This window comes from Nostoc sp. (assembly GCF_036917415.1).
Taxonomy (GTDB): Bacteria; Cyanobacteriota; Cyanobacteriia; order Cyanobacteriales; family Nostocaceae; genus Nostoc.
Genome location: NZ_JBALDJ010000125.1, coordinates 1 through 57,671, shown reverse-complemented (window position 1 = coordinate 57,671; position 57,671 = coordinate 1). Strand labels below are relative to the sequence as shown.

The window sequence follows — 57,671 nt, the reverse complement described above, 5'->3', positions numbered from 1 at the left end:
CTGTCAATAAACGATTCTAATTGATTTTCTTGTTCAACTCGCTCCAGATTACGCCAGTCATACTGATTTAAAGGTAGTTTTACTTGTTTGTATACAACTTGTAGGGGATTTTCAATCTCTTCCCAATAAAACCCAGTACGTAAAATGGTGTGTCGATTCACTAAAATTTGCCAAGCCTTTTCAAACACATCTATGTTAAGATTAGGCGCACTATAGACTTGCTGAAAAAAATATAGCTGCGATTCATTTTCATATAAACTGTGGAAGAGAACGCCCTTTTGTAGAGGTGTAAGTTCGTATATATCTTCAATATTTTCTGCTTTCATTTGTGTTTTCCTGACTTTTTTGGGTAATTTTTGCTAAAAACTGATCCAATTTTTGTTTGCTCAAGTTAGCTTTTGGAAAGTCGGAAGGTGTATAAATTGCTGTTTCAATAGACTGACAGTGAATAATCAGGGAGCGTAGTGCTTTTATAAAACCATCAGCCAATTTTTCAATTGTTTCTCGGCGGTGAATAGCCTTACTGTACGTCCAATGCAATTGCAATTGTTCTTGAACCACAATTCCATTAAGCTCTAGTAAATAAATTCTGTTGGCAGGTTTACTGTAGTTGAGTCCTTTCGATTCTTGGGGTAGACAAAATAAAGACGTATTTGAAATTATCTGGTCATATTGACCTAAGTAATTAAAACTCACTTCCGTCTGAGGAAGAACTCGCAGTTTCGATTGTATCTCCTGCTCACTGCTCAAGTATTCTAGTAGACTGTAACCAATCCCACTATGGGGAATACCACGTAAATATTCTTTTATTGCTATTAATGAAGTTCCCGATTCATCAAGTTCTCTTGTATCCAAAATAACTGGAAAACAAGTTATAAACGAACCAATTGTACGAGAAAGATTTACATCTTTGAAGGTTTTTTCTCGACCATTACCTCTGATATCTACCCACAATGTTTGTTCTCCTGTCCATGTTGCAAAAGCTTGCACCAAAGCTGTGAGTAACACATCGTTGATTTGAGTATTATAGGCTTTGTGTATCTCTTCTAGTATAGTTTTTGTTTCTTGTTTATTTAGACAAACTGATACTATATCTGCATTATCTACTGTATTATCACCTGTTAAATAATCAACGGGTAAGCGGCTAAATGGTTTTTGTATTTCTTGGAGCCAATAGTCCTGCTCTCGCATCATTTCTGAAGATTTAGCATACCCCTGTAGACATTGTGTCCACTGCATATATGAGGTAGTATAATCTGGCAAATGTATCGCCTTGCTTTGACTAATTTGCTGATAAGCTGTTTGCAAATCTTCTAGTAAGATTTGCCAAGAGAGACTATCAACTGCTAGGTGATGAATGATAATTAGCAGGTAGCTAGTTTGTTGTGGCACTAAGTCAAAGAAGGCAAACCGTACAAGCGGGCCCTCAAATAAGTTCAAACTTGCCTCTAGTTCCGCAGCTACAGACTCAATAGCAAGTTTTCGCTCAATTTCTGGTATTGCCGACAAATCTACTCGTTTCAATTCAATATTATCATTAGAACTAGCATAAATTTGTTGCCAACCAGATTCTTTTTGGATAAAACGCAGGCGAAATACGTCATGATATTCAATTAAATGCTGTAAAGCCTGCTCTAACAAATCGTGGTTACATCCTTTCTGCATTTCCAGTAACAAAGACTGGTTGCAATTATGTGGATTGGGCTGATTTTGGGCAAAGAACCAATGTTGAATAGGTGTGAGATATAACTCTTTTGTTCCTAAATTATGTTCAGGTTGGATAGTTTGAGTAATGCCTAAATCTGTGACTAATTCTGCAATCGTCTGGTGTTCAAAAAACTGCTTAGGTGTTAACTTTAAGCCTGTTTTGTTAGCTTTGGCAGCAATTTGAATAGCATTTATGGAATTTCCTCCCAATTCAAAAAAGTTGTCATCGATACCTATGCATTCGATACCTAGAATTTCCTGCCAAATATTAGCAACTGTTTCTTCCACTTCATTTCTAGGTGCAATATATTCTATGCCCAGGTTTGGTCTTTGGTGTTTTGAAAATAAATTTTCGTTATTTGATAATTCTTTAGTTCGCAAAGATTCAAGCTTTATCCATTCCTCAACTCTAGCTTGTAAATCTCCAGTGGAGACAACAATTTGAGGAAATCCACACATCGATAATAGACGTTCAAATGCATCTATACTAGCAGTCTTCGATCTCATACCATATTTATACAAGGTGTCTAGAACACTTGTATTTTGCTGTTCCTCTTCAGTTACCCAATCATCCCAGTTAAAACTACTCCAAGGGAAAGAGTTAGTTTTGTTGTAGTTATGAACAAAAGCATCCATAAAAATGTTTGCTGCGGAATAGGAGATAAATCCTAGACCTCCCAACACAGATGCTAACGACGATGTTAATTGACAAAAATCTAGCTCTTGCCCTTGCAGGACTTTTTCTAAGACAAATAGTCCATAAACTTTGGGGTGAAATTGCGATTGTGCTTCCGGTTTGGAAGTTTCCATAATAGTGCAATGTACATCTTCGGCATTTCCTGCGGCATGGATGACACCATTAATTCCACCAAATTTTTGAGTGGCGATCGCAATTGCATTGTGCATTTGTTGTTCATTTGCGACATCGGCACTGATGACCAAAACCTCAGCACCCAAAGCCAATAGGGCTTGCACTTTGCGAATCTTGCGGCTAATACTATCCTGCTGATCGTGAGTTGCTAGCCATTCTTGCCACTGGTCTTTTTCGGGAAGACCCTTTCTTCCAAGCAGAATCAATTTCGCCTGCACAGTCTGAGCTAAATATTCTGCCAATACTAAACCAACACCACCTAGTCCACCAGTGATTAGGTAAACTCCCTCTTTCCTCAACCTCTTTCTACCAACAATACTTTCATCTAAGCGGATAGGCTCATATGTTTGAATCCAGCGATGATGACTACGGTAGGCAACAACATTTTCAGTTGGCTGTGCTACAATTTCTGCAAGCAAATAATCTATTAATTTAGCCGTTTTATGTGATGGCTTAGTTTCATATTCTGGAAGCACCACATCAAAACAACAACAGGTAATGTTTGGATATTCCTGGGGAATTACCTTGCATGGTCCTAATATAGTTGCCTTCTCAGGGCATAAATTCTCGCTGCCAGTTACATCATATACATTATTGGTGACAACCACTAGCTTGATTGGCTCAATTATATTCTGCTCTGCCAAGGCTTGTGTTAGAAACAGCAGACTGTAAAAACCAAGATTTTGACAATCTTCAAAAAACTGATGTTGTGTCTGTTGCTCTAGCTCTTGATTGGGTAAAGTATCGTTAGGAGTAACGCTCCATAAATGGGCGATCGCTTGTGGAATTCGATTTTGCTCTTGTAGTGCTTGCAGCAAGGCATCATAGTCATCTCTTTGTTGGGGATTAATTGCATATGTACAGTCACTGAGTTTCGCAAAATCATCTGCGACCTTGACGGTAATTACATCCTGACTTTGTTGTTTGAGTCTTTCTGCAATTCCGACTCCGACTCCATAGGTATCGACAAAAACTAACCAACATGACTTTTGTTCTACCAGTTTTTCCTTTTGGAAAAGCTCAAGCGGTGTAGATTGTTTCCAGCGAGGAATGTAGAACCAGTCAGCAATATCTGGCTTCTCGTCTAGGTCTAAGGTTTTTTGCCAAATCGTTGCCAGAGGTACATTTCGATTTACCTCAAGCCAGTAACGCTGGCGCTCAAAAGGATAAGTAGGTAAGGGTACGCGATGACGCTTCTCATCTAGATAAAAACCAGACCAATCAATTTGAACCCCTACTACCCAAAGTTTACCCAAGGTGTTAAGTAAAAATGCGACATCTGATTGTTGCTCTTGAGGATGCCGTATAGAGGTTAGTGCTATCAGTTCATCTGTTTGATGTTGTTTAGCCAAATTACTTAAAGTTTGTCCTGGGCTAACCTCCAACAGTATTCGTTCTGGCTGTTTGAGTAACTCTTTTACCCCTTCGCTAAAACGCACTGGTTGCCTTAAATGCCTAACCCAATAGTTAGGATCTGTTGCTTCGTCTGCGGTTATCCAAGTTCCGCTGACATTAGACACAAATGGAATTTTTGGGGGATTGAGTTTTACTTTTTGTAACGATCGGGTGAAAGTCTCAATGATGGGTTCCATCATTTGAGAATGAAAGGCGTGGTTCGTATGCAAGCGCCTACAGTTTACACCTATTTGTTGTAGCTGCTGTTGGAATTGGTCTATCGCTTCTGTCGAACCAGACACCACGCAGGAAGAAGGTGCATTACTCGCAGCTAGAGAAATTTGCTTTTCTAGCAGTTGTTGTACTTCTTGTTCTGAAAGCTGAACCGAGAGCATAGCACCACCAGGTAACTGCTGCATGAGTTTTCCTCGATTCGCCACTATTCCCAAGGCATCTTCCAAAGAGAAAACTCCAGCTACAGTGGCAGCTACATACTCTCCTACACCGTGACCAATCATAGTCTCAGGACGCACGCCCCACGCCATCCATAACTTGGCTAGAGCGTATTCAATCACAAACAGCGCTGGTTGAGTAATTGCTGTTTGCTGCAACTTTTGTGCTGCTGTTAACGCTTTTTCTTCATTGGGATAGAGGACTGTACGCAAGTCTACTTCCAAGTGAGGTTTGAGCAGTTCGCAGCAGTAATCAACTTGCTCTCTAAATACGGTTTCGCTCTCGTATAATTCTCGAGCCATATTTACATACTGCGTGCCTTGTCCAGAAAACATAAACACTACAGAGCGATTACAAGGCTCTTGATAATAGGTGAAAGCTCTTTGAGGGTCTTGCAGTGCTTTTATTGCATCTTGTTGGTTTTGGCAAACTACCATTCGGCGATGGTTCAAAGTCCATCGACCCACTTGCAAAGTATGAGCAACATCAGCGAGGTTTAAATCTGGATTTTTTTGTAGGTAATTAGCCAGATTTTCTGTAGCAGTTTCCAGTGCTGTACTTGTCTTAGTTGAAAGTAATAATAACTGCCAAGTACGAGAAGGACTAGAAGGTTTAATTATCGGAGCTTCTTCCAGAATCACATGGGCATTTGTCCCGCCAAAACCAAAAGCACTAACTCCAGCACGACGAGGAGTACCGTTGGTTTTCCACTCAGACAATGTGTTGTTGACGTAAAAAGGACTGTTAGCAAAATCTATCTGGGGTGATGGTTCTTCAAAGTTTAAGCTAGGTGGTATCTGTTTATGCTTGAGGGCTAAAACGGTTTTGATTATACTTGCAATTCCAGCAGCTTCGTCCAAATGTCCAATGTTGGTTTTCAAAGAACCGATCGCACAAAAGCCCTTTTTCTGAGTTTTGGTCTGAAAAGCTTGTGTCAAGGCTGCAATTTCAACCGGGTCGCCTAGAGCAGTTCCAGTTCCATGAGCTTCTATATAGGTAATTGTTTCGGGTTCAACCTCAGCCATAATCTGAGCCGCTCTAATCACTGTTGCCTGACCATGAATACTGGGTGCAGTGTAGCTAACTTTGTCTGATCCATCATTATTAATAGCGGAACCTTTTATAACTGTATGTATGCAGTCTCCATCTGCGATCGCTTCTTCTAAAAGTTTTAAAACTACAATACCCAGACCCCTTCCTCTCGGACATCCCTTCGCCTTTGCATCAAAAGCACGGCAATGTCCATCAGGAGATGAAGTTCCTCCTTCCTGATATACATAACCAACTGCTTCTGATATTGAGACTCCTCCAACCAAGGCAACATCACACTCGCCACTTAGCAAACTTTGACAGGCTAAATGTAAAGCAACTAATGAACTTGAGCAGGTGGTTTGAACTGCATAACTTGGTCCCTGCAAGTTTAACTTGTAAGAAGCAAGTGTAATGGAAGCTGGAGAGATTCCTTTCTCTATTTGGTATTGACCAACAGAGTTTACAATATCTGGATTTGAATAAATATTAGGTAGATAACCGCCAAAACCAAAACCAGTGAAAACTCCAATCGGCTTATTGTAAGCTTCAGAACTATAGCCAGCATCTTCAAGTGCTGTCCATGCATATTCCAAAAACAAACGGAGTCCGGGGTCCATAGTTTCAGCTTCTCTAGGATTTATACCGAAGAATGAAGCATCAAACAAATCTATATCTTCAACTACACCCTCTGCCTTGACATAATAAGGGTTTGTCAGGTCAGCAGGATCTACACCTAAATCTTTTAGTTCTCGATCGGTGAAAAATTGTATTGACTCTACTCCGTCTCGAAGATTTTGCCAAAATTGCTCTATATTTTGAGCTTTTGGGAAATAGCCATTCATCCCAATAACAGCTATTTCTAAGCCCGTTTTATTACTTAAATTATCTCCTGAACTATCCATTTTTTTCATCCTTTTAAGATAATTTACCTAGAGTTATTTAAATAATTTGCTGTTTTTTTCTGACAAAACTTTGCTTTAATCTAGCTTTACCAGCTCCCAGCTTTTCACTGATTTGATTAGTTTCAGAAGCAAATACTTCATCACTATTATCTTTTTGACTGAAATAATTTGATAAGGAGCTTATAGTCGGATATTTAAAAAGGTCAGTTATAGCTAAATCCACTTTCAAAAGTTCGCGCAGTTTGCTATGTACCTGAAACACATTTAGAGAATGTCCACCAAGGTCAAAGAAATTGTCTTGGATACCTACTTTTTCAACTTTAAGTATTTTCTGCCATGTATCAACAATTAAGCGTTCTACCTCATTTCGTGGTTTAACATAAGTAGTTTCCAATTCCGGGCGAAGATTATCTGGTTTGGGCAGAGCTTTACGGTCTACTTTACCGCTAGGTGCTAGTGGTAGGCTTTCTAGGATCACAAAGGCAGAAGGTAACATGTGGTCAGGTAGCTTTTTTCTTAAGAAACCACGCAATTCACTAATAGTAGGAACTGGTTCTGTCTTCACAACTACATAAGCAACTAATTGAAGGTTATCTGGTTCCTCCCGATCGGCCACCACAATATTTTCACGTATATTTGGGTGCTGACCCAAAAATGTCTCAATTTCTCCAAGTTCAACCCGGAAGCCACGAATTTTTACCTGATGGTCAATACGTCCGAGGAATTCAATATTCCCATCAGCCAGCCATCTTCCTAAATCTCCAGTTTTATAAATTAAATCTCTGCGATTTGGTGGTAAGTTCTTCCTTGCTTCTGTAAACGGGTTCGTCACAAAGCTTAATTTGGTTTTTTCTTCATTCTTCCAGTAGCCATCGCCCACACCAATTCCCGATACGCAAATCTCTCCAGGAGCGCCAATGGGTAATAATTTCATCTCTTCATCCAGAATGTAGAGATTTAAGTTTGCTAATGGTTTACCAATTGGAACTGTGCGTTGGTTTTCATCAAAAGGCTTATCAACGATAAACTGAGTGATATCATCAGCAGCTTCAGTAGGACCGTAAGCATTAACAATTTTGATTTCTGGATAAATCTCAAGCCACTTATTTACCCAACTGACCGATACTGGTTCTCCAACAACCATCATCCATTTCAAATCTGGTAATTCTCTTTCGAGAATAGGTAGCTGTGAAGTATATTCAAGTAAGCCGCCAAATAATGCTGGTACTAATTCAACAACTGTAATTTTTGATGATTTCAGTACAAGAAATAATTGTTTAGGAATCGCAACAGTTTCAATATCTACTATTACCGTCTTCCCACCAATTAAAAGTGGTGCCAAAAACTGCCAGACAGAAATATCTGTGGAAGAAGGGGCGCTTTGGAGAAAACAAAATTCCTCTGTTAACTCCAACTCATCAAATTGGGCATAAATATGATTAACTGCACCATCATGTCTAACTATTGCTCCCTTAGGTAGTCCTGTAGAACCGGAGGTATAGAGCATGTAAGCCGGGTCAAAAGCATCATTAATATGTTCTACATTGTCATTAGGTAAGTCCCCAAAATCAAACTTTTTATATATCTTCAAGCCTGCTTGATTAGTAAATAGCTTATGATCTGGAACAATTTCATCTAAACAAATAATAGATGGTAATTGCGAACTATCTTCTACTAAATCTGTGAGTAGATGAAATAGTGAAAAATCTGTTAATATAAATTTTACTTTGCTATTAGATAGCATATATTTAATTCGATTTGGTGGATAAGTACTATCAACAGGCACATATGCACCACCTGCCTTGTATATCGCCAGGATAGCAATCAGGAAATTGATATCGCGTTCTTTAAAAATGCCTACAAATTCTCCTTTGCAAACTCCTAGTTTCCTCAATAATCCGGCTAGTTGATTAGCTTTTTCATTTAACTCTTTATATGTTAATTGTGTTTTTTTATGAATAACAGCTACATTGCTTGGAGTTTGAAATACCTGCTGTTCAAATAATTTATTTATTGTTTTATTAACTGGGTATTCTTTAGCATTGTTATTATATTGTTTCAATAACTGATGTTTATCGGTGTCTTTCAATAAAATAATATCTGATATTTTAGTGTCAACATCGTTGATAATACTTTCAATAACATTAGTATAATATCTACTCATCAATTTTATATTTTGCTCTTTAAAAAGATATTCGCTGTACTCTATATTGGCACTAATCATATCACCGTTAATTAAAAAAGAAAATGTGATGTCATTCTTCAGATGATTTAAATCATTTTTAATATGAATATTTTCTAATAGAACTACTATATCAAAAATTGGACAACGACTTGGAATTGTTGGTATTTTTAATAACTGAATTAATTCATCTAAATGATAGTTTTGATGGCTGTAAGCACCGATAATTGCATCTTGGACTTGAAACAAAAAATCCTTGAATGAAAGTTGAGGTATTACTTGAGTACGTAAGGGAATAACTTTGCTATTTACGCAACCTGTGCTAATTCTCTCATATATCGGCATTCCGATAATAACATCATTGTTTCGAGTGTATTTTGGCAGCAATATATTCAATGCAGATACAAGTATCAAGTACGTTGAAAAATCAGAACCTTTAGCTAGATTAATGATTTTTTGAGATAAATCATGTGATAATTCAAAGTTAAAAAACTTATTTCTCGTACTAGAAAGTGAAGGTCTTATATAGTCCAGAATCAGATTTGTTTCTGGGAGTTCTTTTGATAACTTATTTAGCCAATAAATTTTTTGAGAGAATAAGTTATTTTTACGTAAATCTATACTCATATTTTCCCCTTGTCACCATTACCGAGTTATAAATATTAGTATTTTAGTTTAATTTGATATTCAATCACTGACTTAAAAGAGTCTCTTATAATTAAACAACCCGGAAACAGGGTGGACAGATCAATGATTAAAGATAGAATAGTTTTAATTACATGAAGCAAAAGCCCAATTAAATGATACTTCCTTTTCTAACATTAAAGCGATCTGCTGCTGTTCTGGTGTCAGTAACGGTAAATCTTGAATTTTAAAATTAGGATTAGTTATCAACCCTTGCAGCAGCATTTCAATATCTTTGAGTATTTCAGCGATCGTAGCAGTTTCAAATCTTCTAGAATCATAGGAAATGGCTATTAATAACTCTTTATTAGGGTATACAACTAAATTTAGAGGATAGTTATTTCGGTAATACAGCTCTGTATGCTGAAATTCCATATTCCCCTTCCAATCTCGAATAAATTCACTGACTGGAAAGTTCTCAACTACCACAATACTTTCAAACAAAGTTAATTTTTGTGGAACTTCACTCCAGCGATGAATTTCTGTTAATGGAGTGTATTCATAGTCGCGTACCTCAACTAATTGCAGCTGAAAACGTTGTAGCCATGATAAAATAAGCTGTTCAGTATCTATATTGACATGGATGGGCAAGGTATTAACAAACATACCAACCATTGATTCCACACCATGCAAATCTGCGGGTCTTCCGCTAACAGTGCAGCCATACAATATATTGTTGGAACAAGTATAGCGACTGAGGAGAATTGCCCAAATACCATTGATTATGGTAGCAAAGGTGAGACGATGTTTTGTAGCAAAAAACTGTAGCGCCTGTGTACTAGTTGATGATAGCTGAATTATTTCTTCACTATACCTTATTTTCTGTATAGATGATTGGTCAATTTTTTCTATTTTTTCTATATAAGTTAAAGGAGTTGGTGCTTTGATACCCTGTAATGCTTGTCGCCAAAAAATTTTGGCTTTTGATATATCCTGTTGCTGTAACCAATCAATGTAGTCCCTAAAAGGGCGAGTAGGTGCTAAACAAATTTCTTTATTCTGACAAATCATTCCATAAGTTTCCACAAACTCTTGGAATACTAGCGAACCACCCCAACCATCGATAATGATGTGGTTAAAACTCCAAATATATAGATACTTGTTATCAGTAAAGCGAATTAAAGTATGACGCATCAAACACGGCTGGGAGAAGTCAAAACTTTTTTGGCGATCGCTGACAATAAAAGAGTCAAGTTGCACCTTTTGTTCAACTGAATTTATATTAGACCAGTCATAATAATTTAAGGGCACTTCGACTTGCTTGTAGACAATTTGTAGTGGATTCTCAATTTCTTCCCAATAAAACCCAGTCCGTAAAATGGGATGTCGAGCCATTACAAGTTGCCAAGCTTTTTCAAACGCCTCTATATTAAGATTGCCATGCACAGTAAAGATATGCTGGAAAAAATATAAGGACAATTCACTATCAAACAAACAGTGGAAAAGCATCCCCTTTTGTACAGGTGTCAGTTCGTATATATCTTCAATAGTTTTTGTGCTCATTTGGCTATTTTCTACCTCTTTTGGTTAATTTTTAATAGTAAATTATCCAATTGCTGTTGGTTCAATTTGGCTCTAGGGAAGTCAGATGGTGTATATCTTTCTGCTTCTACAGATTGACAGTCAATCATCAGAGAGCGCAGTGCTTTTATAAAATCATCAGCCAATTTCTTAATTGTTTCTCGGCGGTGAATAGCTTGACTATACTTCCAAGAGAATTGCAATTCTTTGTTAAGAACAATTGCATTAATCTCTAACAAATAAATTAGATTCTTAGATGTGCTGTAATTGATACGTTGAGATTGATTTGCTAAACCAAATAAAGACAATTCTGAAACTATTTGGTCATATTCTCCGAAGTAATTGAAACTCACTTCGGTTTTGGGAAAGCCTTGCAGTTCTGATTGCTTATCCTGCTTATTGCTTAAGTAATTTAGTACACCATAACTAATCCCACTATTGTGAATACTACGTAAATATTCTTTTATTGTTATTAATGAATCTCCTCTATCAGAAGATTTGGTAATATCCAAAATAACTGGAAAGCAAGTTGTAAATAAACCAACTGTACGAGATAAATTTACATCTTTAAAGATTGCCTTTCGACCATTACCTCTGATATCTACCCACAATCTTTGTTCTCCTGTCCATGTTGCAAAAGCTTGCACTAAAGCTGTGAGTAACACTTCATCAATTTGAGTATTATAGGCTTTGTGTATCTCTTCTAATAAAGTTTTTGTCTCTTTTTTATTGAGACAGACGGATACTATATCTACATTAACTACTGTATTGTCACCTGTTGAATAGTCAACGGGTAAGTGGCTAAATGGCTTTTGCATTTCTCCCAGCCAATAATCCCGTTCTGGGATTATTTCTGAAGATTCAGCATATTCATGTAGGTATTGTGCCCACTGCATATATGAAATAGTACAAGATGGCAAATGTATCGTCTGACCTTGAATGATTTGCTGATAAGCTGTTTGCAAGTCTTCTAGCAAAATTTGCCAAGAGACAGTATCAACTGCTAGGTGGTGAATGATAATTAGCAAGTAACTAGTTTGCTGTGGTATTAAGTCAAATAAGGCAAACCGTACAAGTGGCCCCTCAAATAAGTTCAAACTTGTTTCTAGTTCCGCAGCTACAGATTCAATAGCAAGTTTTCGTTCAATTTCTGGTAGTGCCGATAAATCTACACGTTTAAATTCAATACTACCATTAGAATTAGCATAAATTTGCTGCCAAACAGATTCTTTTTGGATAAAACGCAGGCGAAATACATCATGATGTTCAATTAAATGTTGTAAAGCCTGCTCTAATAAATTGCGATCGCACGCTTGCTGCATTTCCAGCAGTAAAGACTGGTTACAATGGTGTATATCGGGCTGATTTTGTTCAAGTAACTGATGCTGAATCGGTGTAAGATATAACTCTTTTACCTCTAAATTATCTTCGCTTTCGATAGTTTCAGTAATACACAAATTTATTGCTAAATCAGCAATTGTCTGGTAATGAAAAAACTGTTGAGATGTTAACTTTAAACCTGCTTGGTTAGCTTTGGCAGCAATTTGAATTGTGTTGATAGAATTTCCCCCCAACTCAAAAAAGTTGTCGTGGATACCTATCTTGTCAATTCCCAGAATTTCTTGCCAAATATCAGCCAGCATTTGCTCGATTTCGTTTTCGGGAGCAATGTAATCATTACCTAAATTCGGGCGAGGATGTTTTACTTTGGAAAGATTAACTGTAGATAATTTTGAATCCAAAAGCGTTAATTGTTCTTGTAAATACTGGGGAGAATTGTTTTGCTTAATTAAAGCTGGTAAATCTTGGGTTGAAACAACAATATGAGGCAGCTTACTTCCCAAAATGCGATTAAAAGCATCGACACCTTCTTGAGATAATATACCTTTTTTGATAATTTCTGCACGCTCTTGTTTAATGCTATCTGGTAATACAGTTTCTACTGCAAAGCCAACTTCTTGCCAAGTATCCCAACTGATTGATACTGTGAATCGATTGGATTTGGAAGGGTGACGGTGAGCATAAGCATCGAGAAAGGCATTAGCTGCACAATAATCTATTTGTCCAAATTCACCCAAAATAGAAGTTTTAGATGAACAAAGCACAAAGAAATCCAGATTTATATTCTTGAAAACATCTTCTAATATTAATGTGCCTTTGACTTTTGCTGCTAAGACATTGCTGGCTATATCCCGCGTCTTGAGTTGGGTAACACCACCAGCAGCAATACCAGCCGCATGGATTACACCATTAATTTGACCGAATTTTTGTAATGCTTGAGCAATTACTATCTGCATCTGTTCAGAATTAGTTACATCGGCAGTTTTAACTTCAACCTCCGCTCCCAATTGCTCAAGCGATCGCACTTTCTGTATCTTCCGACTGATAGAATCTTGGCTATCATGAGTTTCTAGCCATTGTTCCCACTCACGGCGTTCAGGTAGCCCCCCTCGTCCGACGAGGATTAACTTAGCCTTTAGTGTCTTTGCTAGATGTTCTGCTAATACTAAACCGATGCCTCCAAGTCCACCAGTAATTAAGTAAACTCCACCTTGTTTTAACTTATTTTTGCCTGCAATTTGGTCATCTAATGGGAGTGGTTCAAAGGTTTGAATCCAACGGTGAGATCCACGGTAGGCAACTATTTCATTAGTCTGTTGTAGTGTGAATTCTGCTACCAAATTATCTATGATTTTGTTAGATAAAGAAGTTTGAGCAGAATGCATGACTAAATCAACACTACTGCAATTGATATTTCGATATTCCTTGGGAATTACCTTGCATGGCCCTAATACCGTAGCCTTCTGTGGGCATAAATTTTCATCGCCGATGACATCATGTATATTACTAGTTACGACCATCAGCTTCAGGGAATCCCAAATATCTTGTTTTCCTATTGATTGTGCTAAAAATAGCAGACTATAGAAACCGAGATGCTGGTAATCTTCAAGTAATTCTAACTCTTTCTTGAGTAAAATATCATTTGGCGTAACGCTCCAAAAATGAGCGATCGCATTTGGCTTAAAATCCTGCTTTTGAAGCTCTTGAAGCAACGTATCGTAGTCATCTGGTTGTTGCGGATTGATGACATACATCCGTTCATCGAGCTTGCTATACTGTTCACCCACTCGCACGCTGATGATATCTTGACTGTGTTGTTCCAGTCGTTGGGCAAATTCAGTTCCCACTCCGTAGTTATCCAAAAAGACTAAGCAACGCAACTTTTGTTTTGTCGGTTCTTCTTGGAAAAACTCAATTGGTATGGATTGTTTCCATACTGGAATATAAAACCAGTCAGCGATATTTGGCTTTTTATCTAATGATTGCTGTGATGCTGTTTCAGAAGTAGATAAGGAGTCTAGCTCAATAGAATAACGTCGATTTTCAACGGGATGACTCGGTGAATTTTGATCTAACGATTTCTGGGAGGCTGTTGACTCAATCCAGTAACTCTGACGCTCAAAGGGATAGGTTGGTAAAGGGAGGCGATGACGGCGTTCGTTGGCGTAAATACCTGACCAATCTATCTTAATTCCCAACATCCACAGACGACCCAAGGTGTTAAGTAAAAATGCTACATCTGAATGTTGCTGGCGAGGATGAGGTATTGAGGTCAGCACTTCAGTACTTAAATCTCCATAACCAACTTCGAGTAGAATTCGCTGATTGTCTTTAAGTAACTCTGCAATTCCTTCATTAAAATGTATAGATTGCTGTATTTGTGTCCAATAGTTAGGGTTTATTGCTTCAGTTTGAGTAATCCAAGTTCCACTAACATTGGATATAAATGGAATTTTTGGAGGATTGAGTCGGACTTTTCCTAAAAACTCCGTGGAAGACTCATTCGCCACTAATGCGAGGGCATCTTCTAGAGAAAAAACTCCGGCTAAAGTAGCAGCGACATATTCACCAATACCCTGCCCAATCATTGCTTGAGGAGAAATACCCCAGGATATCCACAATTGAGCTAAAGCATATTCGATAACAAACAGGGCACTTTGAGCAAAGCAAGTTTGTTGGAATTTTTCTACTGCGATTTCCTGTTCAGATTCGCTGGGATAAATTACCGATCGCAAATCTAACTCTAGATGTGGTTTTAATATGAGGCAGCACTTTTCTACCTGCTTGCGGAACATCGGCTCAGTTTCGTAGAGTTCTTTGCCCATATCTGTATACAGCGCACCTCGTCCAGGAAAAATGAAAGCAACGGAGCGAGTTCCTGACTCTTGAAATGGAGTTATAACTCGTTTTGAGGCTGGCTGATTCAATGTCTTAATCGCATCTTGGGCATCGGAGCAAACTAATATTTGCCGATAATTAAAGTCTCTACGCCCCACTTGCAAGGTATAAGCTACATCTGCAAGGTTCAGATCGGGATGTAGCATCAAATGTTGGCTTAGATTCTGCGTGGCAGTTTCTAACGCAGACTCAGTTTTTGCAGAGAGTACTAACAATTGCCAAGGACGGGAAGCACTAGAAGCTGGAAGTGTTGGGGCTTCTTCTAGAACTATGTGGGTATTGGTTCCGCCCATTCCTAAAGAGCTAACACCGGCACGGCGGGGAGTCGAGCCTGTTTTCCATGCCGTTAACTTGGTATTGACGTAAAAAGGACTATTGGCAAAATCAATTTGAGGATTAGGCTGTTCAAAGTTTAAGCTTGGCGGAATTAGCTGATGCTTTAGAGCCAGAGCTGTTTTGATTAATCCTGCAACTCCGGCGGCGGCATCTAAATGACCAATATTCGTCTTGACTGAACCAATGGCGCAGAAATTCTTTTTCTCGGTACTGGCACAAAAAACTTTAGTCAGTGCAGCAATTTCAATTGGATCGCCCAAAGCTGTACCGCTACCGTGAGCTTCAATATAGCTGATTGTCTCCGGTTCTACCTCTGCTAACATTACGGCTTCAGCGATCGCTTCTGCTTGACCATCGACGCTAGGTGCTGTGTAGCCCACTTTCATCGAACCGTCGTTGTTAATTGCCGCACCTTTAATCACAGCATATATGCAATCGCCATCTGCGATCGCATCTCTGACTCGCTTGAGAACAACTATCCCGACACCGTTACCAACAGTTGTTCCCTGTGCTTTCGCATCAAAAGCATGACAATGACCATCAGGTGATAGTGGCCCTCCTGGTTCATACAAATAACCAGTTTTTTGCGGTAACCGGATAGAAACTCCTCCCGCCAAAGCCATATCGCATTGATAATTCTGCAAACTTTGGCACGCCAGGGTAGTAGCAACTAATGATGTAGAACAAGCTGTTTGAACAGTAATACTTGGGCCAGTTAGATTTAATTTATAAGAAACCCGCGTAGAGAGAAACCCTTTATCATTTCCAATCAACTTTTGGTATGATTGCGCTGACCCTAATTGGTCATTATTCAAATCAAAGGATAAATAATTATTTAAGCTAGCACCAGCATAAACACCAATTCTGCTTTCACACTTAGTTGAGTCGTAACCAGCATTTTCCAAAGCCGACCAAGCGCATTCCAAAAACAGGCGATGTTGAGGATCTGTTACTTCAGCCTCTTTCGGATTCAGATCAAAGAATGCAGCATCAAATAAATCAATATTTTCTAAAACGCCACCAACTTTAACATAATTACTATCATTAACAAACGCTGGAGATACACCAGCAGCTATTAACTCTTCATCTGTAAATAAAGATAAGGATTCTACGCCATCTTGCAAATTTTGCCAAAAAGATTCTATACTGATGGCTCCAGGAAAACACCCTGCCATACCAACAATAGCAATTCCTTCCATTAATTCATAAGTTGTTTCACGCTCGGTATTTTTGTTCATTTATTTTCATCTCTCTTATTTTTACTAAGTTCAAGGTTTTAAATCAATATTAATACTTGATTTACTTAACTTTTTAAGATTAGTAATTTAATTAGTTACTTGAAATTTTACATACGCAGGAACAGTCTGAATTCGAGTTAAATCATTCTCAAAAATAACTGAATTGCCATTCTTATCAATTTCTTTAAAACCTGCAAATTTATAAGATATATACATCATTCTGTTGCGATCGTTTGGTACAAACTCTGCTAGAAGACGGACATTATTGCTTTGAGCTAGACTCATGACATGATTCAACATAATTGTGCCAATTCCCCTGGACATGACGCGACAAGACATCAGCAAAAGCTTAATTATCCATGACTTAGGCTGACATTCGATTAGAACCAAGCCTATTTTCCCATAGCTTCCATACTTATCTTCCAGACTTGCAATCAGCAGTTTATGGTTTTCTGATTGACGAAAATAATTGAGTTCGTCGTAAGAGTAAGTATAACCAGTTGTGTTCAATTGGTTTGTTCTTAGTGTTAACTCTTCTGCACGCTGCAAATCTTCTTCTTGAGCAGAAGATATAGTGAAATTCATATTGAGAGTAGCTAAAAATTCATCTCCTGTACCAACAAATTCTTTTTCTGCATTTTGACGCTCAATATCACTAATATACATTAACCTTCTAATTTGTGAATCTTCCGTAATAAAACGGGGATTCATGACTGGCATATCTAAAATATTTCCTATTTCATCTGCGTTAATACACAGGATTTCTGGTAAGGTAAATTTTACTTCTTCTAGTTCAAATAATTGATCGTCGATAAATGCGATCGCATCCAGACCAATGTTAAGTAAACGAGCAACTTCTTTGAGAGAAGCAGCTTTAGAATTCCAATTTATTTGTGAATATAAAAAATACTTTTTGAAACCAAATTCTTCTAATTTAGCTATTGCTGTAGCACGATCGTTCTTACTCGCTATAGATTGTAGGATACCACGATTATCTAAAGTATGAATAATATTTACTATATTTTCTCGCAGGTAAACTTTATCATTTTCGAGCAAAACTCCGTGCCATAGGGTATTATCTAAATCCCAAACGACACACTTAATAAATTTTTTATCTTTTTGTTTGCTATTTAATTCTTGTTCTTTAGTACTAATCATATATTAAATTCTCTCGGCTAATTTTTTTTTCAAGCCAGTAGTAACAGTTGCAAAAAGATAATCTTGATGACCTGACTCGGCGATAGTAATTTCTTGAATTTGAGTACTACCTTCAATGATTTCCATAATTTTAGAGTCTCGGAGATACCTCTCAACTGGGTACTCACTACTACAACCATTGCCACCATGAATTTGTACGGCATCATTTGCTATTTTAGTAGCTACTGTGGATGCAAAGTACTTAGCAATAGAAGTTTCTGTAATCGAGTTTGGATCGTTAATATCTTTGAGATAACCAGCTTGATAACATAATAGCCTTGCTGCTTTCACATTAGTTATCATCTGAGTAATCATTTGGCGGATTAATTGATGTTCTTTAAGGTAAACGCCAAACTGTTTTCGTTCATTTGTATACTTGATACAAGCTTCTAAACAAGCTTGAGCAATACCTACACAACCCGATGCCACGCTATATCTACCATAATCAAGCGCAGTAGAGGCAATGTAGGAAAATCCAAAACCTAATTTACCTACTAAATTCTCTTGAGGAATTTGACAGTTATTAAATTGCAATTCTGCTGACATTGAAGCTCTAACACCTAAAATGCCAGACATTGCTTTGACTGAAAATCCTGGTGTATTTTTTGCAACTAAAAAAGCAGTGGGTTTTCCCTCGCATTTAGCAAAGACTAAAAAGACATCTGCTATTTGTCCATAGGTAATCCATCTCTTTTGTCCATTTAAGACATAAGCATCGCCTGCAAGCGTTGCTCTTGTTTCTACACTTTTTGCATCGCTACCTACATTAGGTTCGCTTAATGCAAAAGCAGCGATAATTTCTCCAGATGCAAATTTGGGCAGCCAATACTGTTTTTGAGATTTATTACCCCATTTACATAAAGCATGAGAAACCATGTTGTGAACTGTCAGCAAACTCCGCACAGAAGAACATCCCCGTCCAATTTCTTCGTTGAGAATACCATAGGTAATCATGTCCATTCCTTGACCACCATATTCTTGGGGTAATATGGCACCAAGAAAACCACGTTCAGCTATTTTTTTAACTAGTTCTGGCGGGGTAAATTCTTTCCTATCCCATTCGCCAGCATCAGGACATATTTCCTTATTAACAAAAGCTTTAAATTCAGCTTGATTTTCTTTTTGTTGAGCAGATAATTCTAATTTCATAAATTTACTTTATCGTTAATGGTTTACCTGCTTGAGTTTCTTTACGCCGAATATCCTCTGTAAAACTACCTGGTAAGATCAAAGATTTAAGCAGGGCAATAGAAGTCCATAGACCGTCTCGAGAAGAGATTGCATGATAGAAATAATGAGGTGCGATATTTAACATAGTTGATAGCATTTTTTTTTGCTTGAAATAATCTTTAATTTCAACATCGTAGAAAAAGGACAATGATATATTCTCTTCTAATGCTGTAACATGATGCCACCAATAAGGTGGTATGTAGAGCATTTCTCCTGCTTGAAGCACAACTTCTATTCTTTCTTGCCAAGGAAACTTCGGAAATAATTCCAAATTGGGGAGATTCGGATCTACCTTACTATAATCTGCATAGCCTTGACTATGCTCAAGTGGTGGATAGAATGACAAATAATTTGAAGGAGGAAATAAAAGTATTCTTTTTCTACCTCGAATTTGAACAAAAATATTATGAAATCCATCAAAGTGAAGGACAGTAGTTGAAGAGAATTTTTTACTAGATGAACCATGCCAAAAGCTAGCTAATGTCTTCCTGTTGAAGTATTTTGGAGAAGTTACATCTCCAACAATTTCAGGAAAACAATGTTCCAAAACTGCACTACTTAAATAACATCTTAAATCAGAATCATTTTTATTTTCATTAACTTTCTCTATATAGTCATTTATATACTCTTTGTATTTCATTTCTTTTACAGTATTAACATAACCATCATCATTAGCAAAGTTATTAGAATCATCAAAAAAATCTTTTTTGAAAAAACTTATACCAACCATGCTATTACCACAGTGTTTTATCAGATAATCATTAGACCACTTCTTGCGAGCATCCCAATGTGTAGCAACATCTTCAATTATAAAAGGCTGATATTCCTTCCACATCTCTAAAAATTGTTTTGTGCTAGGATTCTTTATTCTCAAAATTGATTCGACAGCGTGAGTTTTCATAAAAGTCTTACATCATTACTGAACTGATTTAAAGTGGAGCTTTCGCGCTTTTTTTATGGCTATTGCCATATATAATCTTAATTTTTAATTCATTTATGAATTATCAAAGCAATTTTACGTTCAATTCAATTGGCGATAGAGTTTATTGTATCGTGCAATCAGTAAAGATAGCGATCGGACAAGTTATATTGAACGATTTAATAATACAATACCGTTAAGCAATGATTTGCATGCTTAGTCTGTAAAATATTGTCGTTCTCAAAATCACTTGACAACCACATTGGGGCAGTCTGGTATTTCGTTCATCACTATAATGTTTCCCTACGACAATAAATCATTACTATGCCTCACTACCCATTTTTATACTTCTGTATAAAAAGACTTTATGAAATAATACCTTTCAATAAGTCCATAATATCCATTACAGAGCCAGAAGAGATTGCATGATTGAGATAATGAGGTGCGATGTTTAAGAAAACTGATAACATATTTTTTTGCTTGAAAAAATCTTGAATTTTAAGATCATACCAAAATGATAATGATATATTCTCATCTATTGCTGTAACATGATGCCACCAAAAAGGTGGTATATAAAGTATTTCTCCTGGTTGAAGTACAACTTCTATTCTTTCTTGCCAAGGAAATTTTGGAAATAATTCCAATTGGAGCAGATCCGGATTTACTTTGCTATTATGTCCTATGCCAGAATTCTCCTCAAGAGGTGGATAAAATGATAGATAATTTGAAGGAGGAAATAAAAGAAATCTTTTTCTCCCTCGAATTTGAGCATAAACATTATGTACTCGGTCAAAGTGAAGGGTACTAGCTGAAGTAAAATTTTTACTTGAGAAACCATGCCATAAGTTAACCCATGGCTTTCTATTTAAGTATTTTGGATAAGTAACATCTCCAACAAGTTCAGGAAAGCGATCTTCAAAATCTATCTCATTTGAATAACATCCTATATCATCATTATTATTTTCATTAACTCTATCTTCTATATCTTTTATATACTCCTTGTATTGCATCTCTTTTATATAATAAGAACCATTATCATAAGCAAACTTTTTATAATCACCCAAAAAACCTTTTTGAAAAAACCATATAGAAATCATCTTATTTCCACAGTGTTTTATCAGATAATCATTAGACCAATTATTACAAGCATCCCAATGTTCAGCAACATTTTCAATTAAAAAAGGCTGATATTGCTTCCAGATATCTAAAAACTGCTTTGTACTAGGATTATTTATTTTTAAAATTGATTCCCTAGCTTGAATTTTCATAAACACTCCAACATTTTTAGCTTTTGTAACTGGAAGTTTTGCCCTGCTTTATGACTATTGCCATAATGAATGTCGGTCGATCATTCATTTATGAATTATTACAGCAGTCTTACGCTCAACTAAATTAGTAATAGAGTTAATTGTCCGAAAATTTTCAAACTCCAAGTCTTCATTTTCAATAACAATCTGGAACTCTTGTTCTACGAATAAAACAAGTTGCATGGCAAACATAGAGTTGACAAAACCTAGAGCAAAAATGTCTTCATCTTTCTGTAAGTCATGATTGCCGAAAAATTTGGAAAGAAAAGTTTTGATTTTAACTTGAATTTCGTTCATTATTTTTAATTCTTCCTATCTATTGATAGATATAAAACCCTTTACCACTTTTTCTACCATGTAATCCTGCATCTACCATTTTTTTGAGCAAAGAGCATGGTCTATACTTACTATCGTTAAAGTTTTCGTACAAAACTTCGATAGAAAATAAAATTGTATCTAGCCCAATCAAATCTGCTGTTTCTAAAGGTCCCATTTTGTGACCGAAACAGCTTTTAAAGATTTTGTCTATATCTTCTGCTGTAGCAACTTGATCTTGCAACAGAAAAACAGCTTCATTAATAGTTAACATCAACACGCGATTGGAAACAAAACCCGGTGAATCATTGACAAGGACACATTCTTTACCCATCTGAGCCAGTATTTTTTTTGCTGTCTCAATTGTTAGCTCAGAGGTATGATACCCGCGAATCATCTCTACCATTGGCTTCATTGGTACAGGATTCATAAAGTGGATACCAATCACTTTATCGGCACGTTTGGTGACTGAAGCAATGCGAGTAATGGGAATTGCTGATGTGTTAGCAGCGAATACGCAATCTGCTGGACAAATAGAATCTAGTAAAGAGTATACCTGCTTTTTAATATCCCATTTTTCGGTGACATTTTCAACTACGAAATCTGCATTTTCTAGAATTTTATAGTTTGTCGAAAATTCTATTTTTTCAATGACCCCATCTGAATTTTCTTGGCGATGCCTTTGGCTGGCTTCTCTACGAGAGGCTACGCCAACGTCTACGCCTTTTTTGAAAAAACCCTGAAAACGGATATTATTCCTAATTTCATGTTTAGCTTTATCCAGAATATCTTCAGAAATATCTACTAGGATAACTTGATGATCTGTTTGAGCGAGGTTTTGTGCAACCCCTATTCCCATCACTCCTGCACCAACAACACCTACTGTTTGAATATTCATGACTTCAACTCATCTCCACTTGAATATTAAAGATATGCAGGTAAAGCAATAGAATGACGAGACTCGTGAGCATAAAATCCCGCCCAATCTATTTGCACTCCTGCTAACCAAAGCCTACCCAATGTTTTCAGTAAGAATGCTAAGTCTGGTTTCCTATCGTAGGAATATCTGAGAGAGGGTAAGATAATCTGATTGACTGCTGGATTATTTTGTATACATTGAAGCGCAAAGCTACCTAGAGTCTGTCCAGGGCCTACTTCCAATAAAATTGGATACTGTTGTTTCCACAACTCTTGTATACCCGGAGCAAATAACACGGGTTGACACAGATGCTTAACCCAATAATCGGGATTTGTGGCTGATGCTGCCGTTATCCAAGTTCCTGTGACGTTAGATATATAAGGAATTTTTGGCGGTTGGAGGTTAAATGTTGTTACCAACTCACGTAAGTTAGAGCTAGCACTCTCCATCATGTGAGAGTGAAAAGCATGAGAAGTTTCCAGACGGCGACAAGCTAAACCTTTTTTAGTTAACTGTTGTTCTAAAACTTCTATAGCATTGATTTCACCTGCGATTACACCCATAGATGGCCCATTGACCGCAGAAAGTGAGAGTTTGTCATTGAGTAGGGGGGATATCTCTGTTTGCGAAAGTGGAACTGCAAGCATTGCTCCACTTGGCAACTTTTGAATCATTTGCGCTCTTGCAGCAATCAGTGTTAAACCCTCGTCTAAAGATAAAACCTCTGCCAAAGTCGCTGCTACATATTCACCTATGCTATAGCCTATCATTGCCACAGGACGAATTCCCCAGGATATCAATAACTGTCCTAAGGCATATTCAATGACAAAAATAGCTGGTTGAGCGAGGTGAGTTTGATTGAGTAAAGATGTTGCAGTTACCATCTTTGCGTCCCCTGATGTTTGGCTGCGACCTAACATTTTTCGCAAGTCCAGACCTTGAGAATTCTCTTGAAGTGACTGCTGGTCTTGTTGAGAAGCTCTGTTTGGATAGATTACATCTCGCAAATCTTGACCGAGAAGGGGTTTAAGAAATTCACAACAGTAGTCAACTGAGGCGCGAAACACAGGTTCAACTTGGTAAAGTTCCCAAGCCATGTTGACGTAATGAGTACCAAGCCCAGGAAACATAAAAGCTATAGAACGTTCTTTTGTTTCTTGGATGTTGGTAAGTACCCGCTTGGGATCTGCAAGTGCAACTAGAGCATCTTCTATATCCCGACAAATAACCGTCCGCCGATGCTTAAAAGCCTGTTGTTCGCGTTGCAATTTATGAGCAACATCCGCAAGGTTAAAGTCACGATGCTGTCTCAAGTAATCTGCAAGGTTTACAGTTGCAGTTTTTAGTTCTGAGTCAGTCTGAGCAGAAAGTACTAATAACTGCCAAGGGCGAGAAGGACTAGTAAGCATTTTTGACAAATTCCCAAATTGTTACTTTCTCTTAGTGAAAATTATTTCTTGATTTCCTGAGCAATAATTGTTTTATTTGATGATTTGCTGCTTTTTTTTAGATGCGTTGGCGCAGCCTCTCCAAAGGAGAATCGCACATGGTTTGCCAACAGATTTTTCTCTGATCTTTTGACTAACTCTAAGATTACCTATCTTCTGGCTTCGCGTTTTTTAATAGGTATTCTTCAAAAGAGAAGTGATTAAGGATGCTATTCATTTATGGTCGGAGAATAATTAAGTTTTGCGACCACAATTCTATAAGTTCATGAATTATGTCTTTCGCTTTTCCTTCTTCTGCTTCACCATATTTATTGAGAAGGCTTTCTATCGTCTTCTCACTATTCGCTAACTTCAAAACATCAAAGACTTCTGCTGATACCTCTCGCTGAAATGCATGATTATAGCTATTCTTAATATAGAACAAATTGTCAAGCTTTCCCTCGAAATTAAATTTCTTAACCTCATGTAATGAAATATGAAGCGGAAGAAAAAGTCTCAGAGACATATAATGCCACCATGATACATCTTTCTTTCTCAGCAGATAATCTCCCACAACAGTATAGTCTAGTTCTGTAGTTAAAAAACAAACTACGGCATCTTCAACAGAATCTACAATTGGTTCAACATTATTGTTGAATGAAGTATTAAGCAAAATTGGAATACCTGTCAATTGTTTAAATGAGTTAATTAAATCCCAATATTTTTTATTTGTTTTTTGTGATACCGTTTGGATTCTAGCTGTTCCATCAATATGAGTGATTGCTCCTAAACTTTGACGTTTATCCTCTTGAACATTAACTACAAATATCATGAATGGGAAGTGTTTTTGATTATGTGGAACTTCAAAGAATTCATCCACATCCTCTTCTAAAACAGACGGAGCAAAAGGTCTGTAGCCTTCCCGCTTCTTAATCATTTTGTTAATACGAGTTTTATTTTCTTCTGGGCGGGGATCTCCAAGAATACTTCTGTTACCCAAAGCTCTTGGCCCAAATTCAGAACGACCTTGAACCCATCCTACAACAGAACCACTTGCTAATAACTTTGCTGTTTGTTCGGGAACATTATCCAATTTCTCGAAGGCAATAAAATCTTGCCATTGCATCAATTGGTTTACAACATCAGAAGAATTTCCGATATCTGTTCCCCAGTAAGTATGCTCAAGCTGAGAAGGCTTTTGAGCCATTGGATTGGCCTGATAATAGGCATATAAAGCAGCTCCTAAAGCACAGCCAGCATCATGAGCCGCAGGCTGAACAAATATATTTTCAAACATCCCAGAGCGCAATATTTTACCATTCAGAGTACAATTATGAGCTACTCCCCCTGCCAGACAAAGGTTTTTATGCTTTGTTTCTTGTTTTTGATGTTTAATTACATGAAAAACTATATCTTCTAGGGTTTCTTGAAGTGATGCAGCTATATCCTTATGAGTTTGTGTGAAAGGTTCTCCTTTTCGACGCGGTATCCCTAAATCAAAAAGTGAAATTAACCTCTCTTCGTAAATTTCATAATCTCCGTTAGGAAGTAACGTGTAAAATGTTTGAAATAAATCTTTATATTTTTCTGGGTTCCCATAAGGAGCTAACCCCATCACTTTATATTCATCAAATTGGCTATACCCCAAAAAAGATATTACATTAGTATAGAAACCACCAAGAGATTTAGGGATAGGAATATCGGCTATTTGCTCAAGCATTGTTCCCTTGCCTTCAAAAATCATGCCAGAGCTGTTATCCCCCGAACCGTCAAATGTGGTAATCAGGCTGCTGTCATAACCAGATAAGGCAAAAGCACTCATTGCGTGTGCATAGTGATGATGAACAAAACAGAATTTTTCTGGATCTATTTCATAGCCTAATCCTCTGCACAAAAGATTTTGAAACAATACTCTTGGCTCAATTGTTGTTAACTGAGGATAATTCAAAAAAAGTAGTTTTAGCCAAATCTCAGAGTATTCAATTGAACTGTAAAATGCAATTAAGTCTACGTCTTGTAGTTGTATACCATGAGTCTTTAAGCAAAAACGAAATGATTCTAAAGGAAACTTATTGGTATGCTTGATTCGATTGAGCCTTTCTTCTTCAATCGCACAGACAACTTTTCCATCTTCAATCAAAACACACGCTGCGTCGTGAAGCCAAACATCATCATATCCACGTCGTTCCTCGGAAATAAGCTCAAGTCCTCCAGTAAACCCTAAAACTAGCATTATATCTACCTCTATATATGAAATTAATTACCTTCAATTTTCTCGATCGCTGCCAAAATAGTAGCGATATATTCATGCTAAATATCATTATCAGAATCAGCTCAAAAATAATTTAATTTTGATTTTAGATTGCTTCATGAATACTTTTTTGTTTTTGACGTATTCTGATTTGTTTTTGAGCGCGGCCACGTATCATTTCAAAAGCTAATTTATCCTCTGTTGTTTGACTTAAATACTGCGCCAGTGAATGAATAGTCGGATTTTGAAACAGAGTAACAACTGATATATCTCGCTGCAAAATAGCCCTCAATTTATGATTAACCTGAAACATCAGTAGCGAATGCCCACCTAAATCAAAAAAGTTATCATAAATGCCCACTTTATCGAGACGCAGCACCTCTTGCCAAAGCTTTGCTATCTGCTGTTCCATTTCCGACTTGGGTATTTCATAACTAGTCGTCAATGTTGGACGCAAGACTTCTGGTACAGGTAAAGCACGACGGTCTACTTTTCCGTTAGGCAAAAGTGGTAAGGTGTCTAGGAAGATAAAAACACCAGGAACCATATATTCAGGTAACAGTTCTTTGAGATAGCTTCGTAGTTCACTAATTGTAGGTGTTTGGTCTGGTAAAAGAACAATATAAGCCACCAATTGTTGAACACGTGGTTTATCTTCTCGCGCCAAAACTACAATTTCCCGCATTGCTGGATGTTTGAGCAATGCATTCTCAATTTCACCTAACTCAATCCGAAATCCTCTAATCTTGACCTGACGATCAATTCGCCCCAAGTACTCTAAATTTCCATCTGCTAAATAACGAGCTAAATCTCCAGTTTTATATAGCCGTGATTCAAGTTTATCATTGAGGGGGTTAGATATAAACCGTTCCTTTGTTAACTCTGGTCGGTTTAAATAGCCTCTAGCTAAACCAGCACCACCAATATAAATTTCACCTGGGACACCAATTGGTACTGGTTGCAACTTAGTATCAAGCAGATAAATTTGTGTATTGCCAATGGGACGACCGATAGTTACGTTGCTATCTCTATTTACTTGAGAAAATGTGGAATAGGTTGTATCTTCAGAGGGTCCGTAAAGATTCAAAACCTTCTGAATCCGCTCATTTTGATAAATCTGCTGCACAAGTTGATTTTGCAGTGGTTCACCAGCAAGATTAACCGTCCTGACTGAAGGAGGTAAACCATCTATTTGTAGTAATTCTGCAATGATGCTTGGGACTGTATTAACCAAGCTTACCTTAGCAACCAACGAGGGTAAGTGCAAAGCATTCTCTACGAGAATCACTCTACCACCCCAACTGAGGGGAACAAACAGTTCAAATACTGACAAATCAAAGCAAATAGAGGTTGATGCTAAAACTCCAGCAAGGTCATCATCTGTAAAAACCTCTCTTGACCATGTTAATAAAGCAACACAACTTTGATGTTCTATAGCAACACCTTTTGGTACACCAGTAGAACCAGAAGTATAGATAACATAAGCTAGGTCATTGGGTTTTACTTCACTAAACAGATTTTCTCTACTCTGTCGGCTAAGTAATTGTGAATCTCTATCAATACAAACAACATACACATTCGATTTAGCAAACAATTCAACTAGATGGCTTTGAGTCAGCAGTACCTTAGACTGACTATCTTCTAGCATGAAAGTTAAGCGTTCCTGGGGATAGGCTGGGTCTAGTGGTACGTAAGCCCCGCCCACTTTTAAAATAGCCAACAATGCAATCAGCATTTCTGGGCTGCGCTTCATGCATACACCTACAATTACTTCTGGCTTCACCCCTAGTTTTTGTAAGTAGTGTGCTAGTTGATTTGCTCGGTTGTTTAACTCCTGGTAGGTTAATTCTTGGTTTTCAAATATGACAGCAATATCAGATGGTGTTTTTTCTACCTGTGCTTCAAACAGTTGATGAATGCACTTATCTTGTGGGTAGTCTGTCTTGGTATCATTCCACTCAACTAATAATTGCTCTAGTTCAGATGATGTAAGTAATTGCAAGTCTGAAATGCGTTGTTGGGGATCGCTAACTATGCTTTCTAGCACAGTCTTGAAGTGTCCCAGCATCCGAGTAACGGTATCTGCATTAAATAAATCCATGTTGTATTCGCAAGTTGCAACCAACCCTTGCTCGGAATCCTCCATAAACAATGTCAAATCAAACTTAGATGTCCCGTTGTAGCCCTGTTCATAAGTAACTGATACATCTGATAGGCTTAGACTGGGTTTTGGCACATTCTGGAGAACGAACATCACTTGAAATAGTGGATTGTAACTCAAGTCTCTATTTGGCTTTAGTTCTTCTACTAACTTCTCAAAAGGTAAGTCTTGATGAACATAAGCTTCTAAAGCTGTAGACTTCACTCGTGCTAGTAACTCCTGAAAACTTAGGTCGCCAGATAGGTCTGTACGCAGTACTAAAACATTGACAAAAAATCCTATTAATGAGTCAACTTCTGCTCTGTTGCGATTGGCGATTGGCGAACCGACTAAAATATCAGTCTGACCTGTATAGCGATACAGCAAGGTTTTAAAGGCTGTAAGCAAGGTCATAAACAGAGTTACTCCCGAATGACGGCTCAAATTCTTTAGCTCTTTTGTCAGAGTTTGGGAAAGAATTAATTTCGCTTGAGCGCCTGTGAAGGTTTGAACTGGCGATCGCACACGGTCTGTTGATAAATTCAGTACAGGTAGCTCACCCTGCAATTTTTGTTTCCAATAAGCCAATAAAGGTTGAATACGCTCGCCATCAAGCCATTTTCGTTGCCAATTGACAAAATCTCCATATTGAATAGTTAATTTAGGAAGTGGTGTTTGCGTAGCGTCTCGCAGAGAAAGTTTGTCTGTTGACAATGCATCATATAGTGCAGCTAGTTCTTTAATCAGAATACCAATAGACCAACCATCTGCAATTATATGATGCAGAGTCACCAGCAATTGATAGTTTTTATCATTTAATTGTAAAATTTTACTACGCAAAAGTGATTGAGCAGATAAGTCAAATGGCTGCTGTGCGAATTCTATAGCCAAACGTTGGGCTTCTTGGGTACGCTCATTTTCTGATAGTACACGTAAATCTTCAACCGCTAAAGTTAAAGGTACAGCTTGATTGATAACTTGAATGGGTTGTCCATCTGACACTGTAAAGCTTGTACGTAAGACTTCGTGTCGTCTAATAATCTCGTTAAGACTATCTTCTAAGGCTGTTAAGTTAATACAACCTTTGAAGTTAATAACTATAGGAATATTATATGTAGGAATATCGGGAGTTAGCTGATTGATAAACCATAATCCCTGCTGGGCAAAGGATAGAGGATAAATGGATGTGTTTTTCTCTTGTTGAGTAAGGGATATTGAGCGTATTGCGTCTGTTGTCATTTGAGCAAGGATCTTTGTAGCTAGCGATCGCCCACTCATCCCTTCAAAAAAATCTGCTACCGATACTTCTACTTCTAAATCAAGCTCAATCCGGTTTTTCAACTCAAATACTTTTAAGGAATCAAGTCCCAGCGTGCTTAATGGTTCTTCGGGATTAATATCATCTGTTGCAATTGAAAGTACTCGCCCCAAGAGTTCAATCAGATATGATTCTAAAACTGGTTGACACTCCCTTGGGGAAAGTGCCAACAGTTCAGAACGCTGTAATTGAGTTTCGTTTCTCGCAATATCATTAATTTTGAGAATGTCACTTTCAACTATATTCAGTTCACCATTTTGCAACTGAGTGCGAGTTGCACGACGTTGAATCTTACCGCTAGAAGTTTTAGGTATACTACCTGGTTTAATTAAAACTACACCATAAACTTGTACTTCATGTTCTTGGGCGATCGCTTGCCGAATTCCACTAGCTACTTCTGCTAAATTTGGCTTGGCGCGAAACTCTAATTCTTGTACAACTACTAACCTTTCTTCGTTATTAACCTCTACTGTAAATGCTGCATTAGCACCGGAACGTAAGGATGGATGGCTGCGTTCTGTGGTTAATTCGATATCTTGCGGGTAAAGATTACGACCGCGAATAATAATTAAATCTTTTGCTCTACCTGTAATGAAAAGCTCACCATTGTCCAAAAAGCCTAAGTCACCAGTCCGTAAAAACGGTCCCTCTTTTGTGTCTTTCAGATAGGCGTGGAATGTTTGCTCTGTTTCTTCTGTTCGATTCCAGTAACCTTGACCTACACTGAAGCCAGATACCCAGAGTTCCCCAACTTCATCTGATGAACAGCGAGTTAGTGTTTCAGGATTAACAATGACAATCTGTTGTTGAGGAATAGTTTGACCGCAACTGACAAAGCTTTGGATATCTTGACTCTGGGTAGTTGCTTCAACTATCTGGTTCTGTGAAAGTGCAGATTTCTCTACAGTTCTTACTTGGGCTAAGGCTGTTTTGATTCCACCAGAAACTATCAAAGTTGCTTCCGCCATGCCGTAACAGGGGTAGAATGCTTTTGGACGAAAGCCACACTCTGCAAAGGTGGTTGCAAATAGTTCAAGAGTATCTTGCCGGACTGGTTCAGCACCATTAAACGCAACACTCCAACTACTTAAGTCGAGAGTTTCTTTTTGTTCTTGAGTAATCCTTTGAATACATTGTTCATAAGCAAAGTTGGGGCCACCACTCGTTGTGCCTTTGTAGCGCGAAATCGCTTCCAACCAGCGATAAGGTCGTTGTAGAAAAGATGCTGGCGACATTAAGATGCAATCAAACCCGCCATACAAAGGTTGTAAAATCCCACCAATCAACCCCATATCATGGTAAACAGGTAGCCAGGATACAAACTTGCTGCTAGGCGAATGTTCCATGAGTTGGTAAGTTACATCGGCATTGTGCAGCAGATTGCCATGACTGAGCATGACTCCCTTTGGTGTGCCTGTAGAACCTGATGTGTATTGCAGAAAGGCTAGGGTATCCTCATTGATTGCAGGTTGTTGCCAAGAATCTTCTAGACCCTGTGCTATGTTGTCAGTTGTCAGCCAGTGAAAATTCCCCTGTTTTGTTAGGAGTGTGAGTATTGATTGTAATCTGGGAAGCATTGCTGTCGTGGTGAGAGCAACGCTTGCCTGTGCATCTATGCTAATAGCTTGTATTCTAGGCGTTTTACGTTGATTGGAAGGTGGATAAGCTGGAACCGCCACTACCCCAGCATATAGACAACCAAAAAATGCTGTTAGGTAATCCAATCCTGGAGGATATAGTAATATGGCACGTTCCCCACTCAAACCAAGAGCTTGCAGTTGAGTTGCTACAGCCCGACTGCGCCGATCCAATTCATGGTAGGTCAGCGTTAATTCCTGAGTCTCTCCATCTTCAAGGAAAGTGAACGCTTGTGTGTGCGGCATCTTGAAACTGCGATCGCGCAGAATATCAACGATAGTTACACACTGAGGGAGAATTTCTTGGAATTTATTGAAAAATTGAGTCATTATTATGCCTCACGTAATCAGATGCACGCAAACAATAGTGGCAAAATTAATCTCACACTCACTCCTTACTGAACAAGGCTTTTAGTCAGTTTTTGTGGGTATCTTAAGTTATAAAAATCTACTTACATACAGCAAACACAAACAGTGACAACTCTTTATCGCTCAAAGTGCTGCTTTTACAGAATTATTTAGTTCAATTGGGAAAACTCTTGAACAGACCTGAATGCTGGCTTAGGGAAGACAGGGCGAAATTAGTAACTCAGTCATGCAAACTTATATATTGCTAGTAATTTTCATTTAGACTTTCTTACATTACTAGAGATTGTGGCATTTTGCAATCTTGTAATTAATAGCGAATAATTATCAATAATTTAAATATGTGTCATTTTAGACTATTATCAAAATATTCTATGACTTTTGATAGATGTCAACGGCTGGAAACATTCTGGCGCTTTCAATGACCTGATTTTAGCTGAAGATGAAATTCTGTAGTCTAAGGATAGTCCAATGGCTCAGATTTTAATCGGGACTGTGCGATCGCCTGACGACAACGGTCAAAACTAGGATCTCCCGCAAATACTCGCCTATTTAGCTGATGAGCGATTTCGATCATATCCCTACTTGGTAGCCAGGGAAAAATCACTATATTCCCAGATGCCGAAAACATCTTGATTAGCTGTTCAATCAGCTGCTCCTTTAAATCTGATTCGGGAAAGATAATCACACTCTTCGCCCGTTCAACTAACCAATCGTGATCCCAGTCATCGGAGGTAATGGCAATAGCAAGCGTAGCAAAGGGTATGCGTTCGATAAATTGTGGTGAAGCTGTATCGCCACAGAACAGAAAATGTTGCTTTTCCAGTAAAAACCAACCCGAATGGATTTCATCAGGATTCACAACAACAAGCGAAACTGAGGTAGCTTTTGCTACATTAACTTCTGAAGCTGGTGTTTCAGCTTTAACTACCTGCTTCGGAATTATAGTCACAATTTCTGGTTTAGAAGTAAGTGATTGCTGTGGCTCAAACGACGCAGGAGCAGAGACAGACTTCGATTTTTCCGACTCAATTACTTGACGAATACTTTTATGAGTTATGGTTTGGCCTTCATGAGCACGTTGTAGAAATTCCTCGCGGACGTTTTGTGGAGTTGATGGTGCTGCCAAAAGGTAGAGCGCAGACGTGGCAATATCTATTTGTGCAAAATTTGCACGTTCAGCCAATGTTTCATAAACGTTAATAAAATTGTAAGCTGTCCGTCGGCTCCAACCAAACTCAGCTTTGAGCCAAGTCTCAAACTGTCCGTGTTTGAGGCGAGAACGCACGTCAGCCAGCTTCTGACCAATTTCCCAAATATCCTGTGCTGAACGTCGTAAACGCTCTTTAATTTCTCCAGTTCGTTGCTGAACAACAATTCGCTGTTCAGAATCCAAAATTTCATAGTCGAAGCCAGTGACTACTTCGCTCTGTTTTTTTAACTTGCTCACAATTTATCTAAACTATTTTCTACACAAAATTTATCATAGTCAATTATGAATTGATTATTATCCGTGGAAAGTTAAATTTAAATATTTTTTATCAATACGTCTAAATGAAATAAATTTCTTGAAAGCGCCATAACGTACAAGATGCAGAGGTATACGGCACAGAGGAAAGATTTACTGCCACCTCTGCTCCCCATTCCTTTTGTGGACGTAGTTTTTTATACAATAATAATCATCACGCTCAAGAAGGAGAAGGAAGTACAGTAGCTTGATATTTTCTCAAGTTAATGATAATCTTTATTATTAAGTAAATTCAGCAGCTCAAAAAGTTTTTCAAAGGTCTTACCAGCCCTTGATTTGGGATTGGTAATACAATCCTCTAAAATCACCTTAGAATCTACCTGTTGGCTAACTTTGTTATGGATTGACTGACGAGCGATCGCATATTGCGGGTGCTTTGCGCCATCGCAACCACTGATGATTACCAGTTTCCCAAACATTGGCGCAAACCTTGATTCTTTTTTTAGTTTGCAAAACTTTTGGATTTAGTGAACTGACTTTATTGACAATGACAAAAAATAAAACCTAGCTTCTAATACCAAAATTATGTATAGTTCGACTTAAGTAATATTCCTAACTAGTGGCACAACACCTGTGGGATCGGTAATCTATTACACTTCCAACAACTCCACTTGTTTTAGTACGGGTAAGTAAAGTTTACCCAAAGTAGTCTCTAAGTTATAAGTCTTAGAGACTAAGAGTTAACTTTCCACACACGAGTTCCTGAGCAACGCAAATCTCTTTATCTAGCTAGAGTCTAGATTTGAGTCCAGCAAAAAAAATCAAAGCCTCGTATTAGTTGCTATGCAAACAACGTCACCCCAGGTAAGCGTGGATGATTTTTTTCTAGAGGTAGATCACATTTTTGTCTGTACGACCAAAGACGCTGAAAGTATTTCAGTTCTTCAAGAACTTGGTCTTCACTGCTCTAATCAGGCGGTGCAACATTTCAAACAAGGAACAGCCTCAAAAATAATTTTTTTTGAGAATACCTATCTTGAGTTAATTTGGATAGAAGATAAACATTTAGTGGAACAGCAGTCTGTACACACAGGCGTTCATACGCTAAGTCGTCTTCATGGGCAGCATACAAGAGCATCACCCTTTGGTGTCGGTCTACGTAGGAAGTTTAATCATGGCAACTTGCGATCCCATTCAAATTTATACTGGTCTGAGTGGATGCGATGCCTACGGCGGGCTACGCCTACGCAGATGTCTATTAGTTTTGCAGCAGAAAATCTTGTGAATCAGGAAGAACCTTTTTGCTTTATGATTCCTGACAGTATTGCTCTGACAGCTTGGCTTGATCCCTCATTAACAGCGCATCAGAAGTTAATTTCTCATCCCTTGGGTGTAAAAAAACTAACGAGCGTAAAAATCACAATTAATAGCGACAAACATTTGACTGATGCTATGTCTCTGCTTAAGACACATAGTGCTGTCGCTATTGAACGAGGTGAATCTCCACTACTAGAGTTGACCTTTGACGAGGGTATCAGAGAAAAAAATTTCGATGCACGACCAATTCTGCCAATTTTGTTGAAATATTAAAACATAGCCTGATAACATCACTAGCGAAAAGAATGTGAACTGAGGTATTACTATGGCAACAATGGGAAAGTATTGCAAAGCTTGCTCTTTGAAAAAATTACGTGAGTTCAGTCAGTGGACTGAGTGTGCTGAAAATACAAAGAGAGAAAACAAATCAGTTGAGGGTAAGGAAGTCGAAACTAATAGACAGTTAACTGATGATGACTTTCTTTACCTACAAGAAAATTACGTAGTGACTGATGGGATTTTCAAGGATGAGAATATTATTTTTGACAATATAACTTCCGAATGGAAGGAGTTTTGCCACAAAACCTTAGCATTTGAGATTCCAGTCTACGAGCCTGTACTTGTACAAGCATCAACAAATCAAAACAAAAGTGATTCTTAAGAGGGAGACATCTGTATGAATGAATTAGTGCAACGTTTGTCATCCGGGGAACATTCTGTTGAAGCAAGCTTACGACCCGAAAAAACAGCTATAGCACTGAAAGAAAGTATTGACCGAGGGTACGTACATATCAAATTCACAAATACTAGCGGAGGTACTGATTTAGGCGTCAGACTCGACCCAGAAGCATCTAATTTGCAAGAAGCTGACTTTGAGCATCAAACAGGGAGGGTTCATCTGGTTGGAAACTTAACACTGAATTACGTAAAAGTTCGATGTATTACAGATATTGAACTGGCAAGTTTAGAAGGTAAGGGACACCTTGAACCAGTGGAATCGTGAGATTTCCCCGTGCAAATTATTAACGGGACTTAGACTAATAGACATTGGGGTAAATAAACCACCCATTTGAAATGCCTGAAACCCTTGTCCAAACTTAATTACGTAGTTTCCTTCTCGCCTTCATGCGAGTATTAGGAATTACAGGCAGTTAGTACTAGTAGTCTGCCAAGTGTAATTATGACAGGTTAAACGAGTTAGTAGTAAGCACTTTATTGCTTACAGCAGTTTTCATGTATTTGAACCACATCTGTCATAAGGGCACAGCATTGCTCATACGTGTCAACTTCAGCCGAAAACTATATCAGACAGGCGTTTTGTAAATCTCTCACGCCCTCATCCCCTAACCCCTTCTCCCTTGGGAGAAGGGGTTAGGGGATGAGGGTTCCCCTCTCTCTTGGGAGAGGGGCTGGGGGTGAGGGCAAAATGTTTTCACCAAGCGGGTTTAGCGTTAAGTTGACACCAATGAGCAATGCTGTGCCCCTACCGCGTGGTCTATTTACCTGAAAATAGCTGTAAACGACGGCTAGAGCAACCGGCTACTAACTTATTGTAGTGAAGTACTGGATTATCAAATCTTAGAAAGCATAGCCAATTAAATAGAAGGAGACAAATTATGTACCAAGACGACAAAGAAGACACAACAATTTACAAAGTTGTAGTCAATCATGAAGAACAGTATTCGATTTGGCCTGCTGACCGAGAAAACGCACTCGGCTGGAAGGATGCTGGCAAAAGTGGTTTGAAACAAGAATGTCTAGATTACATCAAAGAAGTTTGGACTGATATGAGACCACTTAGTCTTCGTAAGAAAATGGAAGAAGCTGCTGGGGGTAAGTTATAACGCATTTGATTTTTCGTAAAGGTTGTCCAAGCTCAAGAGTCAAAGATAAAAAAACTCTGGACTCTTGAGCGAAGCAACGTACTTCTACGGGGATCTTGCTAGCAATAGCGTCTTGTAGAAAGCATCTTCATTCTGATTCCTGGATTCTAAATTCTTCTTCAAGGGTCTTGTCGGAAAAAGAATAAATGACTTGTGACAGTCTTCTCCTGTGGTCGCCACTGTGCGTAGCTTGCTTCCCCGGAGGGGTACACGGAAAAAAGTGCAATTTCGACATGAAAATATGACAACCACACAAACATTTAACTCTTGGCTAAAATATACCAAACCTAATCCTCAGGCTTCAGTGCGTTTATTCTGCTTCCCGTATGCAGGTGGTAGTTCTATAATTTTTCGCACATGGGCTGAGAGTCTACCTAAAACTGTCGAAGTTTGCTCTATTGAACTTCCTGGACGAGGAACCCAGATGAAGTCATATCATGTTCGGTAAAAGACTTATCATTAAGAGTGCAGGGGGCAGGGAGCAGGGGGCAGAGGGAAAGAGGGTTTTAAGATTTTTGCATAGATGCCTGGAATAATAACTAATCAAATGGACATGATATCAGCCCCATTTTCGCGGCTAAAACCTCTTGTGGGTGCGATCGCCCAAGCGTTGACAAGAAATCAGTTTGCTCCCGCCTTGCTTCCACATTTAAATAAGCCATTCGCCTTCTTTGGTCACAGCATGGGAGCGATCGTTAGTTTTGAGCTAGCCCGTTTACTCCGCAAACAGTACGGTCTTGAACCAGTACATATGTTTGTTTCCGGCCGCCGCGCTCCACAAATTCCCGATCCAGATTCACCTATCCATGCTCTAAATGAGCCTGAGTTCATAGAATAACTACGCCGTCTCAATGGTACTCCCGAAGCACTGCTGGAAAATGCCGAATTAATGCAACTTCTTGTCCCAATTCTAAGAGCAGACTTTGAAGTTCTAGAAACTTATGTCTATAGCAGTCCTAAATCATTTGTGAAAATAAATTAACCGCAGAGGCGCAGAGAACGCAGAGAGAGGAATCGGAGATTTTCACGACTCATTTAGGATTGCTATATGCTACCGAGTCACTACTTGATTGTCCTATTACTGCTTTTGGTGGCTTACAGGATCAAGAGGCTAATTGCAATGAACTTCAAGCTTGGCGGAAGCAGACAAATGCTGCATTCTCACTACAAATGTTCAAGGGCGATCATTTCTTTTTACACTCAGCCCAATCACTCTTGCTACAGTCACTTTCTCAAGAACTACGGCAAATTGCTGTTGAAGTTGTTGGACTTCTTCAATTGATAACCCTGTTACACGAGCAACGATCTCAATCGGTAAGCCTTCCCTTAGTGAATTATTGACAATTTCTTTTTGCTTTCTTGTTTCTGCTCTTGCCTCTGCCTCTTCCTGAAAAGACCGATAAATGACTGATTCCTCCATAATGTCCCTCCGTACTAAGCTAGAAATCACCTCTTCTTCTAATCTTAACCCAGCCAGAATTGCCGAAGCCGCCATCAGATTTGCCTGTGTCGTTGCGTCTTCAATCCGATCTACAATCTCAGTTGCTTGGCGTAATGTCTCTGCTGGATTTGCAGTCTGTCCCAATGTAGCAAAGGGCAATAGTCCAGGATATTGCAAAAAGAGTGAGGCAGGTTGCTCCCACAATCGAATAACATCAAATTCATGGCGTGTGCGTTCCATTGTGAAACTCGTTTGATAAACCAACTCTGAGCTAGTCTGCTTTAGGTAAATCACGACTTGCCGCATTGGTTTGGTTGGATCTTTGCGGTAAATTCGCACGCGGTAATCCAAAATACGGAATGGAATATTGTTCTTGGGAAGTGTTTGAAACTCGATATGCAAAACAGATTCGTCCGATTCCAGCAAAATTAGGGCAACATCGGAAACATATTATCCACTCGCAACACTTCACCACTGTACTGGTCGAGATAAGGGACTTCCAATTAAAAAAATAATCAATCGCTGTGTAGGCAGGGGAGCAGGGGGCAGAGGGAAAAGAAACTTGCATGATAAATGCGCTCAAAATCATCGCTTTTAAAATTAATCGACTTTTTACGCAAGCAAATCACAGTGTGTTACTATGCAAATGGATCTCGGTTCTAGTGGGGAACAGCCACTAGAGGAAACGGGGAAAGTCCGGTGTAAACCCGGCGCTGTCCCGCAGCTGTAATCAAGGCTTGCCTTGTGAGTCAGAATGCCCGCCGAATAATTAACTTCTGCTTCAATCTACGAGGTTATAGATGAATGCCACTATCCACTATAAATATTTTCACAATCGATCGGTTCTATTTCTTCATAGCGCCAAAGATGCATTTCAGGTTACGGCTTGCTAGAAGACAATAGACGCTTAATTTACGGTAAAAATTGCGCCTATTGGTGTAATTTTTCTAGGCACAATTGTCTGTAGTATTGGGTGATTTGACCGAAGAAGGCAGAGGGCAGTTCTTGCTGGAGGCAGGAGGAAAGAATTTATTTTCCCTCTGCAAGCGAGGGTTTCAGAGCAAGTAAATTTATTTATGAAAAAAGGTAAAAAATGTATTTCAGTGAGTAGGCGCAAAAAAATACAGCGCTCAATTGTTAAATCCCCTAAATTTATTTATGGGGATTCCCTCCAGCAAGAACTGCCTTCTCTTCGAGACGCTACGCGAACGTCCTCCTGCCTCCTTAAACACTCATTGCCCCAGGTAAAAATTAGTCAGTCTTTTTCGCAAAGGACATCAAGAGTGATTTGGTAATGGCTAATTTTTTTATAATCTGAACCCTTATTGGTCAGTTATTTTTAATAGTTTGCAAGAGATATACTGCACAGTCAGCAAAATTGGATTTCAACGCTGGCATCCTGTGTGATATCTGCGGTTTGAACTACTTCCTACACATCGCAAAATTAACGCTCAACAAACAACATACTTTATATGCAAAAAATTCCCGTCACAGTGATTACAGGATTTCTAGGTGCAGGCAAAACGACGTTAATTCGCCATTTACTGCAAAACAATCAGGGACGACGCATTGCTGTTTTAGTAAATGAATTTGGAGAAATCGGAATTGATGGCGAACTTTTGCGTGACTGCCGAATTTGTGACGATGAAGAAGACTCCAACAGTAATATTGTTGAACTCACCAACGGTTGCCTGTGCTGTACGGTGCAAGAAGAATTTCTCCCAGCGATGCAAGAATTACTTCAGCGACGCGCCAGCCTTGACTGTATGTTAATTGAAACCTCTGGACTAGCACTACCAAAACCATTGGTACAAGCATTTCGCTGGCCGGAAATTCGCACAGGCGCGACAGTAGACAGCGTAATTACTGTGGTGGACTGTGAAGCCTTAGCAACTAATCAATATGTAGGCGATTTAGCAGCCCTCTTAGCACAAAGACAAGCTGACTCTAGCATAGAACACGAAACACCGATTGAGGAACTGTTTGAAGATCAGCTTGCTTGTGCTGACTTGGTGTTGCTGACTAAAAGCGATCGCGTTGATTTCCCAACGCAAGTTAGGGTGCAGAAGTGGCTAAAGCAGAACTTGTCCCCTGGTGTAAAAGTCATTCCTTGTCAGGACGGTAAAATCAGTGGCGATTTGTTACTCGGTTTCAACGCTGCGGTAGAAGACAACTTGGATAGTCGTCCCAGTCACCACGACAACGAAGCCGAACACGAACATGATGAAGGGATTAATTCAGTACAACTACTGCTAAACCAGGCATTTGAGCCGACTGTCTTAGTCAAACGCTTGCAAACATTGGTGCAACAGCAAGAAATTTATCGAATTAAGGGATTTGTAGCAGTTCCAAACAAAGCCATGCGTCTAGTATTACAGGGAGTTGGTAATCGATTTGACTACTTTTATGACCGGACTTGGCAACCCCAAGAACCCCGTCAAACACGATTAGTATTAATTGGACGAGAGCTTGAGCAGGTTCACATTGAGTCAATTGTGTTGGGGGAGGAAGTCAATGCGACCATCCAATAGTGTTTGGCAAGGAAATTTCGGCTACTGGCAAAACAGCTTTATTCATAATAATCTGCTCGTAATCGGTTACACAGGATGGAAAGGATTTCAGTCATTTGGGCGGGGAGTTGTCATTTGTGATGTGGATACTAAAGTTGCTCACTCGACAATTACAAGTGTTGATACAGTTCCCTTCACCCTCCAATTTCTCCCCTCCGATCTGATTAGGTTTTACTTAAGATCGTTTCAGGATGGCGGATTTATATCACAATCAATCTGTTCATCCATGATTTCATCAATTTTCCCTGCGATCGCAACATACAATCCCCATCAAGATATTCTTCTGGTGCTAAAGGCTGAACCTCAGATTGAGGTTAATTTTTTACACCAACTAAAAATTACTCCACCCGATTGCTACGAACAAGTTTGCAAGCGTTGGTCAGAATTTAAACCAAGCCTAATACCCTAAAACTTACTTTAGTCCTCAATGCTCAAGCCAAAATCAAGCAATATTCCCAAAGCAACTCGCTACCAAAATGCAGCGATAGATTATTACATGGGACTCACAAATTCCTCCTATCTCCATTACGGGTATTGGGAACCACTACCTACTGTGGGTGAAGAATTAACTCTAACTCGCCTGCGTGTAGCGCAAGCTGCATATACAGCCAAACTTTTGAGTTTTATCCCCTCTGGGATAAAAACTGTGCTTGACGTAGGCTGTGGGATTGGAGGTAACGCAGCATATTTGTGCTCACGCGGTTTCAGTGTTGAGGGATTAGCACCCGACGCACTCCAGCAAGAGAGATTTTTTCAAAATACCAATGGTCAAGTACCTTTCTATTTAACGAGATTTGAAGATTTTCACTCCTCAAATTCCTACGACCTAATCTTATTTAGCGAAAGCAGCCAGTATATTGCTGCTCTTGATTTAGCTCAAGGTGCGGCTCGTTTACTGGATAGTGGTGGCTACCTGCTGCTTGCAGACATGATGCGTTTCGATGCCGAATACCAAGAAGGTATTTTTTCTAATTGTCATGTCGCCAGTGAACTACAGGCGGCTTTAGTGCAGGCTGGATTCAAGTTAATTAAGACTGAGGACATCTCCACTCAAGTTGCACCAACAATTGACTTGTGTGTTGATAACTTCCGTACTTTTGGGCTGACAACGGTCAAATATATTGCTGATGTTGTGGCGATCGCACTTCCACCATTATACTCACTCGGTCGTTGGGCATTTAAGCGCTGGCTGGAAAAGTTGGTTGTCGAGGGGTTAGCAGCACGCGCAATTTTTGAGAGCCATTTATGTTATTCCATCCAACTCTGGCAGTTATCAAAAGGAGATTAATCAAGAAGACCCTTTAAATTGTCAACGTCAAAACTGTAATAGAAATGCTCATCTGGCGACTTTCAATCGCCTTTTTATGGCAAAAGCCGATAATCTTCAGCCTGATAATCAAAAACTAAACTGTGCTGCAAACTATAAACAAAATGATTAGTATTAGCGATAATACCGCCACAAACATGATTATTGACCGTTTGGGTGGTAAGGCAAAATTAAATCAGCGGTTTCACAGTTGGGGATTGAAAAATACTGTAATTCGTCATTTACTGGGAGATTTCAAGGGAACAAATACGACCAGTCCCGCCGACTTAGTAAAATTGTCAGCATTGATTCAGTATCATAAGTTAATTTCAGATGTAAGTCGCTCCCAGGCTTTAGACATTTTAAATCATTGTCATAACAAAAAGTTGCTGGCAGCTGGTTTGGGTTCGGGAGCAGTAATTGCTCATAAAACAGGGGATATTGGGTTTGTTATTGGGGATGCAGGTATTATTGAGATGCCCAATGGCAAGCGTTACTTAGCAGGGATTTTTGTGAGAAGACCTTACAATGACACCAGAGGTAGGGATTTTGTTCGTCAAGTTTCTCAGTTGGTATATACATACTTAGACCAACCAAAATTAACTCAGTTACCTTAATAAATGTCGATTAAACGAAATGCAAAACTTCTATTTTGTAGCCTCCACAAAAATACGTTAGGAACGTCAGATACCTGACAAAATTAAATCTACAATGTCCGCAAAGTCCCCTTTACTAACAGTTAGGGGATTGACTTTATCCGTGTTCACTGTAATACTAAGTATAATTCCATATTCAGTAAGCGATCTAGAGAATTAAAATTGTTACTAATCGAAATTTACATGCAGACAATAACTATGGTAATGTGACACATAACTGTCGGTTCTGATGGGGAGCAGCCATCAGGCGCAAGGGGGAAAGTTCGGTGTAAATCCGGCGCTGTCCCGCAGCTGTAATGAGACAAAGATAACGTAGTCTCAAAGTCAGAATACCCGCCGACTCACTCTAGACACAAAACATTTATCTGCGAGGCACAGATGATACATTTGCTTAAAGAATTTCATGGGTACAAATATCGTTTTAAGACAGTACCCTCTGCAAGTTTTACTAATTCGCTTCGCTGTTAGTAACGACACTCAATTTTAGATAGTCTTATAGGAATTTGGGTATCTACAAGGAATACCACAAGGTCTTTTTTGCTATCCAATATAGTATCCAACATGGTTTAGGTATAGTAATGCATTGCAGCAAGCTAGTTAAAGCCTAAATCCCAAAAACTCATATCACAAATAAATACCTGTCTTTACTGAAAACGAGGAGTTTCATGTCCACTTCCCGTGTAATAAATTATTGCGAATTTTTCTTAAAAATCTTCGTTTTTACCGTAATCTATGGGATGGTATGTGGAGGAAATGTAGCCATTGCTAATCAAATTCCACAAATATCTGAGTTTCCCAAGCACCAAGGTTCTGCAAGAGACTTACAACCAGTTGCACAAGTAACACCTGAAAATACTCCAGCATCCACAGAAGAACCAGATATTGAATTAACAGTCATCGACAAGCTATTGAATGAACCCGTTTATTCACCCTTTCGCCGCGAGGGGACAGTAAAAGATTCCACCCGTCCGGTTTACGTGATTACAGGTGAAGAAATAGAAGCGCAGGGTGCTAAAACTGTCAGAGAAGCGCTAAAATTCCTTCCAGGTATCTTGCCTGATGGTACTGTTGGCACAGAAGTAAACGCCTTAAGCGGTCAATTTATCCGAGGTTCTAACTCTGCACAAGTCTTGATTTTGCTTGATGGTAGACCAATTAACGAACTTGGTTCTGGTGGTTTTGACCTTTCAGAATTTACTACCAATATCGTTGAAAGAATCGAAGTATTACCTGGTGGTGGTTCTACCCTTTATGGTTCTGATGCAATTGGAGGGGTGATTAATATTATTACTCGTCGTCCTACAGAAAAAGTGACAACGCAAGCGGGAGTTACTTTTGGTGCATATGGGTTAAATCAGCAGACTATCAACAGTAGCGGAAAAATAGGAGATATTGGTTGGGTTGTAGGTTACAACCGTACCGAAGCTGAAAATAATTATCCTTTTTCTATCCCAGAGGCGAACTTCGAGGGAACCAGGGAAAATAATGATGTTCTCTACAACAACTTTAATGTTAAGTTGTCGGCGAATTTAGGAAAGCGCGATACTCTAACCCTTTCAACCCTATATTTAGGTAAAGACCAAGGAGTACCAGGAGGAGTCCCCATTCCTGAACCATTATTTGGTCAAGGCTATTTTAACTCGTTGACGGATAGCGATCGCAAATACACAGACCAAGTTCTCACTGATTTAATCTGGAACTCAAAATTAGGAGGTGGGGATGATTCACTGCTAACAGCAAGAGTTTACGCAGATTTCCTTAACACTCGTTTTGATAGTCGCAATTCATCCCAAGCACGATATGATAACAGGCAAGCTTCTTATGGATTGCAAGCACAACACAGTTGGAAATTTGCTAATAATCAAACCTTAGTTTATGGCTTTGATTACCGCAATGTCTCAGCTACTAATAGTACATTCGACTTTTCTGTTGATGCAAAAACAGTCACTTACGACGATAGTATTAGTCAAGGAGCGCTATTTGCTAGATATGAAATTAACTTTACCCCTAGTTTCACTGCCAACTTAGGTTTACGCCAGGATTTTAGCAGCTTGACAAATGGCTTTTTTACATCACCGAGCGTAGGAGCAAAATTTGCTCTTACAGATTCTACCACCCTTAGAGCTAATTATATCAAGAATTTCCGTGCGCCGAATCTTTTCAGCTTGTATGCAAATGGTAGTACTTATGTTGGTAATCCTAATCTTCGTCCAGAGAAAGGCGATAGTTATGATATCGGAATTGACCAGAAGCTAGGCAACTTTGGTTTATTGCGCTTGACCTATTTCAACAACACAATATCAGATTTAATCGCCTATAATTTTGCTGTTCCGGTAGCTACTTATGAAAATATTGGTAAAGTTCGTACTACGGGGATTGAAGCAGTTTTCAATTTGCAGTTAGCGAAAAATCTCTATGCTTTTGTTAGTTATACAGCAAATAATCCCCAGATTTTGAGAAGTACAAATTCTGCCGAAGTTGATAAAGAATTACGGTTCGCTGGCGCAGATAGTTTAAATGCAGGACTTTCTTATGAAACTCGTCAAGGCTTATATGCTGGAATACTAATGCATTCTTTGGGTGCATATCCCACAAACAATACTAATACAGAATTTTTGTCTGGTTATACTACTTTTGATTTCAAAATGCGAGTTAATCTCAGTGATACCTTAATATTAACAGGTAGTGTGGATAATATATTTAACCAGAGATACCAATTATTTCCTGGTTATCCCGACGGGGGGAGGGTTTTTCAGGTTGGGTTGAGTTCTACGTTTTGAGGGAAAGAGTTTTTTTCACGCAGAGGAGAGTTTTGAATGACTGAATTTAATTGTTGGGTGACACCAGTAAATAAGGTTGTGATTGAGGCTTTATCTACGGAGGGGTCTATTGAATATGAATATTTTGATTCTAGTACCGATGTTTTGTCGTCGCTACTCTACACTTTATTTCAGCAAAATTGGCAGCAGGTAGGGGTAGGGCATATTGTTCAAGGAGGTGTATTAGAATTAGAATTTAATGCTCCACCCAAAATCTGTATCCTCTATGATGGATATCTCACAGTAGTCACAGAAGGCTGGCATTTGCACCTATGTATAGAGGCTAATTTAGGTGGCCCTCATTGTAAAACTCCTTTGGAATTAAGGCAACAACGTCAAGTAAATCGTGCTGCATTTTATCGACGGTTTAATGCAGAAGGTATCCCTAGAAGTTGGGGAATCGATTTTTGGAATGGTGCAGATGAAAACCTCATGACTATTTTCTTGCCAAATCCGTATGTAGAAGGTGAAAATTTATTACCAGAAGGCAAGCCTAACTTATCAAAGTTAGCTCTTTATGAGGAACTGCGAGATATTTATGTATTGGGAAACAAACCAATACCGTTTACAAAAAATCCATTGAAGCATTCTTATATCTCAGTTTGCACTTCTACTCGCTGTCTTCCTTCACGCAAATGGCAACCCACATTTAATGCTTTAAAATCAGCAGTGGAAAAAGCAGGTGTAGACGTGGAAGTGAGAACATCTGGCTGTTTGGAAGTTTGCCAATTAGGGCCAGTTGTATTTTATTCTGATGATAGGATTTGGTACACTCGCGTTAACTCAAATATAGCTGAAACTATTGTGAATGAACATTTGGTAAAAGGTAACAAAGTTATTGAACACTGCTATCCACCAGATTCCATATAATTTATCATTTTTGAAATCTCACACAAAGATATAAAGCAGTTTTATTAGCATTTTTCTCTGCACGACGCCAGTTGCTACAAAGTGGGGAAACCTCGCAACACACCGACTCCTCTGCTTGATATAAAAATGACATTTCTCCAAAAAACCATGAAATTGGTAAAATTACCTCACTTAAAACCCATTATTTTTTTATGTCAATTCTTTTTAATTGCCACTTTAATTGTTGCTTGTCATAGTACAGCAATTAACACATCTACAAATACCAATAATAACGGCTGTATTCAAAAATATGACCCTAATACTGATTACTTCCCTAATAAAATCAAGATTAATCATGCAACAGGCTTGGCAGTAGAGTATCATAAACACTACAAAATCGTCACTATAAAAAATCCTTGGCAGAATGCCACCACAAAGTTTCAATATGTTTTAGTCCAATGTGGAACTCCCACACCAAAAGGATTTAATCAAATACAGGTAATTACAATTCCCATTAATTCCATAGTTTCTCTATCTACTACTCATTTACCTCATCTAGCAAAATTAGGTGTAGTTGATAAATTGATTGGTATTAGTAATAGTAAACAAGTCAATACTCCTGATGTAGTCAAGAGAATTAAAGCCGGAAAGGTAACACAAATAGGTGATAATTCAAATGTGGATATAGAGAAAGTACTAGAATTAAATCCTGATTTGGTAACAACTTTTGGTACTGGAAATTACCAGACTGATAGTTACACTAAACTCACAGAGGCGGGTTTGAAAGTGGGGATAAATTCTGAATATATGGAAGACACGCCACTGGGGAGAAGCGAATGGTTAAAATTTACTGCTCTGTTTTTTAATAAAGATGAGCAAGCAGAAAAAATATTTAGTGAAATTGCCAATAGATATGAACAAGTCACTCAAAAAGCTAAATCTGTAAAAAATCGTCCAACTGTATTTGTGGGATTCAATTTTAAAGGTACTTGGTTTATGCCTGGTGGGAATAGTTATGTAGCCAAATATCTTGCTGATGCTGGAGGTAACTATCTCTGGAGTGATGATAAATCTTCTGGTAGTCTACCTTTATCTTTTGAAGTTGTTTTGGAACGTGCAGCCAATGCTGACTACTGGTTGAATGTTAGCCAATCTTGGCAGTATTTAAAAGATTTAGTAGCAGAAGATAATCGCTATGCTGATTTTAAGGCTGTGAAAACAGGCAATCTTTACAATAATAATGCCCGTGTTAATGAAAGTGGAGGTAATGATTACTGGGAAGGCGGAATTAGTAACCCAGATATGATTTTATCTGACTTGATTAAAATATTACATCCAGAGATATTATCTAATCATCAGTTATTTTATTACCGCAAACTTATTTAATCATGTTAAACGAAAAATCTAAATTTAAAAACCCCTTATTAAATCAAAAAGCTCCGGCTATAAAAATCATTATTTTCTCAAGTTTACTTACAGGTTTAATATTTGCCTTTTTCTTAGATTTGGCTTTAGGTTCAGTTGATATTCCCCTGAATGAAGTAATAAAAATTTTGTTTGGACAAAAAGCAGAAAAATTGATATGGACTCATATTATTCTCAAATTTCGCCTACCTAAAGCTTTAACTGCAACTTTAGCGGGTGCAGCTTTAGGTGTAAGTGGCTTACAAATGCAAACCCTATTTAAAAATCCCTTAGCTGGGCCTTTTGTATTGGGTATTAGTTCTGGCGCAAGTTTAGGTGTAGCGTTAGTTGTGCTGACAACAAGTGCTACGACACCAACATTATTAGCAGATTTGGGAATCATTAGTGATTTTGGTTTAGTCATAGCAGCAAGTCTCGGTGCTGCATCAGTTTTGGGGATGATGTTAGTTGTTTCTCGCCGAGTACAAGATACGATGACACTACTAATTTTAGGTTTATTGTTTGGTTATGCTACTAGTGCAATTGTTAGTATTTTGTTGCAGTTTAGCTCGAAAGAACGCATTCAAAGTTATATCATGTGGACTTTTGGTAGTTTTGCTGGGGTGACTTGGAGACAGTTAGTTGTTTTAATTCCTGTGATAGTTTTGAGTTTATTAGGAGCAGTGTTGCAATCAAAATCTTTGAATGCACTTTTACTTGGTGAATCTTATGCACGTAGTCTAGGTTTAACAGTGCAAAAAAGCAGATTTTCAATTATTACCAGCGCGTCTATATTAGCAGGAGCAATTACCGCTTTTTGCGGTCCTATCGCATTTTTAGGTGTAGCAATTCCCCATCTATGCCGTAGTCTGTTCAATACTTCCGACCATCGGATATTAATCCCTAGTGTAACAATGATGGGTGCAATCTTAGCATTGTTTGCAGATTTATTTTCCCAACTTGGGGTAAGTCAAATGGTTTTACCTTTAAATGCTGTCACGGCTTTGATAGGAACTCCTGTTGTTACTTGGGTAATCCTGCGGCGTAATTCCCAAAAGTCTTTTCCCTCATGAATGATGCGATTTTAACCATTCACAATTTGACTATTGGTTATAAAACATCCCGAAAAACTGTTCGGTGTGTTGCATCGGATATTTCTGTATCTCTCTTAGCTGGGGAACTTGTTTGCTTACTCGGCCCAAATGGTGCGGGGAAATCTACATTACTGCGATCGCTCGCCGGAATGCAACCCCCAATCGATGGTGAAGTCCGACTCTTAGGCGAAAACATCTATCATTTACAACCACAGAATTTAGCCAAACGTCTGAGTTTGGTACTTACAGAGAAAGTTGATGTAGGAATGCTATCAGCCTACACCTTGGTGAGTTTGGGACGATATCCTTACACTGACTGGTGGGGAAATTTGACACCCGAAGATGAAGCAATAGTACATTGGGCAATCAAGTCTGTGGGAGCAGTACACTTAGCACAATGCCAAGTTAGCGAATTAAGTGACGGTGAACGGCAAAAAATTATGATTGCGCGTGCTTTGGCTCAGTCACCTATTGTTATGTTACTTGATGAGCCAACAGCATTTCTAGATTTACCGCGACGGGTGGAAATTATGCAGTTGTTACGCCAGTTAGCACGGGAAACTAATCAAGCAATTCTCCTTTCTACCCACGATTTAGATTTAGCTTTGCGTCTGGCTGATAAAGTTTGGCTGTTATCAACTAATGGAATTTTACACGTTGGCGCACCGGAAGATTTAGTGTTGAGTGGTGCATTTGCTGATACTTTCTGTAGTGAAGGCGTAGAGTTTGATATTGCTTCCGGGGAATTTCATCTCCACATACCCCACAAAGGAGAAATTCATTTAATAGGTGAGGGTATTGCAACCATGTGGACTATTCGTGCTTTAGAAAGAGTAGGATTTTTAGTTACTCAAAGTGCAAGGTCTTCCACTCTAGAAGACGCTACGCAAACACAAATCTCAGTGGAAGTTATATCAAACTACGAACAAGTTTTATGGCGAATCACAAATAGCAAGACTGTGTACACTCATCATTCATTGTATGAAATGATTAAATGTTTGGATTATTTATAGAAGTATTTTTACTAATTAATAGCCCAACTTTTTGTCGTAATTTACCAAGAGAATTTCGGTTATAACTTAACGGTTCACCATGCACCCACCAACAGGTCAGGAAAAGCAAGGGCGAGTCTCGGTTCTAGATTATTGAACAGCAAAGCTATGTCAATTTAGACAACACAAGTTACAGACCAGCATAAACTCAAAAAAATTAAATCAAGATAGCGGCGACCGATACAATTTTTGCATAAACCCCAACAAATAAGAGTGAATAATTCTACTACAATACCAATTTTAAAGGTATATATCTTGCCTTCTAATTGTGAATTTACCCAAAGAAAAAAAGCTATTAAAGTCAAGCCAGCTATCAATACAATCTGCGGCTGCAATTACAGCCGTTTCAGCAAAAAGCTCTGTCGCTGTTCTTTGTAGGATTCGGCAAAGTTATTGTTGGTTTGCCGATGGGACATTCCTTGACTAATAAACGCATCTAGTTGGGTTTTGTTGGAATTAGTTGGATGAATCATGCACTTTTTGCGTTATTAGTAATCAATAGACTAGTGACTAAAGAAGGGAATAGGGTACAGGTTACAGGGTAGAGATTATTCCCGATCACCTATCACCTGTCACCTCTGCCCTAATTCCAATGCCCAATACCCAATAATCATGGCTCGTACCCCTACATTAAATTTTGATCGTGGCACATTAATTTTGCATCCACCACCACGCGGCAAAGGTTGGATGGACTATGCTACGTGGGATGATAGAGTTGAAAAATTCCGCATCCCAGCAATTAGATACCGATCGCTAGTGGAAGCACTACAGGCGGAAGATGTTAATTTTATCGATGAGGCAAAGGAATTTTATCCTGTAGATTTGGTTCCCACTCTGGAAATGGAACCCTATCCTCACCAGACTGAGGCGTTAGCGGCTTGGAAACTGGCGGGTAGACAAGGGGTGGTTGTACTTCCTACGGCGGCAGGAAAGACTTATTTGGCGCAAATGGCGATGCAGTCAACGCCACGCACGACGCTGATTGTAGTGCCAACTTTGGATTTGATGCATCAGTGGTATGCACATTTAGTAGCGGCTTTCCCCGATGCTGAGGTGGGATTGCTAGGAGGTGGTTCGCGGGATAGAACAGCTATCTTAGTTGCAACTTATGATAGTGCCGCAATTCATGCTGAGACGTTAGGAAATCAATATGCGTTGATTGTTTTTGATGAATGTCATCATTTACCGACAGATTTTAATCGGGTAATTGCTGAATATGCGATCGCACCTTATCGCCTGGGACTCTCCGCGACACCGGAACGCACCGATGGTAAACACGCTGACTTAAATATCCTCATTGGTCAAGAAGTATATCGCAAACGCGCTGAAGATTTGGCGGGTAAAGCGTTAGCAGAACATGAAATTGTTCAAATTAAGGTTAAGTTATCGCAACTTGAACGGGAAAGATATAACCAGTTAATTCAAACTCGCAACGACTTTTTGAAGCAATCAAAGATTTCTTTGGGGAGTCTGCAAGGTTGGCAAATGTTTGTGCAAATGAGTGCGCGATCGCAATCTGGACGTAGGGCGATGTTAGCGCATCGAGAAGCGAAAGATATCGCTTTGGGTACTGATGGGAAGTTGCGGATTTTGGTTAATTTATTAGCAGAACATTATCCGGCAAGAATTTTGATTTTTACTGCGGATAATGCCACGGTTTACCGCATTTCTCAAGAGTTGCTAATTCCGGCAATTACTCATCAAACTCCTGTGAAGGAACGGCATGAGATATTAACAAACTTTCGAGAGGGTAAATATAATACTTTGGCTGCTTCTCATGTGTTGAATGAAGGGGTTGATGTACCTGCGGCTTCTGTGGCAATTATTTTATCGGGAACAGGTTCGGCTAGGGAGTATACTCAGCGATTGGGGAGGGTTTTACGGAAGGGGAATATTGAGAATAAGCAGGCGATTTTATATGAGGTGGTGGCGGAGGATACGAGTGAGGAGGGGACTTCGGCGCGGCGAAGGGGGGAGAGGAGAGACGAACCGCAGAGGCGCGGAGGACGCAGAGAGGAAGAAGAGAGGAAAGGTAAGTTACAGGTTGTGTATGGGAGTGGGAAGGAACGGAGTTTGAGGGCTGCGGAACAGTTAGAAATTAATTATTCAACCGGAAGTTCAAAATCTAAAATTCAAAATTCAGATGTTACCGACAGATTTACTGATGCATCGCCAAAACGGGGAGGAGATTATTCCGAAGAGACTGAAGATTGATCAAAAAACTTCGGAGTTGGCGATTGAGTTAATTAATTATTTTCAATCAGCAGTAGGGAAAACTCAGGGTGTGCTTGAGCGACAACTGACTGATTTTGAAGGAGATTCTACAGATTATCGGGTGAAGCGGGGATTAGCTTATATTCTCAAAAGCAGTTTTGGCACTTTTGAGGTGGTTAGTCCTCTGGAACCACAAATGTTAAGAGAACGGGTGTTTTCTTTGGCTGCAAAGTCTGTTTCTAGTCGAGAATCAACACAAGTTACTCTGAGTAAAGTTGCTGATGAGTTAACTCAAGAACTTGAGCGGGAAGTTTTATTGGAACAGGTTCGTAATGGACTATATGCTGATTTATCTGAAAATAAGATTTTGACTGTTTTTGATGCACCAACAGCGCCAGATTTGTTAAATAGATATAACTTATCTCAGGTGCAGGGTGTGTTTTATAAGGCCAGTCAATTGGTGTTAAATGCTCATCGTAATGTTCCAGGAGAATATAAGCTGTTATTTCGCTATTTAAAGTTGTTTCAATTGATGGCTTATATTGAGGGTGATGCTGACCACGGGTTTACAATTACGATAGATGGTCCGACGAGTTTGTTTAATTCTAGTACACGATATGGGTTAGCGATCGCTAAACTGATTCCGGCTTTACTTCACGTTACTAAATGGAGTCTTTCTTCGATTCTCCAATCTCGTGACGCTTATACAAATACTTGGAAAACTGGACGTTTTACTCTCAATTCTGAATGTGGTTTAGTATCCCACTATCCACCAGGTAAGCCCTACGATAGTATGTTAGAAGCATCTTTTGCTGATAAATGGGATGCGTTGAAAAGTGGTTGGGCGTTAGAGCGAGAAGTTGATTTGATCCCAATTCCTGGTAGCGTAATGATTCCTGATTTTCGCTTGGTGCATCCTGATGGACGCACCTTCTTGTTAGAAATTGTTGGTTATTGGCGACCTGAATATTTACAAAAGAAGTTTTCTCAGGTGCGGCGGGCTGGACGTGATGACTTGATTTTGGCAATTTCTGAGCGACTTAATTTAGAAAAAGCGGGAGTAAAATTAAATGATGTCCCCGCCAGAATTGTTTGGTTTAAAGATAAGTTATTGCCGAAAGCTGTGTTAGCTGTAATGGATTGAACAAGGGGACTGGGGACTGGGTACTGGGTACTGGGGAGGAAAGAAGAAGTTTTCATTCTTCTCCTTGCTATTTGCCCCTCTGCATCTTCAGCCTAATCCCTAGTCCCTAATCCCCAGTCCCCAATCCCTAGTCACTTTGAACAAGGAGAAATGAGATGAAAAGTATAGAAACAATTGCCACAGTTACCAAAGATGGTAAAATTACAGCGCAATTACCATTGGATATTCCAGAGGGTGAGCATCAGGTGGTAATAGTAATTGATGAAAAGCCTTTGGCACAGAAAGCAGAAAGTAAGGAAAAGCGTCCTCCTCTAAACTTTCCTGTGCATAATTGTGGACTTTGGCCTGAGAATCTTTCTCTAAGACGTGAGGATATGTATGGTGATTGGGGACGCTAACTCTGTATTTCTGGACACGAACATCTTGGTGTACGCTAGCCAAATTCAGTCGCCATTTCACCAAGCTGCTATTGAGGCTATCCAAGGTTTTTATGATGCAGGGGTTGATTTGTGGATTAGCCGACAAGTGTTGCGGGAATATTTGGCTACCCTTACACGTCCGCAACAATTTACCAACCCACTACCCATTGCAATAGTAATTCAGGATCTCCGCTATTTCTATAACCGCTTTCGGGTCGCTGAAGATAATTCTCAGGTAGACAGAAAGGCTACTGACGCTCATGGAGGAAATTTTTAGCGGTGGTAAGCAAGTTCATGATGCAAATATTGTTGCCACGATGCTAGTTTATGGCATTCCTCAGTTACTCACTCACAACACAAGTGATTTTGCTAGATTTTCGGGATTAATTACTGTCTTGCCATTACAAGGTTAGATTGCTTGTTGTTACTACTTTAGGACTTACACACAGGTAACGGAAAACGAACCACAGAGAAGCCAGTGCGTTGGGCGGGTTCCCCGACTTGAAGCAACTGGCGCGACGCAGAGGTCACGGAGAAATGACAGTTTGAGAGGGTTTTTGCGTAAGTCCTATACTTGTGAAAATTTACTTCACGTTACGAAATGCAGTCTTTCGGTAATTGTCCAATCTCACTGATTAACCCCAAACACTTCTGCGTTCCCAATATTGGGCAACTCTTTCTTCCCACTGCTCCCAGTAATCTTTAATGACTGCTGATTCAAACCAAAATACCTCAGCTGGCATTTCTGGAATCGCTACTACCAACAGAGCGTGCTTTAGCTGAATGCCATAATCTCGATAATACTCGTTAGCTGCTCCTATGTATGCCGTAAGTTGCAGTGGATGTTCATATAAATACTCAATTGAGCCTTTGGGTTTGTCTGCTGTTTTCCACTCGCAAATACAGGGAATACCTTGATAGCTGGCAATACAATCAACTTTGCCAGAATAACTCAAATTATGATGGAAAACTGAGCCTTCCACAAGTCTAACTGTGTCGATTTCTTCTAAAACTGGCTTGATACTCTCCCAATAAGGACGACTCGCTTCGGGACAAACAGGGTTTTGTCCAAGGAGGTAGCGCTCAATTTGTTTGTGTGTTTGGGTTCCCCGACGACTAGCAGATGTAGTAATGCGGGTAGCTTCTTCTGTACCAACACGCGCTTTCCAGTTTAATAATCTGTCTCGGTCTGCTTGTGACTTGGTGGCATTAAGTATTGTAGTCACGCTAGGAAAGCGATTTCCCTTGGCATCTACATAATATTGTTTACCATTTTCTCTTTTGGATGTGGCATTAATGCGTGGTAGCAGTTGGGTATCAAATTGCATCAGTTGGTGTGTTGACTTTAATGTGTGTGATATATTTCCGAAATAGACAGAACTGCATTTGTATTTCCCAGTATCAATACCTTCGCCAAAAAAAGAGTATCAAGAGATAGGGCTGCCGTAGTAGAGTTATTGTCTCTCATAACGACAACTCAAACAATACAAGCAGCTCATGCCCGATATCTTATCACTGTTACAATGCCTGCTACCGCAGACCAACGCTACAACCATGCGGCAATTGAACCAAATAATCCTGGCGATGTTAGCGATGAGCGGGCGAGTCACGATGCCCTTGAATCTCTCGCCCTTGCAGGCGTTGGTGGTAGTTATCGGACGATGCCCTTGATTTTTTCATACAGTAATACCTTGGGCGACGTTGTTTTGGCTATTTTTTCGCAAGCATTTGTTCCGTGCGGATGAGGTGTAAGCTATTCCACTTCTAATGTGCATAAAATAGTAATGAGATAAAATCGTGCATTTTCGATTATGCCAGCGAAAAGTTATTTAATACCATTTTTAGATTAAGACGCATAAAAATAACCCCATCGCTTGTAGCACATCCCCTGTTGAGGAGAGGTTGGGAGGGGTATACAGCATTTCCGGCTGTTATGAGGTACAGTAGCAGCAATTAGCAAACCAGTTTCTTAAATGTTGAGGATTTATTAAGTCAAGTGCAACTGAAATTATTCGATCTAGGGATTTCTTATTTTCCTCTGCTTAGAGTGATGAAAGAGCATTAAAGCCGTGACACCAAATTTCACCCGCTTGGTGGGGTTCACCGAACCCTTGCACACGAGCGATCGCAAGATATGGTTCGGGTCGTCAGGAGAACATCAACTTGCAGGGAACTGTGCTAGGAGGTCTTTGCCGTCAATAATGGTACTAGTGAAGGTGAAACTATGGTTAGTTTTGTAGCGTAGGTCTGATTTAATGATAGCCATGAACTCACGATGTCCCTGTTTTGTCCTGCCTACTTGACAGCCAGCGCTCCATCTTCCTATATCGGACTTAGGGTTATCACCTCCCCAATGTTGGTTAATGCCAAAAGAACCTGAGTCTATAGAGTTGCCTTTATCGCGGCTGCCTGAACGATTTGCATCGCGATGGACGGTGACCGAACCACCAGTTTGCACAAGAGCTTCATGAGGACAAGCCTGTCCGTGAGTTCCTACCTGCCATGCGGTGTATTGCCCGAAGGCGATAATTGCCGCACCCTTGGTGTTCAAGGGATTGTACGTATAGTACTTACCTGGGTTTGTTGTGGCTTCCCAACAACCAATCATTTTAGGCTTGCCGTCTTTAAACTCAATCACGATGCGGAGGTCGTTCCAGACATTGAGGGCGTTGTCATTGAGCGTTCCGTCCGGATTCATGCCTTCGATGTAGATAATATTCTTGTATCCAGGTTCTTTGTCAATTTTGTAGCCCTTCTTCTGGCAATAGGCAACGATTTTCTCTTCTAGAGTTTTAGGCTTGGTCGGGACTGTTGCGATTTTGCAGCCGTCAATCTGGACATGCCCACCATAGATAAACCAAATGTGCCGATTTAGAACTGGAGCCTTGAGCATAACTCGGAGATGGTGAGCGTCTGCGATCGCCACCTCGGTAATTTCCAACTGTCTCCCCGCTTTGACACTGGTTTTTCCCGATGCCTCGAGCTTGTTGGAGGGCAATGAGCAGTTTTTAAATACCGAGTCAGAAGTCACTTTGAGATTAAACTGCCCCTGCTCGGTCTGGTCATCTTTGAGTCCTATCGCTTGCAGAAAGTACAAAATTGCCGCACAACCAGCAGCCGAATCAATAGTCTTGGTGTGATTAGTCCCAGCCCAAACAAACGGCGTAATTCCCTGGCTATCTTTGCCCTGGAAGTCGTTGCACGCATCGAAGGCGAATAAGCGAGCTGGGAGCTTTGGTGGTATCTGTTCGCCCTGAATCTTACTCAGCTTGTGCGTGATTTGATCGAAGAATTGCGTAGAACCCTGGAAATCCGTCTTAGCGTGTAAGATTCCTGCCCAATACCAAGGTAAGTTGGGATACTACCACTCGATTTTCTCGTAAAAGCCGCGATCGTAATACAGCTTCTCAGCAATTTTTTCTAACTCTGGCAAGAGATTTGATTGCACCTTGCAGCCTTGCCATAGTTCTGTATATTTTTCTTCAATAGATACAATATTAGCCATTTTTATGATGCTTGCTTGTAACTGTTCATAGATAAGTAAGGAACGGCAAAATTTTGTTATCCTAAAAACGCCTTGGAGCTTTACTTTTCAATAATCGCCAAAAGCTTGAACACGCAAAACTTGCATCCGCTTTTAAAAAGTCCAGCTATGAGTCGTTTGAAGTATGGCTTGCTGTGTACAAGTTCCAATCTGGATTTCTTGGCTGTTGATTGCTCAGGTCTTCATGCTCCGTTTCTTGATATTTAATGCCTTGATTTTTAACCTGTTCTATGCGTTGGCAGAGGCTATAGATGATTGTAGGGTCGCGGATGATTTCAGTTAGGATGCGCGCTTCATTAAAGTCTCTGGCATCGCTTCTTAAGTCACGCAACACCAAATCGATTAGCTCAGAACTCATTTCTATTTCCAAAGAAATGCTAATCGCAACATCTTGCCCCATTTTGTCTACGTTGAGCGAATACTTTTTGCTGTTACGAATCATAATTGTGTCCTGCGGTAAGTGCCTTCATTTTCTGTCTACTGAAGCAGATTGATTGTGATTCTCTACTGTTTACGCTAACTTAATTCCTCAAACTTTAAATGCTAAACCATTAGGGGTGGGGTTTCAGGAATAGGTCAGCTTCAGCTTCTCTTCGTTTCCTAAGTCCTTGCTCAACATTTGATCCAGGATTGCGATACTTGATGAAAGTTTCGCGGATATTAGCCCAATCACGATTCTTTAAGACTCTAGTCATTGACTCAAAATTAGAGGCGCCGTAAAATTTACTCCCCAAGTTGTAGCCAAAGCTGAGTAAGGCACCTTTTGATGAGGGTTGAGTTCGCCCCAGCAAGGTATTTTCATTAAATCGGGTAAGTAGGTGGTTATAATTAAATATAAGATAGAGAAGGTCTAAAAAACAGGTTCTACGAGATGTCTGCTCCATTGCGAGTTAAATTAACAGATT

General features: G+C 39.2%; 43 protein-coding genes, 2 pseudogenes and 2 riboswitches (1 of these 47 running past the window's edge). Of the genes and pseudogenes, 22 read left to right on the top strand and 23 right to left on the bottom strand.

The features are described from left to right. The 16 genes from V7K41_RS30995 to V7K41_RS30920 all read right to left on the bottom strand — a co-directional run. On the bottom strand, window positions 1-326 hold the 5' portion of the coding sequence (locus V7K41_RS30995; RefSeq protein ID WP_334854340.1) for a condensation domain-containing protein. 1,072 nt of this gene lie to the left of the window's left edge; 326 of the gene's 1,398 nt are visible here — the first part of the coding sequence; its start codon is at window positions 324-326; its stop codon lies off the left edge, out of view. After that, the gene (locus V7K41_RS30990; RefSeq protein ID WP_334854339.1) at window positions 307-6,360 is read right to left on the bottom strand and encodes an SDR family oxidoreductase; all 6,054 of its coding nucleotides are present in this window, start codon (window positions 6,358-6,360) and stop codon (window positions 307-309) included. The genes V7K41_RS30995 and V7K41_RS30990 overlap by 20 nt, the downstream gene beginning before the upstream one ends. Before the next feature lie 37 nt (window positions 6,361-6,397). Further along, on the bottom strand, window positions 6,398-9,169 hold the full coding sequence (locus V7K41_RS30985; RefSeq protein ID WP_334854338.1) for a non-ribosomal peptide synthetase: 2,772 nt from the start codon (window positions 9,167-9,169) through the stop codon (window positions 6,398-6,400). A gap of 144 nt (window positions 9,170-9,313) precedes the next feature. Beyond that, the gene (locus tag V7K41_RS30980; RefSeq protein WP_334854337.1) at window positions 9,314-10,729 is read right to left on the bottom strand and encodes a condensation domain-containing protein; all 1,416 of its coding nucleotides are present in this window, start codon (window positions 10,727-10,729) and stop codon (window positions 9,314-9,316) included. 11 nt (window positions 10,730-10,740) lie between these two features. Beyond that, entirely contained in the window at window positions 10,741-16,560 is a 5,820-nt protein-coding gene (locus V7K41_RS30975; RefSeq protein ID WP_334854336.1) for a type I polyketide synthase, read from the bottom strand. Between the two features lie 87 nt (window positions 16,561-16,647). Further along, complete coding sequence (locus V7K41_RS30970) at window positions 16,648-17,718, bottom strand: HAD-IIIC family phosphatase (protein WP_334854335.1); 1,071 nt, start codon at window positions 17,716-17,718, stop codon at window positions 16,648-16,650. A gap of 3 nt (window positions 17,719-17,721) precedes the next feature. Further along, window positions 17,722-18,906, bottom strand: a complete 1,185-nt coding sequence (locus tag V7K41_RS30965) for an acyl-CoA dehydrogenase family protein (RefSeq protein ID WP_334854334.1) — start codon at window positions 18,904-18,906, stop codon at window positions 17,722-17,724. A 4-nt stretch (window positions 18,907-18,910) separates the two neighbouring features. Beyond that, window positions 18,911-19,888, bottom strand: a complete 978-nt coding sequence (locus tag V7K41_RS30960; RefSeq protein ID WP_334854333.1) for a cupin-like domain-containing protein — start codon at window positions 19,886-19,888, stop codon at window positions 18,911-18,913. A gap of 383 nt (window positions 19,889-20,271) precedes the next feature. Beyond that, on the bottom strand, window positions 20,272-21,174 hold the full coding sequence (locus tag V7K41_RS30955; protein WP_334854332.1) for a cupin-like domain-containing protein: 903 nt from the start codon (window positions 21,172-21,174) through the stop codon (window positions 20,272-20,274). A gap of 84 nt (window positions 21,175-21,258) precedes the next feature. After that, window positions 21,259-21,510, bottom strand: a complete 252-nt coding sequence (locus V7K41_RS30950) for an acyl carrier protein (protein WP_334854331.1) — start codon at window positions 21,508-21,510, stop codon at window positions 21,259-21,261. Window positions 21,511-21,529: 19 nt separating this feature from the next. Next, the gene (locus V7K41_RS30945) at window positions 21,530-22,426 is read right to left on the bottom strand and encodes a 3-hydroxyacyl-CoA dehydrogenase family protein (protein WP_334854330.1); all 897 of its coding nucleotides are present in this window, start codon (window positions 22,424-22,426) and stop codon (window positions 21,530-21,532) included. Window positions 22,427-22,452: 26 nt separating this feature from the next. Then, window positions 22,453-23,856, bottom strand: a complete 1,404-nt coding sequence (locus V7K41_RS30940; RefSeq protein WP_334854329.1) for an acyltransferase domain-containing protein — start codon at window positions 23,854-23,856, stop codon at window positions 22,453-22,455. A 256-nt stretch (window positions 23,857-24,112) separates the two neighbouring features. Continuing rightward, entirely contained in the window at window positions 24,113-26,107 is a 1,995-nt protein-coding gene (locus V7K41_RS30935) for a carbamoyltransferase family protein (protein WP_334854328.1), read from the bottom strand. A gap of 124 nt (window positions 26,108-26,231) precedes the next feature. Beyond that, window positions 26,232-31,550: an amino acid adenylation domain-containing protein gene (locus V7K41_RS30930; RefSeq protein ID WP_334854327.1), complete on the bottom strand. Its 5,319-nt coding sequence runs from the start codon at window positions 31,548-31,550 to the stop codon at window positions 26,232-26,234. Between the two features lie 493 nt (window positions 31,551-32,043). Beyond that, the gene (locus V7K41_RS30925; protein ID WP_334854326.1) at window positions 32,044-33,036 is read right to left on the bottom strand and encodes a DUF3102 domain-containing protein; all 993 of its coding nucleotides are present in this window, start codon (window positions 33,034-33,036) and stop codon (window positions 32,044-32,046) included. Window positions 33,037-33,317: 281 nt separating this feature from the next. After that, window positions 33,318-33,533, bottom strand: a complete 216-nt coding sequence (locus tag V7K41_RS30920) for a hypothetical protein (protein ID WP_334854325.1) — start codon at window positions 33,531-33,533, stop codon at window positions 33,318-33,320. A 364-nt stretch (window positions 33,534-33,897) separates the two neighbouring features. Here V7K41_RS30920 and V7K41_RS30915 point away from each other — a divergent pair, with 364 nt between their 5' ends. From V7K41_RS30915 to V7K41_RS33070, 6 genes are all read left to right on the top strand, one after another. After that, a complete protein-coding gene (locus V7K41_RS30915) occupies window positions 33,898-34,644 on the top strand; it encodes a VOC family protein (RefSeq protein ID WP_334854324.1) in 747 nt (248 codons plus the stop codon). A gap of 52 nt (window positions 34,645-34,696) precedes the next feature. Further along, entirely contained in the window at window positions 34,697-35,032 is a 336-nt protein-coding gene (locus tag V7K41_RS30910) for a hypothetical protein (RefSeq protein WP_334854323.1), read from the top strand. 15 nt (window positions 35,033-35,047) lie between these two features. Next, on the top strand, window positions 35,048-35,374 hold the full coding sequence (locus tag V7K41_RS30905; protein WP_334854322.1) for an MbtH domain protein: 327 nt from the start codon (window positions 35,048-35,050) through the stop codon (window positions 35,372-35,374). Window positions 35,375-35,987: 613 nt separating this feature from the next. After that, on the top strand, window positions 35,988-36,215 hold the full coding sequence (locus V7K41_RS30900) for an MbtH family protein (protein ID WP_334854321.1): 228 nt from the start codon (window positions 35,988-35,990) through the stop codon (window positions 36,213-36,215). Between the two features lie 280 nt (window positions 36,216-36,495). Further along, window positions 36,496-36,702 carry a thioesterase II family protein gene (locus V7K41_RS30895; protein WP_442943317.1) on the top strand — a complete coding sequence of 69 codons (207 nt, stop codon included), beginning with the start codon at window positions 36,496-36,498 and terminating at the stop codon, window positions 36,700-36,702. A 99-nt stretch (window positions 36,703-36,801) separates the two neighbouring features. Continuing rightward, a complete protein-coding gene (locus V7K41_RS33070; RefSeq protein WP_442943316.1) occupies window positions 36,802-37,092 on the top strand; it encodes a thioesterase II family protein in 291 nt (96 codons plus the stop codon). Window positions 37,093-37,428: 336 nt separating this feature from the next. On the opposite strand, the gene V7K41_RS30885 is transcribed toward V7K41_RS33070, so the two are convergent. Then, on the bottom strand, window positions 37,429-38,097 hold the full coding sequence (locus V7K41_RS30885) for an Rpn family recombination-promoting nuclease/putative transposase (RefSeq protein ID WP_334854320.1): 669 nt from the start codon (window positions 38,095-38,097) through the stop codon (window positions 37,429-37,431). A gap of 235 nt (window positions 38,098-38,332) precedes the next feature. Continuing rightward, window positions 38,333-38,475: riboswitch (cobalamin riboswitch) on the top strand. Between the two features lie 692 nt (window positions 38,476-39,167). Here V7K41_RS30885 and cobW point away from each other — a divergent pair. The 9 genes and pseudogenes from cobW to V7K41_RS30840 all read left to right on the top strand — a co-directional run bounded on the left by cobW (window position 39,168) and on the right by V7K41_RS30840 (window position 49,406). Next, window positions 39,168-40,226: a cobalamin biosynthesis protein CobW gene (gene cobW, locus V7K41_RS30880; protein WP_334854319.1), complete on the top strand. Its 1,059-nt coding sequence runs from the start codon at window positions 39,168-39,170 to the stop codon at window positions 40,224-40,226. Next, a complete protein-coding gene (locus V7K41_RS30875) occupies window positions 40,210-40,674 on the top strand; it encodes a hypothetical protein (protein WP_334854318.1) in 465 nt (154 codons plus the stop codon). Before cobW ends, V7K41_RS30875 begins: the two co-directional genes overlap by 17 nt. Window positions 40,675-40,692: 18 nt before the next feature. Further along, window positions 40,693-41,553: a class I SAM-dependent DNA methyltransferase gene (locus tag V7K41_RS30870; RefSeq protein WP_334854317.1), complete on the top strand. Its 861-nt coding sequence runs from the start codon at window positions 40,693-40,695 to the stop codon at window positions 41,551-41,553. A 119-nt stretch (window positions 41,554-41,672) separates the two neighbouring features. Further along, window positions 41,673-42,188: pseudogene (locus tag V7K41_RS30865) on the top strand (serine hydrolase); the annotation flags it as partial. A 243-nt stretch (window positions 42,189-42,431) separates the two neighbouring features. Then, a riboswitch (cobalamin riboswitch) is annotated at window positions 42,432-42,582 on the top strand. 310 nt (window positions 42,583-42,892) lie between these two features. Then, entirely contained in the window at window positions 42,893-45,007 is a 2,115-nt protein-coding gene (locus tag V7K41_RS30860) for a TonB-dependent receptor plug domain-containing protein (protein WP_334854316.1), read from the top strand. Between the two features lie 36 nt (window positions 45,008-45,043). Further along, window positions 45,044-45,916, top strand: a complete 873-nt coding sequence (locus tag V7K41_RS30855) for a (2Fe-2S) ferredoxin domain-containing protein (RefSeq protein ID WP_334854315.1) — start codon at window positions 45,044-45,046, stop codon at window positions 45,914-45,916. A 147-nt stretch (window positions 45,917-46,063) separates the two neighbouring features. Beyond that, window positions 46,064-47,281, top strand: coding sequence for an ABC transporter substrate-binding protein (locus tag V7K41_RS30850; protein WP_334854314.1), 1,218 nt, complete (start codon window positions 46,064-46,066; stop codon window positions 47,279-47,281). Between the two features lie 2 nt (window positions 47,282-47,283). Further along, window positions 47,284-48,372 (top strand): iron ABC transporter permease, encoded by a 1,089-nt coding sequence (locus tag V7K41_RS30845; protein WP_334854313.1) that lies wholly within the window; start codon window positions 47,284-47,286, stop codon window positions 48,370-48,372. After that, window positions 48,369-49,406 (top strand): ABC transporter ATP-binding protein, encoded by a 1,038-nt coding sequence (locus V7K41_RS30840; RefSeq protein WP_334854312.1) that lies wholly within the window; start codon window positions 48,369-48,371, stop codon window positions 49,404-49,406. Before V7K41_RS30845 ends, V7K41_RS30840 begins: the two co-directional genes overlap by 4 nt. Window positions 49,407-49,780: 374 nt before the next feature. Here the strand turns inward: V7K41_RS30840 and V7K41_RS30835 are convergent, their stop codons facing one another. Then, complete coding sequence (locus V7K41_RS30835; protein ID WP_334854311.1) at window positions 49,781-49,918, bottom strand: hypothetical protein; 138 nt, start codon at window positions 49,916-49,918, stop codon at window positions 49,781-49,783. Between the two features lie 139 nt (window positions 49,919-50,057). Between V7K41_RS30835 and V7K41_RS30830 the strand changes: the two genes are divergently transcribed. The 5 genes from V7K41_RS30830 (at window position 50,058) to V7K41_RS30810 (ending at window position 53,635) form a co-directional block, all read left to right on the top strand. Further along, complete coding sequence (locus V7K41_RS30830) at window positions 50,058-51,659, top strand: DEAD/DEAH box helicase (protein ID WP_334854310.1); 1,602 nt, start codon at window positions 50,058-50,060, stop codon at window positions 51,657-51,659. Further along, window positions 51,589-52,803: a DUF790 family protein gene (locus V7K41_RS30825; protein ID WP_334854309.1), complete on the top strand. Its 1,215-nt coding sequence runs from the start codon at window positions 51,589-51,591 to the stop codon at window positions 52,801-52,803. Before V7K41_RS30830 ends, V7K41_RS30825 begins: the two co-directional genes overlap by 71 nt. A 155-nt stretch (window positions 52,804-52,958) precedes the next feature. Next, window positions 52,959-53,201 carry a hypothetical protein gene (locus V7K41_RS30820; RefSeq protein ID WP_334854308.1) on the top strand — a complete coding sequence of 81 codons (243 nt, stop codon included), beginning with the start codon at window positions 52,959-52,961 and terminating at the stop codon, window positions 53,199-53,201. Then, entirely contained in the window at window positions 53,182-53,499 is a 318-nt protein-coding gene (locus V7K41_RS30815; RefSeq protein ID WP_334854307.1) for a type II toxin-antitoxin system VapC family toxin, read from the top strand. Before V7K41_RS30820 ends, V7K41_RS30815 begins: the two co-directional genes overlap by 20 nt. After that, complete coding sequence (locus tag V7K41_RS30810; RefSeq protein ID WP_334854306.1) at window positions 53,483-53,635, top strand: hypothetical protein; 153 nt, start codon at window positions 53,483-53,485, stop codon at window positions 53,633-53,635. The genes V7K41_RS30815 and V7K41_RS30810 overlap by 17 nt, the downstream gene beginning before the upstream one ends. Window positions 53,636-53,857: 222 nt before the next feature. Here V7K41_RS30810 and V7K41_RS30805 read toward each other — a convergent pair whose 3' ends face one another. Continuing rightward, window positions 53,858-54,550: a PD-(D/E)XK nuclease family protein gene (locus tag V7K41_RS30805; protein WP_334854305.1), complete on the bottom strand. Its 693-nt coding sequence runs from the start codon at window positions 54,548-54,550 to the stop codon at window positions 53,858-53,860. 169 nt (window positions 54,551-54,719) lie between these two features. Here V7K41_RS30805 and V7K41_RS30800 point away from each other — a divergent pair. Next, window positions 54,720-54,971, top strand: a pseudogene (locus tag V7K41_RS30800) (IS4 family transposase); the annotation flags it as partial. Window positions 54,972-55,380: 409 nt separating this feature from the next. Here V7K41_RS30800 and V7K41_RS30795 read toward each other — a convergent pair. Beyond that, window positions 55,381-55,920: a hypothetical protein gene (locus V7K41_RS30795; protein WP_334854304.1), complete on the bottom strand. Its 540-nt coding sequence runs from the start codon at window positions 55,918-55,920 to the stop codon at window positions 55,381-55,383. A gap of 384 nt (window positions 55,921-56,304) precedes the next feature. Between V7K41_RS30795 and V7K41_RS30790 the strand changes: the two genes are divergently transcribed. Continuing rightward, on the top strand, window positions 56,305-56,442 hold the full coding sequence (locus V7K41_RS30790) for a hypothetical protein (RefSeq protein WP_334854303.1): 138 nt from the start codon (window positions 56,305-56,307) through the stop codon (window positions 56,440-56,442). 141 nt (window positions 56,443-56,583) lie between these two features. On the opposite strand, the gene V7K41_RS30785 is transcribed toward V7K41_RS30790, so the two are convergent. The 3 genes from V7K41_RS30785 to V7K41_RS30775 form a co-directional block, all read right to left on the bottom strand. After that, window positions 56,584-56,727, bottom strand: coding sequence for a hypothetical protein (locus tag V7K41_RS30785; RefSeq protein ID WP_334854302.1), 144 nt, complete (start codon window positions 56,725-56,727; stop codon window positions 56,584-56,586). Window positions 56,728-56,872: 145 nt separating this feature from the next. Continuing rightward, entirely contained in the window at window positions 56,873-57,208 is a 336-nt protein-coding gene (locus V7K41_RS30780) for a hypothetical protein (protein ID WP_334854301.1), read from the bottom strand. Window positions 57,209-57,317: 109 nt separating this feature from the next. After that, entirely contained in the window at window positions 57,318-57,650 is a 333-nt protein-coding gene (locus tag V7K41_RS30775) for a lysozyme (RefSeq protein WP_334854300.1), read from the bottom strand. Between the last annotated feature and the right edge of the window lie 21 nt (window positions 57,651-57,671).

Excerpts from the sequence above, each read along its gene's own strand:
- V7K41_RS30935 (WP_334854328.1), bottom strand. The coding sequence starts at position 26,107 with ATGCTAGTTTTAGGGTTTACTGGAGGACTTGAGCTTATTTCCGAGGAA.
- V7K41_RS30905 (WP_334854322.1), top strand. The coding sequence starts at position 35,048 with ATGAATGAATTAGTGCAACGTTTGTCATCCGGGGAACATTCTGTTGAA.
- V7K41_RS30810 (WP_334854306.1), top strand. The coding sequence starts at position 53,483 with ATGGAGGAAATTTTTAGCGGTGGTAAGCAAGTTCATGATGCAAATATT.
- V7K41_RS30920 (WP_334854325.1), bottom strand. The coding sequence starts at position 33,533 with ATGTTTGGGAAACTGGTAATCATCAGTGGTTGCGATGGCGCAAAGCAC.
- V7K41_RS30960 (WP_334854333.1), bottom strand. The coding sequence starts at position 19,888 with ATGAAAACTCACGCTGTCGAATCAATTTTGAGAATAAAGAATCCTAGC.
- V7K41_RS30990 (WP_334854339.1), bottom strand. The coding sequence starts at position 6,360 with ATGGATAGTTCAGGAGATAATTTAAGTAATAAAACGGGCTTAGAAATA.
- V7K41_RS30985 (WP_334854338.1), bottom strand. The coding sequence starts at position 9,169 with ATGAGTATAGATTTACGTAAAAATAACTTATTCTCTCAAAAAATTTAT.
- V7K41_RS30845 (WP_334854313.1), top strand. The coding sequence starts at position 47,284 with ATGTTAAACGAAAAATCTAAATTTAAAAACCCCTTATTAAATCAAAAA.
- cobW (WP_334854319.1), top strand. The coding sequence starts at position 39,168 with ATGCAAAAAATTCCCGTCACAGTGATTACAGGATTTCTAGGTGCAGGC.
- V7K41_RS30820 (WP_334854308.1), top strand. The coding sequence starts at position 52,959 with ATGAAAAGTATAGAAACAATTGCCACAGTTACCAAAGATGGTAAAATT.
- V7K41_RS30965 (WP_334854334.1), bottom strand. The coding sequence starts at position 18,906 with ATGAAATTAGAATTATCTGCTCAACAAAAAGAAAATCAAGCTGAATTT.
- V7K41_RS30815 (WP_334854307.1), top strand. The coding sequence starts at position 53,182 with ATGGTGATTGGGGACGCTAACTCTGTATTTCTGGACACGAACATCTTG.
- V7K41_RS30805 (WP_334854305.1), bottom strand. The coding sequence starts at position 54,550 with ATGCAATTTGATACCCAACTGCTACCACGCATTAATGCCACATCCAAA.
- V7K41_RS30940 (WP_334854329.1), bottom strand. The coding sequence starts at position 23,856 with ATGCTTACTAGTCCTTCTCGCCCTTGGCAGTTATTAGTACTTTCTGCT.
- V7K41_RS30780 (WP_334854301.1), bottom strand. The coding sequence starts at position 57,208 with ATGATTCGTAACAGCAAAAAGTATTCGCTCAACGTAGACAAAATGGGG.
- V7K41_RS30830 (WP_334854310.1), top strand. The coding sequence starts at position 50,058 with ATGGCTCGTACCCCTACATTAAATTTTGATCGTGGCACATTAATTTTG.
- V7K41_RS30850 (WP_334854314.1), top strand. The coding sequence starts at position 46,064 with ATGAAATTGGTAAAATTACCTCACTTAAAACCCATTATTTTTTTATGT.
- V7K41_RS30870 (WP_334854317.1), top strand. The coding sequence starts at position 40,693 with ATGCTCAAGCCAAAATCAAGCAATATTCCCAAAGCAACTCGCTACCAA.
- V7K41_RS33070 (WP_442943316.1), top strand. The coding sequence starts at position 36,802 with ATGGACATGATATCAGCCCCATTTTCGCGGCTAAAACCTCTTGTGGGT.
- V7K41_RS30860 (WP_334854316.1), top strand. The coding sequence starts at position 42,893 with ATGTCCACTTCCCGTGTAATAAATTATTGCGAATTTTTCTTAAAAATC.
- V7K41_RS30875 (WP_334854318.1), top strand. The coding sequence starts at position 40,210 with ATGCGACCATCCAATAGTGTTTGGCAAGGAAATTTCGGCTACTGGCAA.
- V7K41_RS30895 (WP_442943317.1), top strand. The coding sequence starts at position 36,496 with ATGACAACCACACAAACATTTAACTCTTGGCTAAAATATACCAAACCT.
- V7K41_RS30975 (WP_334854336.1), bottom strand. The coding sequence starts at position 16,560 with ATGAACAAAAATACCGAGCGTGAAACAACTTATGAATTAATGGAAGGA.
- V7K41_RS30840 (WP_334854312.1), top strand. The coding sequence starts at position 48,369 with ATGAATGATGCGATTTTAACCATTCACAATTTGACTATTGGTTATAAA.
- V7K41_RS30950 (WP_334854331.1), bottom strand. The coding sequence starts at position 21,510 with ATGAACGAAATTCAAGTTAAAATCAAAACTTTTCTTTCCAAATTTTTC.
- V7K41_RS30900 (WP_334854321.1), top strand. The coding sequence starts at position 35,988 with ATGTACCAAGACGACAAAGAAGACACAACAATTTACAAAGTTGTAGTC.
- V7K41_RS30855 (WP_334854315.1), top strand. The coding sequence starts at position 45,044 with ATGACTGAATTTAATTGTTGGGTGACACCAGTAAATAAGGTTGTGATT.
- V7K41_RS30945 (WP_334854330.1), bottom strand. The coding sequence starts at position 22,426 with ATGAATATTCAAACAGTAGGTGTTGTTGGTGCAGGAGTGATGGGAATA.
- V7K41_RS30980 (WP_334854337.1), bottom strand. The coding sequence starts at position 10,729 with ATGAGCACAAAAACTATTGAAGATATATACGAACTGACACCTGTACAA.
- V7K41_RS30910 (WP_334854323.1), top strand. The coding sequence starts at position 34,697 with ATGGCAACAATGGGAAAGTATTGCAAAGCTTGCTCTTTGAAAAAATTA.
- V7K41_RS30825 (WP_334854309.1), top strand. The coding sequence starts at position 51,589 with ATGTTACCGACAGATTTACTGATGCATCGCCAAAACGGGGAGGAGATT.
- V7K41_RS30835 (WP_334854311.1), bottom strand. The coding sequence starts at position 49,918 with ATGATTCATCCAACTAATTCCAACAAAACCCAACTAGATGCGTTTATT.
- V7K41_RS30795 (WP_334854304.1), bottom strand. The coding sequence starts at position 55,920 with ATGAATCCGGACGGAACGCTCAATGACAACGCCCTCAATGTCTGGAAC.
- V7K41_RS30955 (WP_334854332.1), bottom strand. The coding sequence starts at position 21,174 with ATGAAAATTCAAGCTAGGGAATCAATTTTAAAAATAAATAATCCTAGT.
- V7K41_RS30930 (WP_334854327.1), bottom strand. The coding sequence starts at position 31,550 with ATGACTCAATTTTTCAATAAATTCCAAGAAATTCTCCCTCAGTGTGTA.
- V7K41_RS30775 (WP_334854300.1), bottom strand. The coding sequence starts at position 57,650 with ATGGAGCAGACATCTCGTAGAACCTGTTTTTTAGACCTTCTCTATCTT.
- V7K41_RS30785 (WP_334854302.1), bottom strand. The coding sequence starts at position 56,727 with ATGGCTAATATTGTATCTATTGAAGAAAAATATACAGAACTATGGCAA.
- V7K41_RS30915 (WP_334854324.1), top strand. The coding sequence starts at position 33,898 with ATGCAAACAACGTCACCCCAGGTAAGCGTGGATGATTTTTTTCTAGAG.
- V7K41_RS30970 (WP_334854335.1), bottom strand. The coding sequence starts at position 17,718 with ATGATTAGTACTAAAGAACAAGAATTAAATAGCAAACAAAAAGATAAA.